This window comes from Thermoflexus hugenholtzii JAD2, from assembly GCF_900187885.1.
GTDB lineage: Bacteria > Chloroflexota > Anaerolineae > Thermoflexales > Thermoflexaceae > Thermoflexus > Thermoflexus hugenholtzii.
Genome location: NZ_FYEK01000022.1, coordinates 60,001 through 114,291, shown reverse-complemented (window position 1 = coordinate 114,291; position 54,291 = coordinate 60,001). Strand labels below are relative to the sequence as shown.

Below are 54,291 nucleotides of genomic sequence, written 5' to 3'. Positions count from 1 at the left end.
GGTAGATCGCCAGGCCGATCCACGCCCCCAGGGCCGTCGTCCCCAGGATCAGCCCGAGGAACTCGACCGGGCGCCAGGGGAGATCCGCCTCGGCCAGGCGCCGGCGGAGGGCCCGCTCCCCCCGGCGATGCCACTCCCTGGCCCTTGCCCACCACTCCGACAGCCAGCGGGCGAGCCGCTCCCGCGCCGACAGGCGCTCCGGATCCTCCGCTTCCTCTTCTTCTTCATCCCCCATCCAGAGATAAAGCAGCGCGCCGAGGAGGAGCAGGAGAAGGCTGCCCAGGAGGATCGCCCCGCTCATCGCCGCAACTCCACCCGGGTCACCCCCGCCGGGCACACGGTGGGATCAAAGACCAGACGGAAGGTCCCCCATCCCAGGGAAAGGTTCTTCCCATAAATCGCCCCGCGGTCGGACTCCGCTTGCGGGGCTTGCAGGGTCACCGGGCCCCCGGCGGCGTAGATCAATCCGACCCAGGTGAACCCGGAGGGGTTCATCGTCGTCATCGTGATGGCCCGGCCGGCGACCAAGAGGGGCGCCCCGCGCTGGGGATCGTTCAAGGCATTGCGCAGCTCATAACGGTTGCCCAGGTCGTCCAAGAAGAGGGATCCGACCGCTGCCAAGGTGACCGTGGCCTTGATCGGACCCATCCCCTGGGTTCGAGCAACCCGTGCGTCCCCCTCCAGGTAATACAGGCCATCTTGCAGGCGGACGCGCTGGGCCGTAATGCATTGATTGGGAATCGGATGCGCGGCCCCTGCCGGATGCGCGTCGAGGAGGATCGGCTGACCCGGGTTCTGGGGGCGGATACAGTAACGGTTCCCCCCATAGGCGTTCCACAGCGGGCCGCCGGGGGCGAAGTCCTCCGGGGCGTAAAGGGCGGGAAGAGGCTGGAAGGGGACCTGGACCCGCCCGTCCTGGCACTGCACCCCGAATCCGATGTCCGCAGTGGTTCCATATTCACATACCCCGCGGATTGTGCCGCTCCATTGAAGAGTGAGGCGCGTCCCCGCATGGACGCTGCCGGTGACGTCCAGCGAGGCGAACTGGGCACGCAGATCGTTCTCCGCGAAGAGGGCGTGGGCGCAGGCGGGGCTCGGTCGGTAAATGGCCACGGCCAGGGCCCGCACCTCCAGGGGGTCGAAGCCGAAGACCCCGGCGAAGAAGGCATCGAACCGGTTGATGACCGTGACCTGAACCCCCCGGGCGTCCGCCGGGATGGTCCCGGATGGGAGGGGCGCCAAGAGGTTGCCGTTCTCATCCACATAGTAAGCCTCGAAGGCGTTGGGGGCGCCGTCCACGTTGAAGACGCCGTGGGTGTCGATGGCCTCCCGCAAGGCGGCGAGGAGGTCCGCCTCGCTCCCGCCCTGGCGTCGGATCTCCCACAGGCGTCGGGTGCCGGAGAGGGCGGCGGCGTCGGCGGCGTTCTGGGCCCGCCGCCGCTGGACGAACGCGTTGCCGCCGTCGATGGCCAGCGCCACCAGCGCCAGAAACCCCGCGAAGGCCAGCCCGAGCAACACCAGGGCCTGCCCACGCCCCCCACGCCCGCCCATCCTCCGGCGCCTATCCATCCGAGGCCCTCCCCGCCCCCGTCGTAGGGATCCCGAAACTCCACGTTTCTCCATTTTCAAACCGATTTTACAAAAGCGTATGAAACGCCGAGGAGGGACAAAGGTCCGGGGGGGAGCGGGCTATCGGATGCCGGCGAGATCGGGCAGGATCTCCGGGGGCACCTGATCGTCGACGGGCTCCCCGCGGGCCAGGCGCTGGCGGACCTCCGTGGAGGAGATCCCGGCGAGATCGGAGAGGAGCGCGAGGAACGCGATGCGCTCCCGATAGGGGGCGCGGGCGGGATGGTTCAGGAAGGCCTCCAGGGCGGGGAGGTCCCATGGGGGACGGGGCGCGATGACCAGATGGGCGGTGGTGAACAGGGCCTCCAGGGCCGCTTCGATCGCCATATCCGGATAGTAACGGGGATCGAACAGGCGGATCAGGGTGTCGCCGCCCATCAGGAAGAAGAGCTCGGGCCCCTCCCCCACTGCCTCCCGGAGGGCCCGCGCCATCTCGAAGAAGCGGGGGCGGTTGCAGAGGGCCACACTGCAGGCCGGCCGCGCCCGGGCGATGGCCAGGAGCATGCGCAGCCGCTCCGGCATCCCGAACCCGACCAGCGGCTTCTCCACGTGGAGGAGCGTCAGCAGGAACACGCCCTCCTCCAGCGCGAAGGCCGCCTGGGCGGCCTCCACCAGGGCCACGTGGGCGCGGGTGGGCGGATTGAAGGAGGCGGGGAGAACGCCGATGCGCCGGGCCCCGGGCGTTGCCCGATGCACCCAGCGCCATTGAGGCGGCCCCCGAGGGTCCAGCTCCCGCAAAAGCGTGTTTAGGTCCGGGATCGGGAACCTCCGATCCTCCTGCTCGGGGTCCATGGGCGGGCTCCTGTAGAGGGCTGCCTCGCTCATCCGCCCAGAGCCCGGAGGGCCATGGGGAGGCGGGGGATCAGGTCCCCGGCGGTCACGCCGGCCTCCCCGATCTCCGCGCGGGCGCGCTCACCGGCCAGGCCGTGCAGGTAGGCGCCCAGGGCGGCCGCCTCGAAGGGCCCCAGGCCCTGGGCCCGCAGGCCCGCGATGGCTCCTGCCAGCACATCCCCCGTCCCGGCGGTGGCCATCGCCGGGTTGGCGAAGGGCATCACCAAGACCCGGCCATCGGGGGCCGCTACCACCGTGAAGGCGCCCTTCAGCACCACCACATGGCCCCAGGCCTGGGCGAACTGCCGGGCGATCCCCAGGCGATCCGCCTCGATGGCCCCTTTCTCCAGCCCGGTCAGCCGGGCCATCTCGCCGGGATGCGGGGTGAGGATGGCGGGTCCGGGGAGCCGGGCCGCCCACTCCCGGGCCTGGGCGATGGCGTTGAGGCCGTCGGCGTCCACGATCAGAGGCGGCCAGGAGAAGGCGGGCGATGGGGCCTCCGCGGCCTCCGTCTCAATCTGGAAGCCCAGGCGTCCCCGCTTCAGGGCCCTTTCCATTCCGAACATCCGATGGACAAAGGCCACCGCTTCCTTCTCCTGGGTGAGGCCCGGCCCGAGGACCATGGCGGCGTAGCCCTCAACGGCCTTCGCCAGCACCTCCACCGCATCGGGGATCAGGACGCCGAGCTCGTCGGGCAGCAGGATGTAGGTGATCTCCGCCGTCCGCGCCGCCAGGACCGGGTAGATCGTTCGAGGGATCGCCAGGGTGACCCATCCGGCGCCGACGCGCGCCGCCGCGTGGGCGGCCAGCCCGGGCGCGCCCGGGTAGTTCGTGGAACCCGCCACCACCGCGACCTTCCCGAACGTGTTCTTGTGGGCGTCCGCCGGGCGTGGGGGACGCCAGGTCCGCGCCATCGCCGCGTCCATCACCTCGAAGGCACCTTCCGGGACCCACTTCGGATCGATCCCGATGTCCGCCACCACCAGCTCGCCCACGGCGTGCGCGGCCGGGAACCGGAAGTGACCGACCTTCGGATGCGCAAAGGTCACGGTGAGATCGGCGTGGAAGGCGTTGGGGTCCAGCTCCCCGGTGTCGTAGTTCATCCCGGTGGGCCCATCCACGGCCACCAGCCAAGGCTCAGGGGGCACCCGGGAGATCCAGGCTGCCGGAGTTAGCGGGGTGCCCGGGGCGAAGAAGGAGACCGGCCACGGCCGCCGATCGCTCACCTCGGCGCGCACGATCTGGAGCATCCGCAACAGGTCCCCCTCCAGCGGGCGCGTGGTCCCGGTCCCCAGCAGGGCGTCGACAATGACCGCGGCGCTACGGACCCAGAGGCGGAGCACCCGCCACGTGCGGTCGTCGCCGGCCTGGGCGATGAAGCAGCCGGCCGCCTTCGCCGCCTGGAAGACGGGATCGGTCTCCTCCCGGGGTTTGAGGAGGTAACAGGCCACCTCCGCCCCGGCCTCTTTCAGCAGGCGGGCCGCCGTCAGGCCGTCCCCCCCGTTGTTGCCGGGGCCGACCAGCACCAGGATCCGCCGGCCCTGGACGGGCATCCGTCGCATGATCTCGGCGGCCACCGCCTGGCCGGCCCGTTCCATCATCCGCGCGTAGGTGTGGCCAGCGGCGTCCGCCGCGGCCTCCGCCTGGCGCATCTGCGCGACGGTGAGCGCTTTCATCCGTGAGGCTCCCAGAAGACGGAATCCGCCTGGCTCTCAGGCGATACATGGTCCATCGGTAAAATATACAGCGAAACAGGGAAGGCGCGGCGCACAGGGTGGGGATAGATCGCAAGGGTTCCCCGGCCTGTAGAGGGGAGGAGCAGTGAATGAATCTGGGCTCGCGGGGGGAGGAACAACTCGACCGCTTCCGGTTCGGCCTAAAGAGGAACCGAGCGAGGAGCGGGCCCCCGACCGAAGGCTTTCTCCCTGCACCGCTCCGCCCCGGCGGGATGCCGGACGATGTCGGGCTCGGTGGGGGGCCAAGGCTGGCGGAGGTAAGCGGTGGAGAAGACGGCGACCCTTGAGGAAGCGATGGACCTGATCAAGCCGCTCTCGTTGTTGAACAAAGTGCGTTGAATCGAGCAGATCGCTTCGGACATCTAGCGCGAGTTCATGTCGATGAGGTCTGCCCCGCGGAAATCGTTGTGGGGCCTGTGCGCGGATCTGGGGTCGGCGCCGTCGGCCGAAGAGATCGACCAGGCACGCCGGGAGAGATGATCTCTTCCTGATGGATAAAGCCTGTTCGGTTGCTTCAAGATCAGGGGTCGCGCCGTTATATAGCAAGTCAGGAGGGAAAGCGATGCGCCCGGAGCTGGGGTTGATCGTGCAGGAGCCTTACGCCACATACATCGTGTTGGGGAAGAAGACCTGGGAGATCCGCCGGTATCCGACGCACATCCGGGGGCGCATCGGGATCGTCAGCCCGCGGGGATGGATCGGGACGGCGGTGCTGGCGGAAGTGCGAGGGCCGGTCTCGGTGGAGGCCCTGCGACATCAGCGCTCCCGGCACCGGGCGGATCCCGAGTTCCTGGAGGCTTACGCCCGGGGGCGTCCGCTTTACATCTGGGTGTTGACCGACCCTCAAGCCTTCCCCGAGCCGATCCCCATCTCCCGCCCCCGAGGGCCGGTGGTCTGGATCCGGCTGGAGGAGCCTCCGTCTCGAAGAGCCCGCCAGGCCCGCCGTTGAGCGCCCACAGCGATCGCCCTCGCGGGCGCGGACACGCCGGGGACCGGTTGGCCCCACGCATCCCCTCCGATGGACGAAGGCAGGCTTCCCCTTCGGCCCTCGCCGGGACACTTTCCTCGCTGGATTGTGGAGGGCGGGCTCCCGATTCCCTGGCACGGGATGGAAGAAGCGCGCTCCACGTGTTAGACTCAAAGCAGAACACGGACCTGGAGGCCTCGGATGCGCGCTCGCTTCTGGGTGGGAGGCGGCTTGCTCGCAGCCGCCCTGGGGTTGCTGATCGTCAACGGGTTGCGCAGCGCGTCCCAGTATTACCTCACCGTCTCCGAACTGAAGGCGCGGGCGGCGAGCCTGCAGGGCCGCCCCATCCGCCTCTCCGGGATCGTCGACGGCGGGACGATCCGCTACGATCCGGAGACGCTCCATATCGAGTTCGGCCTGGTGGACCGGGTGGCCGACATCGGGAAGGTCCCGCCGCTCAAGGTGGTCTACCAGGGGGTGAAGCCGGACCTCCTCCAGAACGAGGCCCAGGCGATCGTGGAGGGCACCCTGGGGCCGGATGGGGTGTTCTACGCCCGAACCCTCCTCCTCAAATGCCCGACGCGCTATGAAGAGGAGGCCGCCACGGGATCCTCCCGATAGGAGGGCTTGGATGGTCCGGGATGCCCCTCTCCCGGAGAAGCTCCCGCAGCGGCGGGCCGCCCTGGAGGCCGAGCGGGCCCACTTCCTGGAGTTCCTGCGAACCCATTACGCGCCTCAACAGGTGATCCTGTTCGGCTCCCTGACGGAGGGCCGACTCTATCCGGACTCGGATCTGGATCTGGTCGTGGTGATGCCCTCCTCGCGTCCGTTCCTGGAGCGCATCGGGGAGATGCTGGAGCGCTTCCGTCCCCGCGTGGGCATGGATCTCTTGGTTTACACCCCTGAGGAGTTCGAGGAGATCCAGAACCGTCCCTTCTTCCGCGAGGAAGTGCTGGCGAAGGGGGTGGTGCTCTATGAATCCCCATCGGGAACGCTGGCTTCGCTTGGCTCGTGAGGATCCGAACCCGGAGGTCGCGGGATGAGCCTGCTGGGGGAGCTGGTGCTGGATCTGGCGTGGGGGCTGGGCCTGGCGGGGACGGCCTTAGCCTTTTATGCGGGGTGGCGTCGGGAGGCGCGATGGGGGGAGGTGGCCCGACGCATCGGCCTGGTGATGGCCCCGCTGCTCACCCTGGCCGTGCTCCTGCTGGAGTCCGCCCTCCTCGCGGATGACTTCCGCCTGATCTACGTCGCCCAGGTCTCCCGGCAGACCCAGCCGCTCTTCCTCAAGATCACCGCCCTGTGGGGCGGCCAGAACGGCTCCCTGCTCTTCTGGTCCTGGCTGATGAGCCTCTTCCTCTTCGCGGCCATGGCCCGCGCCGATCGCTTCCCCCGGGACCTCCGGCCCTTCATCGCCGGCGTCCTGCTGCTGACCCAGACGTTCTTCCTGCTGCTCAACCGGTTCTTCGCCAACCCCTTCGAGACCTTCCCCGTCCCGCCGGCGGATGGACGGGGGTTGAACCCCCTGTTGCGCCATCCGGGGATGATCGCCCATCCCCCGCTGCTCTATCTCGGCTTCGTCGGCTTCACCGTCCCCTACGCCATCGTCATCGCCGCCCTGCTGGCCGGCCGGCGGGATGATGAATGGATCCCGCTGCTGCGGCGGTGGGCCCTGGTGGCCTGGCTGTTCCTGAGCCTGGGCCTGCTGGTGGGGGCCCGCTGGGCCTACGACGTGCTGGGCTGGGGCGGCTACTGGGGATGGGATCCGGTGGAGAACGCGGCCTTGCTCCCCTGGCTGACCGGGACCGCCTTCCTGCACTCGGTGATGGTGCAGGAGCGCCGGGGCATGCTGAAGGTGTGGACGGCGCTGCTGATCATCCTCACCTATGCGCTGGTGATCCTGGGGACGTTCATCACGCGCACGGGGGTGATCGCCTCGGTGCATGCCTTCGCCCGCTCGGCCATCGGGGGGCCTTTCTTGATCTACGTGGGGCTGGTGCTGGTGGGCTCCCTGGCCCTGCTGACCGCCCGCTGGGAGCTCCTGCGGGCGGAGAACCGCATCGAGGCCTGGCTCTCCCGGGAGACGTTCTTCCTGCTCAACAACTGGCTCTTCCTGGGGATCGCCTTCGCGGTCTTCTGGGGCACGTTCTATCCGATGTTCTCTGAGCTGCTGTTTAACGAGAAGCTTACGGTAGGTCCCCCATATTACAATCAGGTGACCGGGCCGCTGTTCGCGGGCCTCTACTTGCTGATGGGGGTGATCCCCTTCCTCCGCTGGCGACGGACGCCGGGGGCTTCCCTGAGGCTGGCGGTGGGCTCCTCGGCTATGGCCGGGCTGGGGGCGATGGCCCTCGCCCGGGCCCTGGGGGTGTCGATGCCCTGGGCCCTGGTGGGGTTCGGCCTGTGCGCCTTCGCCGGGTGGGGGACCCTGCTGGATTATGGGCTGGGGGTGCGGGCGCGGCGCCGCGCCACGGGGGAGCCCTGGCCGACCGCCCTGGCCCGGCTGCTGGCCCGCAGCCCCCGCCGTTACGGGGGTTACCTCGTCCACCTCGGCGTGGTGCTGATCGGGATCGGGGTGATCGGCTCCCAGGCCTACCCGCAGGAGACCCAGCGCACCCTGCAGCTGGGGGAGGCGCTCTCCCTCGGCGGCTACCGGCTGGTGTATCAAGGGATCCGACAATACACCCCGGCGACGGAGCCGGACGTGGTGGTCACACAGGCCTGGGTGCGAGCCTTCGACGCCCGGGGGAATCTCCTCGCCGATCTCTATCCCTACGTGCTGCAATACGACAGCGGAGAGAGCCTGACGCCCCCGGCCCTGCGGGCCACGCTCAAGGAGGATCTCTACATCCTGCTGAGCGGATGGGTGGAGGGCGGGAACCGGGCAACCTTCAAGATCTTCATCAACCCGCTGGTCTCCTGGATCTGGATCGGAGGGATCGTCCTGATCCTGGGGACGCTGGTGGCCCTGTGGCCTCGGCCCACGCCGGCGCCGGCTCCCCAGATGATCCGTCCCCGGCTTCAGGAGGAGCCATCGATTGTCTCGTGAGGGAAAGCCATGTTGAAGTGGGCGCGCATTCGAGGACCCCGCCTTCTCGGCTTTGCACTCGGCGTTGCTTGCCTGGCTTGGGCCCTGGCGGTAGCCCGGCCCGCCGGGGCCCAGACCCCGGTCCCCCCGGTGCCCGACGACGAGGTCAACCGGGTGGCCCGGCAGCTGTATTGCCCGGTGTGCGAGAACGTGCCGCTGGACGTCTGCGACACGCCCACGTGCATCCAGTGGAAGGAGGAGATCCGCTCCATGCTCGCGACCGGCCGGAGCGAGACGGAGATCGTGGATTTCTTCGTCTCCCGCTACGGGATGCGCGTGCTGGCCGTCCCGCCCCCCCGGGGGATCGGTCTGGGAGTGTGGCTGATCCCGGCCCTCGGGCTGCCTGCCGCCGGACTGTGGCTGGCCTCCCGCCTCGCCCGCTGGCGCCGCCCGGCGCCCGCGCCGGAGGTGCCCCCGGAAGCCGGCTCCGATGAAGCCGCCCGCGCCCTGGATCAATGGGTGCGGGAGAACTGGTAGGAGGACCGTATGCCCCGGATGGGACGATGGAGCTGGGGGGTACCCATCACGGTCGCCCTGATCTTCCTCGCCCTGCTCGGCTGGGCCTTCATCGAACGGGGGCGGACCGCACCGACCGCCGGGCCGGCGCCGGATTTCACCCTCTCACTTTATGAGGACTACGACGGCGGGTTGGGGATCCGGGAATTCCGGCTGCGGGAGTGGCGCGGGCATCCCGTGGTGATCAACTTCTGGGCCTCCTGGTGTAAGCCGTGCGAGGAGGAAGCTCCCCTGCTGGAAGCCCTGTGGCGGAAATACCGGGAGCGCGGCGTGATCTTCGTGGGCGTGGATTACCTGGACGTCCCCTCCGCCGCCCTGGATTACCTGCGGCGGTTCGAGATCACCTACCCCAACGGCCCGGATCTGGGCACGCGGATCTCCCGCCTGTATCGCATCACCGGCGTCCCCGAGACCTTCGTGGTGGACCCGGAGGGCCAGGTGGTTTTCTATAAGGCGGCGCCGATCCGGCCCGGGGAGCTGGAGGCCGTTCTCGATCCGCTGGTGAAATAGGAGCGCGGGATGGGAGAGACCCTCGTGGCTCTGCTGCTCGGCTTCGGGATCACCCTGCTCACCCTGCTCTACGTCCTGAGCCCGCTCCGGGGGAAAGAACCGCTCCATCCGCCGCAAGATCGGGAGGCCCTCCGGGCGCAGTATGAGCGGATCCTGAGGGCCCTGTGGGATCTGGAGACGGATTGGCGGATGGGGAAGATCCCGGAGGAGGATTACCGGTCCCTGCGCCAGCGCTACCTGCAGGAGGGCGTTGCGGTGGGAGGGGCCTTGCAAGGAGAAGGCGAGATCCCGGATCTTGAGGCGCAAATCGAGGCGGCGGTCCGAGCCCGCCGCGCCCAGCTCCGGAGGGAGTCGCGATGATCCCAAACCCTCCCCGTGCGCTTCTTCTGCTCGCCGGGATCCTCCTCACCGGCTGCTCCCTGACCCTGGCCGCCCCTCCGCCCGCGGGGGATGTCCCCTTCCGGACGCAGCCCGTGCCTACCCCCACGCCGGCGCTTCCCCCGGCCTCCCTCTCCCTCAAGACCGGTCAGACGATCTTCCGGGAACGCTGCGCCGCGTGCCACGGCGCGCTGGGGCGCGGCGACGGCCCTCAGGCGGCCGCCCTCCGCGCCCGCTTCCCGGACGCCCGCCTGGACCTGACGCAGGACTTCGCCGCCCGCACCGCTTCCCTGTGGGACTGGTTCCGAGTGGTCAGTGAGGGGCGACCGGAGCGGGGCATGCCGCCCTGGGCGAACGCCCTCAGCGAGGCGGAGCGCTGGGCCGTCGTTTTCTACGCCTGGTCTCTGGCCGTGCCGTCCGAAGCCCGGGCCAGCGCCCCACAGCGCTACCGGGAGGCGTGCGCGACATGCCACGGCACAGATGGACACGCGGAGATGGCTCCCCTCGCCGATCCAGAGCGGGTGCTCCGGGCGGCCCCCGCCGCATGGATCGAAGCGCTGCGGCCGGAACGGGTCCCCGCCCACGCCGGTCTGCCCGAGCTCGCCCCGGAGATCCGGCAGGCCCTCGTCGCTTATCTCCCGGATCTGGCCTTCGCCGTCGCGGATCGAGAGGTTCGGGATCCACCTCGCCCGACCGGGAGCGCCGAGGTGAGCGGCCAGGTCCTCCACGGCGCGACCGAGGCGCCCGCGGCCGGCGTCACCGTCACCCTCTACGCCCTGATCGGGTCCTCCCCGATCTTCTCGCAGACGACCCGCACGGCGGCCGATGGGAGCTTCCGCTTCCCTGAGGTACCGGTGTATCCGGAGGCCGATTACCTCCCGATGGCGGAGTGGCAGGAGATCGCTTACCCGGCGGCCCATCCGCTCACCCTGACCGCCGGGCAGGCGCTCACGGTGACGCTGATGGTCTTCGACCGGACAGCAGACCCGGGAGGGATCCACATCGATCAGGCCCACTGGATCCTGCAGCCGCTGGCGGATCGCCTGCTGGTGACCGAGATCTGGATCTACTCGAACCGGGGACCGGCCGCCTACGGAGGCGCCGGGAGCCCGGGGATGATCTTCTTTCTTCCTCCGGGCGCGTCCAACCTCCAGATCGCGGAGGGCGAGCTGGGCGTCCGTTACCGGCAGGAAGGAGAACGCTTGATCGACACCGCGGCGGTCCCGCCCGGGATGGGCTATCAGACGGCGTTTGGATATGAGCTCCCCCTGGCCCGGGCGCGGACGCTGACCCTGCGCTCCCTGTATCCGGTCGCTCAGTGGAACCTGCTGATCGCGGGCGATGCAATGGAAGCGACCGGCCCCGGGATCCGGGATCTGGGCGTGCGCACTTTGGGGTCAACCGTGTATCGTCTCTATGAGGTCCGCCCTCCGGCTCCGGGGCAGGCGGTGACCCTCGCCCTGCGGCCGCGCTCGGCGGCTCCCGGCTGGCTGGTCCCGGTCCTGCTGATCCTCAGCGCAGGGCTGGCGGCCGGGATCGTGTGGATCCGTTGGGGCCGGCCGGTGGATCCCATTGAGGAGCTCGCCCGGCTGGACGAGGCCTATGCGGCAGGGGAGGTGGACGAAGCGACCTACCGCCGACGGCGGGCCGCCCTGAAGGCCCGCGCCATGCGGCGGATGGGTGCCGAATGAATTCGGCCTGGGGAGGCCTTCGGCCGACGGTCGGCCTGCGCCGACCGAAAAGGCATCCCTTGCGTCGGCGAAGGCCGACGCCCGGCGCGCAGCGCCTTAGAAGGCCGATTTCAATCGGCGCGAAGGCCTTCGGCCAGCGGCCAGAGTCGACCGAAATCCGATTCTAAAGGAGATCGGCACCGTCCGTGGATATCCGAACACACGCTCACGAGGATGAGGCGGGAACCGCGTGGAGCGCGCCCCCGATCCTGCGCGCGGATGGGGTGACGAAGGCCTTCGGGCCCCGGTGGGCGCTGCGCGGGATCTCCCTGAGCGTGCGCCCGGGGGAGATCGTGGCCCTGATGGGGCCAAACGGCGCCGGCAAGAGCACCCTGCTCCGGGTGCTGGCCACCCTCCTCCGCCCCACCGCCGGCGTCGTCTATGTGGGGGATCGGCGCTGGCCGCCGGATGGCGTGGGCGTGCGGGCACAGGTCACCTTGCTGGGCCATCAGCCCTGGCTCTACCCGGACCTCACCGCGGAGGAGAACCTGCGCTTCGCCCAGCGCCTCTACGGCTGGCCGGAGGATCCCGAGGCGCTGCGCGCGGCCCTGGAGCGGATGGGCTTGGCGGACCGGGCCCGGGATCCGGTTCGGACGTTCTCCCGAGGGATGCTGCAACGGCTCGCCCTGGCCCGGGTGCTGCTCTCGCCGGCCCCGGTGCTGCTCTTGGACGAACCCTTCACCGGGCTGGACGTGGTGGGGATGGACCGGGCGCAGGAGGCCCTCCGGATGCTGGCCGATCAGGGGCGTGCCCTATTGATCGCCCTGCATGAGCCGGCGGCCGCCTCCCTGGCCCATCGGGTGGTGGTGCTGGCCGGCGGACGCTGCGTCGCCGAAGGCGCTCCGCAGGATCTCCCCGCGGAGGCCCTGCGGGAGATCTATGCGTCCGCCCTCCGGCCCGCCGAGGGCCGACAGGCCCTTCGTCCGCCCCAGGCGAGGGAGCCGGCGCCCAACCGGGTGCGACCGGAGGGGAGCGTCGGGACCCCTCCGCGCGCCTCACCGGGGGTTCCAACCGGCGGACACGGGGAGCTGCGCGTGCTCCGGGCGTTGCTCGGGAAGGATCTGCGCGTGGAAGGACGGGCCCGGGAGGCCCTGACGCCGACCCTGACCCTGGCCGGGCTGAGCCTGTTCCTGTTCGGGGCCGCCTTCGAGCTGCGCCCGGATCTGGCCCGCGCCGTGGTGCCGGCCTTCCTCTGGATGCTGCTGCTTTTCGCCAGCAGCCTGGGGGTGGGACGGATGATGGCGGCGGAGATGGACCGGGGGACATGGGAGGGGCTGCTCATGGCCCCGGTGGATCGCAGCGCCTTGTTCGCCGGCAAGGCCCTCGTCCACGGGCTGCTGCTCGCGCTGGTGATCGGCCTCTCCCTGCTGGCCGCCGCGGTCTTCTTCAACCTCTCCCTTTGGGAGCCCCGGATCCTGCTGCTGCTGGTCCTGGGGACGGCCGGGCTGGCCGGGGTGACCACCCTTCTATCTGCGATGGCCATGGCGGCCCGCGCCCGGGAGCTGCTGCTGCCCATCCTGCTGTTCCCGGTCGCTGCCCCGTTGCTCATCGCCGGGATCCAGGGCACCCGGGCAGCCCTGGAGGGGGACCCCGAGGGATGGGGGACATGGATGCAGATGATGCTGGCGTATGATATCATCCTGCTGACCGTAGGCGGGTTGATCTTCGAGGAGGCTGTGGGGGCATGAGCCCCTTCCGAATCGGATATCCGGAGAAGGACCCGATGAAGGCTGCAGAGCGAATCTGGATCGGCGTCACGGTCGCGATGATGATCCTGGCCACCCTGGCGGTCTTCGTCTACGCGCCCCGGGAAGCGAAGATGGGCGACGTGCAGCGGATCTTTTACTTCCACATAAGCACGGCGTGGTCCGGCTTCCTGGCTTTCGCCGTGGCCCTGGCCGGCGCCGTTGCCTACCTGCGGACCCGGGGGGCGCGCTGGGATGCGCTGAGCCACGCCGCGGTGGAGGTCGGCCTGGTGCTGCTGACCATGGCCATCGTCACGGGCTCCCTCTGGGCCCGGCCGGTCTGGAACACCTGGTGGACCTGGGACCCGCGGCTGACCACGACGACGATCACCTGGGTAGTGTATCTGGCCTACCTGCTCCTGCGAGGAGCCGTGGAGAATCCGGAGACCCGGGCGCGGTTCGCGGCGGTCTACGCCATCGTAGCCTTCATCACCGTGCCCATTACTTATCTCTCCGCCCGCCTGCTCCGCACCATCCATCCCATCGTGTTGGGCCCCAGCGTCTCCGCAGAGGCCCAGGGCCAGTTCGGCCTCACCCCGCGGATGGTGCACACGATGCTCATCAGCCTGGCCGCCTGGACGCTACTGTTCAGCGTCCTGCTGATGCTGCGCTACCGGATCCAGCGTGCCCAGGAAACCCTGGAGGCGCTGGAAGCATCTATAGAAGATTGAGGAACATCCCCCGGGGGTCGGAGGATGGGCTATCTTATCGCGGCGTATCTGGTGTTCTGGGGTGTGACGTTTCTCTACGTGCTTTCCCTGCTGCGCCGGCAGCGGGCCCTGGAGGAGCGGCTGGCCCGCCTGCGGGCGCGGATGAACCCGGAGCGCGAGGAGGAGCCCCATGCAGGCCGGTGAGGCGATCCCCTTCTCCCTCCGGTGGCGCGTCTTCTCCCACGCCCTCGCCTTCGTGCTGGGGTTCTCCGTCGTGTTCGTCTTCGCCTGGGGCGGGGCGGCCACCCTCCTGGGCCAGCTCTTCTTCGGCGGGCGCGATCTCCTGGCCGCCCTCGGCGGAACCCTGGTGATCCTGATGGGGCTGGCCATCCTGGGGGTCCCCATCCCCGGGATCTCCGCCCTGATCCTCTCCGAATGGCGGCCCCACGTGGAGCTGCGGCCCATGGGCTATCTTACCTCCGCCCTGATGGGCGTCTTCTTCGCTGCCGGGTGGACCCCCTGCGTCGGCCCCACCCTGGGGGCGATCCTCACCCTCACCTTCCAGCAGGAGACCGTCGGACAGGCCCTGGGGTTGCTGGCCGCCTATGCCGCCGGCCTGGGGATCCCCTTCCTGGCCATCGCCCTCCTGCTGGATCGGGCCCTGGCCGGGATGCGCCGAATGCGCCGGTTCCTGCCGGCCCTCCAGGCCATCAGCGGCGTCTTCCTGGTCTTCGTCGGCGCGATGGTGCTGCTGGACGCGCTGCGGTTCTTCTTCCCGGGCTTCGAGGCCCCTCCCTGGGTCCCAACCTTCACCCACCTGCGGGTGTGGACCTTCCGGATGGGCCTGTTCCTGGATGTGGGGCCCGGGGTGGGGCTGGGGTATCCAGTGGCCTTCCTGGCCGGGCTCCTTTCCTTCTTCTCGCCCTGCGTGTTCCCCCTGGTCCCCGCCTATCTGGGCTACCTCAGCGGCCGCGCCCTGGGAGGAACCTATGCGTAAGGCTGGGACGGTCCTCACCCTGGGGTTGTTCCTCCTGATGGCCTGTCAACGGGGCACCGCGAACCCGACAGGGCCAACCATGGCCACCCCGATCACTATGGGGCTGACCACCGGGATCCCGGCGCCGGAGTTCGAGCTGGAGCGCCTGGATGGGGGGACGGTGCGCCTGCGGGATCTGCAGGGGAAGGTGGTGCTGCTCAACTTCTGGGCCAGCTGGTGCGTCCCGTGCCGGGAGGAGATGCCCCTGTTGGCATCGATCTACCGGGATTATCACGCGCAAGGCCTAGAGATCCTGGGGATTAACCTGACCTCCCAGGACGACTTCGGCGAGGTGCGGAAGTTCGTGGAGGAATTCGACCCGCCCTTCCCCATCCTCCTGGATCCCAACGGGCGGGCGGAGCGGGATTACCGCATCTTCGGAGTGCCCACCACCGTGTTCATCACCCGCGAGGGGATTGTCCACCGCGTGAAGGTGGGCATCCTGAAAGGGCGGGAGGACGTGGAGCAGACCATCCGTCCCCTTCTGGGGCTGCGCTGACGACCTCTTCGCCGGAGCGTAAGGAATGGGGACCCTGATCCTGCTGCATGACCGGCTCAGCCAGACCATCCTCTTCTTTGTCCTGATCTGCGCTCTTTGGGGCTTCTGGCGTTATCTGCGAGGGGAAGGGGTGCGTGGGGACTTCTGGGGGGCGCTGCTGATTCTGGAAGGCGTGATCCTCGTCCAGGGATTGCTGGGCCTGGGGATGATCCTGATGCGCTTGTGGCCGGCCCGGGGTGGCATACACTTCTTGTATGGCGTGGTGATGGCCCTCGCCCTCCCCCTGGTGTATGCTTACACCCGCGGCCGCGACGGGCGACGGGAACAGCTGATCTACAGCATCGTGCTGGCCATCATGGTCGGCCTGACGCTGCGAGCCATCGCCACCGGGAGGTGAGGCTGGTCGATGCGAGCGCCCTGCGTGCTGGTGGTGGACGATTCAATTGACGCCCTCCAGACCCTGAGCGACATCCTGGCGGTGGCCGGCTACACGGTGCGCACCGCCCCCAGCGCCGAGCGCGCCCTGCAGATCTTGGAGGGCACGGAGGTGGATCTGGTGATCACCGACCTCCGAATGGGGGGGATGGGCGGGATGGCCCTGATCCGTCGTCTTCGGGAATCCTTCCCCGAGATCCCGGTGATCGCCTTAAGCGGCTTCGCCGACGTGGGGACGGTCATTCAGGCCTTCCGGGAGGGGGTTGCGGATTTCATCACCAAGCCCTTCACGGTCGGAGAGGTCACGGAGACGGTCGCCCGGGTCCTCGCCCGCCGGAAGGCCGGGCCTGAGCGCCCCTCGGTGGAGAGCGCCCCTCCCCCGGCTGTCCTCCCACCGGACCAGCGCGCCCGCGCGGCGGAGGCCCTGCGGGACTTACAGGCCCGCCTCGGGGCAGAGCTCGCCGTGCTGATCGGCCCAGGAGGATCTCTGCTGGCCGCCCACGGCCGGCTCCCGGAGGAAGCCGCTCAGGAGATGGCCCGCGCGGTGGGGCAGATCGAAGAAGCCCTGGATCGCCTGATCCCGCTCCTCGGGGAGCCGGGATGGACCGGTCAGGCCTGGGAGGGGGAGCGCTGGGCCCTTTACGGCAGCCGCCCAGCTCCCGGTTTCCACCTCCTCGTCCTGGTCCCCCGGTCCATCAAGCCCGGCCTGGTCGCCCTGGAGCTCCGGGAAGCCCGGGCCCGGCTGCAGGGGCTGGTCGTGGAGGCCCCCGAATCCTCCACCGAACCCCCCGCCTCGCCCGCTTCGGAAACCGGTCTCGGAGAAGCATCCCCGGTCCCCGCACCCGAATCCTTCCCGCTCCCGCTGGAGGAAGCGTGGGAGACCGAGGAGGCCGGGACGGGAGAGCTCCTGACCTATGAGGAAGCCCGGGCTCGCGGCCTGATCCCGGATCTTGGGGGGGAGTTGGAAGAGGCGGGATGAGGACGTGGATCCGGATCGCCGCCATCGGGTTGACCCTGATGGGAGGCTGCCTGCCTCGCCCTGCGACCTCGCCGCCCTCGCTGACCTCCGTGATCGTCCTGATGGAGGGGGTGGTAGGAGATCGCGGGCCCTTCGACTTCGCCGCCGCCGGCGTGGGCGCCTTCCAGCGCAGCGAGGGCGTGAAAGTCCCCCTGATCGCCATGGGATATGATCCCCTCGCCTGGGAGCGGATGATCCGGGAGGCTGCACGGGACCCGAACTACCGCTTCTTCCTCATCGGCATGGAGGGACCCGCCCGCTTGGGCCTGGAGATGGCGCGGATCTTTCCGGGGAAGCGATTCGTCCTCCTCGGCCTGCCGCCGGAGGAAGCCATCCCGCCCAACGTCCTGGCGATCTCCTTCGATGAGTGGGAGATGGGCTGGGTGGCCGGCTACATCGCCGGCCGGTGGGTGGATCCGGCGCGGACGCGCCAGCCCATCGGCGCGCTGATCGGCCCGGGGGCGGAGGCACTATGGGAGGGCTACGCGTGCGGCGCGCAGACGGCCGGGGCGCCGCCGGAGGCCCTGCGGATCGAGATCGTGGCCTCAGATCGGGATCCCCTGGTCGGCTTCGAGGCGGCCCTGCGCCTGTATGCGCAGGGGGTCCCCATCGCGGCGGGGCTGGCCGGGGGGAGCAGCGCCGGCCTCTTCGAGGCGGCGGGCGCCCTGCGGCGGTATGCCATCGGCGTCGGCGCGGACTGGTATGACCGGTATGCGGCCATGCGCTCCCCGGCGATGGAGGCCCTGCTCGGCTCCGTCACCCCGGCGGTCGATGAGGTCGTGCGGCGGACGCTGCGGCAGGGCCGGCGGGGGGAGCTCCCCTTCGGGATCCACCAGACCCTGGGGTGGCAAGCGGGCGGGATCGCTTGGCGGGGGAGCCCGGTCTTCTTCCATCGAGCCCCCCGGGAGCTTCAGCAGGCCCTGCGGGAGCGCACTTTGCAGCCGACGCCATGCCCGGCGCCCCAAAAAGGTCACGGCGAAAGCCGCTCCCACCCAACATCGATCCTCCTGTAGGAGGGGCTTCAGCCCCAAACCTCCGTCTTGATCTCCCCTTCCCACCTCATCGGGCACCTTCGCGCTCGATCCATCCCATCGGACCAAAGGCAAAGCCCCAACCGAATGCGGGTCATGCTGGGCTTCCAGAAGGGCCCGGGATGTCCTCCGGGGCGACGTGGTCGAAGGGGTTATCGGTGGGGAGGCCCTCCGCTCGAGCAGCAGCCAGAAGCACCGCGTCCCCGCTGACAAAAATCAGGGGAAGCTCGAAAGCCGCCAGAATGCGGGCATATCGCAAGGCGACAGCCAGCTGAACAGCATCATAGGCTTTAAGGGGGTATTGCTGGGTCAAATCCGCAGCATATTCCAGGTCAGCGGTAGCCAATGGTAGAACCGCATATCTGGAGACAAACTGGCTCACAAAACGCCGATATTCTCGGTCCCGCTGGGCTCTCCGGATCCGTCCGGTGCGTTCGATCACCGCCAGCCCTGCTGCAACTTCCACACGAGTGATTTCGGCAACGAAAACGGTGTGAACCCATTGGGCGGTCTCGGGATCTCGGGCTTCCACAAGATAACGAACCCAAGTGCTTCCCGGCTCTGTCACATAATATTTGACGAGCGCGCTGGCATCAAAATAGTAAAAGGCCATGCTTTACCGGCGGCTCTCCATGATGATCCGGCTGAGGGGTGGGTCCAGGACCAAGCGATGCATCAGGCGAATGTGGGCCTCCTTCTCTTCTTCCGGCAACGCCTCCCACTCGGCGGCCAGCCGCCGCTCCTCCGGCGTCGGCTCCCGGATCAGCCCCTGGGACCGCAGCCAGGCGATGAGATGCTGGGGGTCGGGCAGCACACCCGGCGTCGGCGGGGGGACCTCCGGCTCCTCCCCCGCCAACTGCCGCACCCGCCGCTCCAACCGCTCTAACCGGGCCCGCAGCTCCAAAAGCTCCAGCTCAACTTTCCCCATCAGATGCCTCCACCCTCTATCATACCCTCAGTCCGACCAAAGACCAAACTCCGACCCGATGCGGGTCATGCTGGACTTCCGGAAGGGTCCGGGATGTCCTCCGGGGCGACGTGGTCAAAGGGGTTATCGGTGGGGAGGCCTTCCGCTCGAGCAGCAGCCAGAAGCGCCGCGTCCCCGCTGACGAAAATCAAGGGGAAGCCCGAAAGCCGCCAGAATGCGAGCGTATCGCAAGGCGACAGCCAGCTGAACAGCATCGTAAGCCTTCAAGGGGTGGCGCTGGGTGAGGTGGGCGGCGAACTGAAAGTCCGAAGTCCGCACCGGAAGGGGATAGAAAACCTCGCTGGCGATATCCCGCATAAAAGCCCGAAAAGCCCCATCGCGCGCCTTGAGAGAAATCCGCCCTCTCCGGTGAAGGACAGCAAAGGCTGCCGCGCATTCCACGATGCTGGCTTCGGAGATCCAGATCGGATGGGCTTGCGCGCCGCTGTCGGGCAACCGGGCGTTTATCAGGCCCCTCACCCAGGCGCTGCCGGGCTCTCGGATGTAGTATTTCACCAGCGCGCTGGCATCCAGGTAATAAAGGGCCATCCTCAACGACGGTTTTCGATGATGATGTCACTGGCCATCGGCCCCGGAGGCAAGTGGTCCAGCTCCCGTCGGATCGCCTCCTTCTCTTCTTCACGGCAGCGCCTCCCATTCGGCGGCCAGCTGCCGCTCCTCCGGCGTCGGCTCCCGAATCAGCCCCTGGGCCCGCAGCCAGGCGATCAGATGCCGGGGATCCGGCAGCACACCAGGCGTCGGCGGAGGAACCTCCGGCTCCTCCCCCGCCAGCTGCCGCACCCGCCGCTCCAACCGCTCCAACCGAACCCTCAGCTCCAACAGCTCCCGCTCCACTTCCCGCATCGAACACCTCCACGCCCTATCATACCCCCAGCCCGACCAACGACCAAATCCCAACCGGATGCAGGTCACGCCAGATATCCGGAAGCGGCCCGGGCCTTCGCTGACCCACTGCCGGCAGGTTCGAGCGGCGACGGGCAGATCGGCGGGAGGGAGAGTTTGACGGCGCGGGAGCCTCCGTCCTATACTATCCACAGATCCAACCGAATCGGCACGACCTGCGGGGCAGGGTGAGGCCGCTTTCGGGCGGCCAATTCCCGACCGGCGGTGATGGAGGGAGCATCCGCTCGCCTCCTCAGCCCGCGAGCCGAGGCCCTCCGGCCGAGGCAGGACACCGGTGAAAGTCCGGGGCCGACCGTATAGTCGGGATGGGAGCAGGTGGCGTTCCCACGGCGCGCCGCGCATGGGTGTGGCCTGCCCTGAAGGCATTCCTCCCACGCCTTCGGGGTTTTCGTTCTACGACCATGCGCGGCGGAGGTTCTGCCCTGCCCCCGAAGGTCTATCGCCTTCGGGGGTTTTTGTTCCGCCGGTGGGAGCAACCCGGCCCGGGGATGTTAGTATCCCCCGGGTGCGTGGGATTTCCCTGCCCCGAAGGTCTTCCGCCTTCGGGGCGTTTTGTTTTCCATCGCCCAGGATCGAGCGCATGGTTCCAGGGCGATCTTCTATCCGGCGAGGAGGTCCGGGGATGAGCCTGAAAGAGATCGGAGTTCGCCTCGGCGCGCGAGGTTCCATCTGGCTGCCCCGGGCGGGCGCGGCGGCCCTTTTCCTGATCCTGTGGAGCCTCATCGTCCGCCTGGGGGATTACCCGCCCTTCATCCTCCCCGGGCCGGAGCGGGTGGCCGCCCGGCTGTGGGCGCTGGCCGTTGAGGGGACCCTCTGGCGGCACTGGGCGGCCACGGCCCTTGAGGTCAGCCTGGGGCTGGGCCTGGGGGTGACCGTGGGCCTCCTGCTGGCTTATCCCCTGGCCCACTGGCGGCTCTTCGAGCGGCTGGTGGCACCGTATCTGGTGGCCTCCCAGGCCGTCCCCATCGTCGCCGTCGCGCCGTTGCTCATCATCTGGTTCGGGCCGGGGTTGCTGGCCCGGGTCCTGGTCAGCGCCCTCATCGCCTTCTTCCCGGTGCTGATCTCCGCCATCGCCGGCTTCCGCCAGGTCCCGCCGGAGTGGCGGGAGCTGTTCCGCAGCCTGCAGGCCACCCGCTGGCAGACTTTCCGGAAGCTGGAGTGGCCGGCGGCCCTGCCGGTGATCTTCGGGGGGCTGAAGATCGGGGCCACCCTCTCGGTGATCGGCGCCTTCGTGGGGGAGCTGATCAGCGCCGACCGGGGGATCGGCTTCCTGATCAAGCAGGGCCAGGGGCTCTACGACACCCCCCTGGTGTTCGGAGGGATCCTGCTGCTGGCCTCCCAGGCTCTGCTGCTCTACGGCCTGCTCACCGGGCTGGAGCATCGCTGCCTGCGCCGATAATCCGCCCGCGGGGCGGATCATCCATCATCCCACCTTACCGGAGGTATCCCGATGTCCCAACGACGCCTGTTCCTCGTCGGCGGCATCCTGGCCCTGACCGCGTGTCAGGCCCTGGCGGGCCCGCCCGGCCCAGCCACACCAACCCCCATCCGGCTGCCCATGGGCTACATCGCCAACGTCCAGTTCGCTCCCTTCTACGTGGCAGTGGAGAAGGGCTACTTCGCCCAGGAGGGGATCCAGCTCTCCTTCGATTACAGCTTCGAGACCAACGGGGTGCAGCTGGTGGGGGCCGGACAGCTCCCCTTCGCCCTGGTGAGCGGCGAACAGGTGCCTCTGGCCCGAGCCCAGGGGCTGCCCGTGGTGATGATCGCTCAGTGGTATCAGCGCTACCCCATCGCCGTCTTCGCCCGGGCGGAGAAAGGCATCCGTGCCCCACAGGACCTGCGGGGGAAGACCGTGGGGCTGCCCGGCTTCTTTGGGGCCTCATATGTGGGCTTCAAAGCTCTCCTCTACGCTACGGGGATCCCCGAGGAGGAGGTGCGGGCGGTGGACCTGGGCGGCTTCACCCAGGTGGCGGCGGTCCGGGAGGGGAAGGTAGATGCCGCGGTAGGCTACATCAACAACGAGCCCCTGGTGCTGCGGCGGGCCGGCCTGGATGTGACCGTCATCGACGTGGCGGATCACGCCGACCTGGTGGGCAACGGCATCCTGACCAACGAGCGGACGATCCGGGACCAGCCGGACCTGGTGCGGCGGTTCCTGCGGGCGTTCCTGCGCGGGCTGCGGGATACCCTGCGGAACCCGAAGGAGGCCTTTGAGATCAGCAAGAAGTATGTGGAGGGGCTGAGCGGGGAGAACGAGGCGGCCCAGTGGGAGGTGTTGCAGGCCACGCTGCCGCTGTGGCAAGCGGAAGTGCCCGGCCGCTTCGACCCCCGGGCCTGGGAGGTGATGACGCAGGTTCTGGTCCGGATGGGCCAGCTGAAGGAGCCCGGGGACATCCATGCGGCTTACACCAACGCCTTTGTGGAGGAGCTCTGGCCTCTGGTGGAGCGCGGGCGATGACCGAGGGGCCGATCTTGATCGGGCGCGGGATCGCGCACTGTTACCGGACCGACCGGGGGGAGGTGTGGGCCCTGCGGGAGGTCTCCCTCGCGCTGCGGCCCGGAGAGTTCGTCTGCCTGGTAGGGCCCTCCGGATGCGGGAAGACCACCCTGCTGCGCATCCTGGCGGGCCTGCTGCGCCCGACGCAGGGGGAAGTTTGGTTGATGGGCCAGCCCCTCCGGGGACCGGATCGGCGGATCGGGATCGTGTTCCAAAAGGACTCGCTGTTGCCGTGGCGGACGGCGTTTGAGAACGTGCGGTTGCCGCTGGAGCTGAGCGGGCAGAGCGGGCCGGAGGCGGAGCAGCGGGCGCGGGCGTGGCTCCGGCAGGTGGGGCTGGAGGGCTTCGAGGACGCTTACCCCCGGGAGCTCTCCGGTGGGATGCAGCATCGGGTGGCCCTGGCCCGCGCCCTGGCCGCCGACCCGGAGATCCTCCTCCTCGATGAGCCCTTCGCCACCCTGGACGCCCTGACCCGGGAGCGCTTAAACGAGCTCCTCCTTTCCCTCTGGGAGCGGCAGCGCAAAACCGTGTTGATGGTCACCCACGATGTGCACGAGGCCGCCCGGCTGGCGGACCGGGTGCTGGTGATGCGGCCGCGCCCCGGGGCGATCGTGGCGGAGATCCCGATCTCCCTCCCGCGGCCCCGGGGCGCCGACCGCTGGTCCCACACCGCCTTCTTGGAGACCGTCTGGGCCATCCGCCAGGCCTTGGGGGACAGCACACATGAGGAGGAAGAAAACGAGGGAGGAGGCTGATCGGCCGTCCTCCCCCTGTCTGCAGGCCTCTTGCTCAGATTCCTCTAAGGGAAGCGCCGAAGCGCTGGGACGATCGCTTTCCGAATCATCCCCCTATAGCTTTGGCCGCTTCGCGCAGCTGCTCCGGTGTCCCGATCAGGATCAGCTCATCTCCGGGAAGAAGTCGGACATCCCCATCCGGATTTGGGATAACGTAGGATCCCCTGCGGATCGCCAGCACGGTTGCCCTGTAATGTCGACGCAGCCCGGTTTCCGCCAGCGTCTTCCCTGCGAAGGCGGACCGGTGGGAGATCTGCGCTCGCATGAGCAGGAGTTGCGGCTCTAGCTCAGGGAGAGCGAGAGACTCCAGCTCATGAGTGCGAAGGTCGTAGTGGCCCTGCAATTCGTTCACCACCGTTTCTTTGCATAGTGGGACTCCAGCGAAATACGAGGCGCGTCCGATCATGTGAGCGGCAACGGGCGTGGTCAGAAGAACCAGGGCGATGACAGCCAGGGCGCGGGTGAGCACCTCCAGTTCGCCGAAGTGGATCGCCACCCCCAGCATGATGGATCCGATGCCCAGGGTGGCGACCTTTGTGGTGGCAGACATTCGGGTATAGAGATCCGGCATCCGCAGGATGCCGATCCCACCCAGCAACATGAAGGCTGCTCCGATCATGATCAGGGTGCCGCTGAGGATCTCCCTCATGGCCCCGCCCTCCGCTCCAGATAGGAGGCAAAGGCGATGGTTCCCAGGAACCCGATCAGGGCCAAGACGATGGCCACATCCAGCAGGACAGGCAGGCCCCAGACCATGGCATAGACCGCGATGATCCCGATCGCCAGCGTTCCGATCAGGTCCAGCGCGATGACCCGATCCGAGAGGGTGGGGCCGTAGGCCAAGCGGACGAAGGCCAGGACCATAGCCAAGCTCATCACCAGCAGCGCGATCCATGCTATTTGGGTCATCCCGACCATCGCATGACCTCAAGAAGCCGACGTTCAAGCCTTTCTTTGATTTTATGACGGACCTGATCCGGCTGCTCTCCGAGCTCCACCACATGGATATACAGCACTTTTCGATCCGCTGACACATCGATGCTCAGCGTGCCCGGAGTCAGCGTGATCAGATTGGCCAACAAGGTGATCTCCGCATCAGTCCGCGCATCCAACGGGATGGCAATAATGCCAGGACGCAACTGATACCAGGGATTTATAACGATATAAGCTATTTGAATGTTGGCTTTTATCACCTCAAATATAAAAAATAGCACAAAAAATATCGCCTGAATCGCCTTCTTGAAGTATAAAGATGGCTCCAGCACCCACTGGGCCAGCCATAGGGTACCGAAGCCAATCGCGAAGCCCAGCGCGAAGTTGGCTACGTTAAACTGCCGGGTGAGCACGACCCATGCCAGCGCCAACAGCAGGTTCATTGCCAGCGTTTTCATGCAGGCCTCCCCTCTACATCTCTACATCCCCAGCAACTGCTCGGCAGCCCGCATGCTGAAGACCAGCAACGGGCCAGCGGCCAAGCCGATGAGGATCGTCAGGAGCGCCAGTCCTGCGGTGGGTAGCCAGAGGGCTGTGGGCACAGAGCGAGTGGGCGGGGGATCGTCTTCCCCCGACGGTTTCCAGAAGGCCTCGTTCCAGATCTTCATCATGGAGAAGAGGGTGAGCAGGCTAACCCCTAGGGCGACCGCCACAATGGCGAACTGCCCGGCTTCCAGCCCGGCCCGGACCAGCGCCAGCTTGGCGAAGAATCCTGAGAGGGGTGGAAGCCCCGCCAGGGAGAGAGCGGGGATCAAGAACAAGAAAGACACTCCCGGATGGGCGCGGTATAGCCCCCCAAGATTTTTCAATTGATGAGTGCCCCGGAGATGCAAAACCATGCCACTGATGAGGAAGAGGTTGGTCTTGACGATGATGTGGTGAATGATATAGAAGATTGCACCACCTAGGGCCAGAGGGGTGAGCATCCCCAACCCCATCACCATGTACCCAATCTGGCTGATGATATGAAAGGAGAGAATGCGGCGGACCTCCATCTGAGCCACCGCGCCCAGCACGCCCGTGACCATCGTCAGCCCAGCGATGATCAGAATGAGGGTGTGGGTATACCCCACGTCCTGCACGAACAATCGGGTGAAGACCCGGATCAGCGCGTAGACCCCCACTTTGGTGAGCAGGCCGGAAAAGAGGGCGGAGACGGCTACGGGCGGGGTGTGATAGGAGGCCGGGAGCCAGAAGAAGAGGGGAAAGACAGCAGCCTTGATGCCGAAAGCGACCAGGAACATCAACGCCAGGGCGGTCATCAGGCCCGGCGAGCTCACCCGCCCCAGCCGATGGGCCAGATCCGCCATGTTCAGCGTGCCGGTCACCCCATAGAGGATCCCCACCGCCGCCAGGAAGAGGGCCGAGGCCATCAGGTTCAGGGTGACGTATTTGATGCCCCCTTCCAGCTGAGCCCGTTCTCCGCCCAGCACCATCAGCACGAACGAGGCGATCAGCATCACCTCAAACCAGACGTACAGGTTGAAGATGTCGCCGGTGAGGAAGGCCCCGCACACGCCCATCAGGAGGATATGGAAAATCGCATAGTATCCGAACTGCTCGCGATCAGGATCCATGCTCCCAAGGGAATAGACGGCAACCGCCAGGCCGATCAGCCCCGCCAGGATCACCATCGCGGCGCTGAATAGATCCGCATAGAGGGTGATGCCGAAGGGGGCGGGCCAGTTCCCCACCTGCAGGGTTTGAACGCCGTCCCGCCACACCGAATCCAGCAGCATTACTCCCGCCCCCAGCAGGCCCGCGGTGCCCAGAACGCCCATCGCCCGCTGGAAAGGCCGCTGGCCCCACGCCAGGAGGGTCGCGACGGCGCTCAGAAAGGGGATCAGGATGGGGAGGATCAGCCAGAGGCCCATGGCCGCCGCGCTACGGATTGAGGTCCGTGTTCCGCATATCGTCTAGGTCATCGGTGCCTACCGTCTGATAGGCCCGCTTGACCAGGACGATGGTGAAGGCGTGCACGCCGAAGCCGATGACGATGGCCGTCAGGATCAGGGCCTGCGGGACGGGATCGGCGAAGGGTCCGATCAGGATATCCGCGTCCGCTGGAATCAAGGGCGGGCGGCCCCGGACTACGCGCCCCAGGGTGAAGACGAGCAGGTTGGCCGCCTGGCTCAGCAAGGCCAACCCGATGATCAGCTTGACGATGCTTCGCCGCATGAGCATGTAGAGGCCAGCGGCATAAAGCCCGCCGATGACAAAGGCCAGGAGGGTCTCCATCTCACTCCTCCGCCAAAGAGAAGATGATGGTCAACATGACTCCGATCACCACCAGATAGACGCCCACATCGAACAAGAACGGGGTGCCGAATTTCCCTAACACCGGCACCGGCGTTTCCAGCCACATCCCGGTCATGAAGGGTCGTCCATGGAACACAGACCAGAGTCCGCTGCCGACGGCGACCATCAGGCCCAGGCCGATGAGGACACGGGGATCCAGGCCCAGAGTCCGGCGGGCCGCCAGCACACCGTAGGCAATGGCATAAAAAGAAAAAGCCGCCGCGACAATCAGCCCTCCCGCGAAACCACCGCCTGGCTCGTTGTGACCTCGCAACAGGATGAAGAGGGAAAAGAGCAACATCAGCGGGAAAAGATATCGAACCGCCGTGGATAGGATCAGCGAGAACATCCGGCGTCCTCCTCCAGCCGGTGATCTCCCCCCTGTGGACGGCGCCTCATTTCTGCGTTTTCTCCAGCCGGAGCCGGAGCAGTGCGTAAATGCCGATGGCGGCCACCGCGAGCACTGTGATCTCCCCTAAAGTGTCCAGCCCGCGGAAATCCACCAGGATGACGTTGACCACATTGCGACCGTGCGCCTGCGTCCAGCTATTCTCCATGAAATAAGCGGCCAATTGGGACTCGCGAGGGATGGCCAGCGCAGTCAGCACGAGGACGGTCATCATGCCGCCGGCCAGAAGGGCGATCAGGGCATCCCGGACGCGCGCCTTCCGGGTGGACAGCGGGGCAAAGCGCGGCAACCGGTAGACTATCAGGACAAACAGAATCACCGTCAGGGTTTCCACAGCAAACTGGGTCATCGCCAGGTCCGGCGCGCTGAAGAGGACATAGAAAAGGGCCACACCGTAGCCGATGGTGCCCAGGGCCGCCGCCGCGGCCAGCCGCGAAGAGGTCACCGTGGTCATCAGCGCGGCGGCCAGGATGGTGACAGCGATGATCCATTCGTGGGGTCGGACATTCCGAAGCTGGCCCAGCACTTCGATCTCCCCACCCCGCAGGAGCAGGGTGGATCCCACCAGCCCAACGGTGGTGGCGATGAGGACCATCAGGTAGAACCGCAGGTAGCCGTTCTGAAGCAACCGTGTCTGAAGCCGGGCGACTCCGTTCAGGCCTGCCAAGAGCAGGCCATATCCGCCCTGCGGACCCCATCGATCGATGGCCTCCCCCAGCCAGCTCGTCCGGTGCCAGAATCCCCGCGCGGCATAGGCAAAGGCGCCGACGCCGAGGGTCAGCCCACTTAGCGCGAGAACAGGGCTGATTCCAGGCCACAGCTTCAGCTCTAGCGCGGTCGCTTCGGGCCGTATGGCACGGACGGAGGCGGACAGAAGCGGCTCGAGGAGGGCTTTGGGGAAAACGCCCCCAACGAGGCCGGCCGCCGCCAGCAGCAACGGACCAATGAGCATACCGAACGAGACCTCGTGCGGCTTCTTCGACAAGGCGGCACGGCGCCCGAGGAAGGGACCTATCGCCACGATCCCCGCCACCGCCACCAGGAACCCGTTCGCTAGAACCCCGGCGATCAGCGCCAGAACCCCCGGGGGAGGCGCATGAAGATGAGCTTCATAAAGCACCTCCTTGCTGATGAAACCCAGGGTCGGCGGAAGCCCAGCCATGGAGAGCCCGGCCAGACCGGCGGCGACCGCGGTGGCAGGCATCGCCCGAGCCAGGCGGCCCAACTGCGTCACATCCCGGGTGCCCGTCTCGTGGTCCACCGCTCCGGCGACCAGGAAGAGCGCGCCCTTGTAAAGCGCGTGGGTCAACAGGAAAAGCATGGCAGCCTTGACAGAGGCGAGGGTGTCCAGCCCTAGCAGCAGGATCAGCGTGCCGAGGGCGCTGATGGTAGAGTAGGCCAGGATCCGCTTCAGATCCCGCTGCCAGAGCGCCATCAGGGCACCCAAAAGCATGGTGATCATCCCGGCCCCGGTGACCAGGGAGCGCCAGGCCTCGCTTCCGCCCAGAACCGGGGCAAGGCGAGCCAGAAGATACACGCCCGCCTTGACCATGGTGGCGGAGTGCAGATAGGCGCTGACCGGCGTGGGGGCTTCCATGGCATTGGGCAGCCAGAAGTGGAAGGGGAACTGGGCCGACTTGGCGAAGGCCCCGATCAGAATCAGCACTAAGATCGGGAGATAGAGCGGATGCCCCTCAATCGTCCGCCCGCTGCGGATCAGCGTGGAGAGCTCCGAGCTTCCCCCCACCTGGGCCAGCAGCACGAGCGCGGCCAGCAAAGCCAGCCCCCCCATTCCGGTCACCAGGAGCGCTTGGAGCGCCGCCGAGCGCGCGGCCTCCCGCTCATGCTCGAAGCCAATCAGCAGAAAAGAGGCCAAGCTGGTCAGCTCCCAAAAAACAAACATCAGAAACAGGTTATCCGCAAGGACCAAACCCAACATAGAGGTCTCGAAAAACAAGAGGTAGATGTAGAAGCGATCCAGATGTGGATGTCCGTTCAGGTAACGACCAGCATATATCGTGACCAGGGCACCGATGCCACAGATGAGGAGCGCGAAGAGAAGGCTCAGCCCATCCAGATAGAAGGAAAGGGAAACCCCCAGATCAGGGACCCACGGATAAGAGACGACCACCGTTCGCCCCGCGGCGATCGATCCAAGAAAGCGGGCGAAATACAGGGCGAGCCCAGCGGGGAGGAGCGCAAGAAGCCAGCCGGAGGCCCCGCGCGACAGCCGGACGATCCCCGGCGCGGCAATGGCCAGCGCAAATCCAGAAAGGACCGCTGCGATCATGGTCGCATGCCCCGGGAGCTCTGAGGTGAAGATCGGGCTTTCTTGAGAGCATGTTCATCCCGCGCGGATTCACCTGAAGGGTTGGCTGAGCGGTGCCCATCAGATCGTCACCCACAACCATCCGCGCCATGCCTCAACCATCCCATCGGCCCGTTGGTTTCCGAGATTATACATCAAGTTCGCGTTTCCGAAAAGCCCCGAGCGCCGAAGTCGGACACGCCGCATGAGCGACCCGTTGTGGGAGCGCAAGAGAAACGATCATCCAGCAGGGCAGCAAAGCGCATCTGCCTCGAGGACCTGTCGGCGCATGGGGGATGCGAAGGGGAGTGGGGAAACCGTCTGCGGGTGCAGGAGTTTAGGGCCCGCAAGGGCTGCACTTCGCGGACGCCCTCATCCCACATATCGCCGCATTAGCCGCATCGGGGCGCCGACCATTCGGAAGGCCCGCCGTTCCGCCTCGTAGCGGATGCGCTCCTCATCCAGGGTCATTAGCTGGCCATCCCACAAGAGGGGACGGCCATCGCAGAAGACATAGCGGACATCTGATGGATGGCTGGCATAGACGATGTTCGCAGCCAGACTGTGGCGTGGGAACGAGTGGACGTCTCGCGTGTCCAGCAGGATCAGGTCGGCGGGGGCGCCGGGTTTCAGGACGCCGCTCTCAACGAACCCGAGGGCGCGCGCGGCTTCCTGCGTCGCCAGCCGCAGAAGCAGATGATGCGGGAAGGCCGCCGGGTCACCGACCCGGTTCTTGTGCACCAGCCCGGTGATGCGCAACACCTCCAGCATGTTCAGATCGTTGTTCGAGGCCGGGCCATCCGTCCCCAGGGCCACCCGCACCCCCGCGTTCAGGAAGCGATCCAGAGGGGCCATCCCCATGGCCAGCTTCATATAGGTCTTCGGGGTGTGGGCGACATAGACCCCCTTCTCCGCCAAGATGGCCAGGTCCTCATCGGTGACCACGATGCAGTGGGCGGCGAGGGTGGGATGCTCGAAGACGCCCAGCTCCGCCAGGTGGGCCACCGGCGTCCGACCGTAGGCTCGCAGGGAGTTGCGCACCTGCTCCTCCGACTCCGACACATGGAGGTGGATGCCCACGCCGAGCCGCTCCGCCTCCCGCACGACGCGGCGCAGGAAATCCGGCGGACACATGTTAAGGAGAGTGGGGGCCCAGCGCGCACCGGATGCGGCCATCGGCGGCGCCGTTCCACTCCCGGATGAAGGCGACGGTGTCCTCCAGCCCCGCGCCGCCCACCTCTTGCTCCGCGCCGAGGCCGAACTGGCACCAGGCCAGGAGGGCCTTCATCCCGGCCTCCGCCACCACGCGGGCCACCTGATGCATCCAGAAGTAATGGTCTGCGAACCCAACGATGCCGCAGCGGATCATCTCGCAACACGCCAGCGCCGCGCCCCAGTAGACGTCCTCCTCTTCCAGCGCGGATTCGGCGACCCAGATCTTCTCGTTGAGCCAGCGGTCGAAGGGCAGATCCTCCGCCTATCCCCGCTCCAGGGTCATCGCCGCATGGGTGTGGGCGTTGAAAAAGGCCGGAAGGGCCACATATTCCCGGCCATCGATGATCTGATCCGGGGTGAAATCCGGCGGGACTGCCCCGATGGCACGGATCCGCCCATGCTCGATGGCGATATCCACCTCGGGGAGAAGGTCATGCACGCCATCCAGCGGGATCGCGGCAACCTGGCGGATCAGCAGGCGCATCACACCCCCCGCGAATCGAAGTCACAGGGCATTATAATAAAGGGTCTGGCTGTTCGCACGAGTGGGACAAGGAGGGGCTGTCCACGAATGCAAACACGAATGCACGAATGGGTGTGTGCACAGGGACTCCAGGGATCGAATCCGTGGATTCGTAGATGGTCCCCCGGATGGAGCCCGGCGAGGGACTGGGAAGATCCATGCTTGTTCCTGACGTCGGCGTCCGAAGTTCGAGCGCATCCCGAGGGCGAGCGCGGAGAGACCGCCCATGGATGGGACGTGAGCGTTTGAGCAGGAGCAGCTTCCGCTGGGGGGATCGAAGGTGAAGGTTTGGGACGAAAGCCCCTCCTCACAGTAGGCCGAAATTCATTCGGGCATCTATTCCTACCTAAGATGAGAGTGGGGTAGATCAAAGACCGAGGGTTCGGGGTGAAATCCCCGCCAAAATGTTTGTAGGAGCGGCTTCAGCCGCGAACCCTGCGCCATCGAAGACATAAGGTTCGGAGCGAAAAACCTCTCCTGCGCAGGAGCGGAACCGTGAAAGCCCCTGTGCCGGCGGTGGGGATCTTCGATTCGGGGGTCGGAGGGCTCTCGGTGTGGCGGGAGCTCGTTCGGCTGGCCCCGCAGATCCCTACCCTTTATGTGGCCGACCAGGCCCACGTCCCCTACGGCCCGCGGCCGCCGGAGGAGATCCGGCGGTTCGCCGAGGCCATCACGCGCTTCCTCCGGGACCATGGCGCACGGGTCATCGTCCTGGCCAGCCACACCACCTCGGCGGCCGCCCTCTGGCCGCTGCGGGAAGCCTTCCCCGAGATCCCCTTCGTCGGCATCGAGCCGGCGGTGAAGCCGGCCGCCGCCCGCACCCGAAGCGGGGTGATCGGAGTGCTGGGGACCTTCGGCACGCTCAACGGCCCGCTGATGGCCCGGGTGGTGGAGCGGTTCGCCCGGGACGTCCGGGTGGTCCCCCGGGTCTGCACCGGGTGGGTGGAGCAGGTGGAGGCCGGGCTCCTGGAGGGCCCGGAGGCGGAGGCCCGCGTCCGCATCCATCTGGATCCGGTCCTCCAGGCAGGCGCCGACGTCCTGGTGCTGGCCTGCACCCACTACGCCTTCCTCGCCCCGCTGATCCAGCGCCTGAGCGGCCCGGAGGTCCTCCTGATCGACCCCGCGCCGGCGGTGGCCCGACGGGCCCTGGAGGTGTGGCGCGTGCAGGCAGGCGAGCTGTCCCAGTCCTCCGAGCCGACGGCCCGCTTCTTCACCACTGGGGATCCGCTGCGCTTTCAGGAGCAGCTGCACCGGCTGATCGGCTGGGAGGGACGCGTGGAACACCTCCACTGGGACTTCCCAAAGCGGTCCCTCTCATTGGAGGAGTGAGGGCAAGCGAAGGGGTATCCTCCTGACAAGGAGCTGGGGGAGCGCAACATCTGGGCGCATCCGAGAGGCTGCACGAGGCGCTTCGAGGCGAGGAGGGCGGCGTGATCGCACGGGGTTTCGGCTAGGAGTGACCGATCCGGGAGACGGAGCGGGTGATCGGCCGCTTCGAGGATCCGGAGACCGGATTCCTCTTCGTGCTCCCTGTCTTGGAGGTGCGGGGCCTCCGCCGGCCATGAGCGCGCTGCGGATCGAGGAAGGGGAGGAAGGGGGACTCCGGGCGCTGCGGGTGACGAACGGGCCTCTGACGCTGGTTGTGGTGCCGGAGCTGGGGGGCAAGATCGCCGCGTGGGAGGACCGGCGGCGGGGGGTCTCCTGGCTGTGGCGCAACCCGTATCTGCCGTGGCGCCGGCCGGACCCCGGGGCCTCGTATGTGGCGGCCTTCGACCTGGGGGGATGGGACGAGTGTTTCCCCTCCGTGGCCCCGGGGGTTTATCCGGCGGAGCCGTGGGAGGGGACGCCCCTTCCCGATCACGGGGAGCTGTGGTCCCAGCCCTGGGTGGTGGAGGCACGGATCGAAGGGGAGCGGCTCTTCGTCCGCGGGCGCGTCGAAGGGCGCCTCCTGCCGTATCGCTTCGAACGCCTCCTGACGCTGGAGGCGGATCGCCCTTCGGTGCATTTGCGCTATCGGGTGGAGAACCGCTCGGAGCACACCCTGTATTTCCTGTGGGCGGCACATCCTTTGTTCCCCCTGGAGCGGGGGATGCGGCTGCTGCTGCCGGGGCCGGCGGCAGGGCGGGTGGCGGCGGCGGTGGGCCTTTCGCCGGTGGCCACGACCTTTGAGTGGCCACGGTTGCCGACGACGGGGGGCGGGGTGGACCTGCAGGAGCCGGACCCGGCGGGGGGTTGGGCCGTGAAGGTGTTTCTGCGGCCGGCGGCGGCGTGGGCGCGTCTGGCGCGACCGGATGGGGCGTGGTGGGAGGTGCGCTGGCGGGGTCCGGTGACCCATCTGGGGTTATGGATCAACGCGGGGGGCTGGTCGGGAGCAGGGACGCCGCCGTATCGCAATCTGGCGCTGGAGCCCGGGATCGGGGCGCCGGATGACCTGGCGACGGCCGTGAAGGAATGGGGGGCCTTTGGCCTGCTCCCCCCGCTGCAGGAGGCGGAGTGGTCGCTGACGGTGACGGTGGGATAAGGTTTCAATGCCATCACGGCGTTCCTGCTCCCTCACCACGGAGATCCGCAGAAGGTTTTTGAGCAGTAAGAATTGGAATTCAGGCTCCAGCATCCGGCCCGGGGCGCTCTTCCTCCCGCAGGGCCCGCGCCTGGCCCATCCCCATCCCGGTCAGGATCCCCACCCCCGCATACCGGGCGAACTCCGCCAGCATATGCAGCATGGCCTGCAGATACCGATCCTCCCCCAGCACCCGATATCTCACCTGCCCGACGCACCCGATGCGCACCCCCTCCTTCACCCGCACCGCCCGGCTCGACAGATCGAACCGGGCCACCCCCACCCGCGCCGCCACCATCTCCCGCAGAACCTCCGGCAGCACCGCCGGCGCAAACCGGTTCCACTTCTCCATCAAATGCCCGAACACCGCCTCCGGAACCGGCAGCGGGTTCCACCGCTCCCCGTCCCGAAAAGCCGTCGGCGAGGTGAACTGCAAGGTCACCTCCCGGGGCCACGCCCGCGGCCCCCGCCCATGCCGCGCGATCAGCTCCTCATACGTCGTCCACCCCGCCCACGGATCCCCCTCCCGGATCACCCGCTCCACCCGGAAGGGCACGCCCTCCAGCTCGATCCGCTCCCCCTCCCCCCACAGGACGCCTCCCTCCGGATCGATGAGCGGGGCCAGCTCCGGCCGATAGGCCGTCACCCGCAGGCGATACACCCGCCCCGGGTCCACCGCCTCCCCCTCCCGGGGCCCCATCAGGGTGGAGCAGGTGAGGCCCGACGGCCCCTCCGCCTCATGCACTTCCGCGGCCCGCGCTGCATCCCGTTCCGCCAGCCGCCGCAGCACTGCCCCATACACGGCGTATCCCAGCCAGCGGGGCAACGAGGCGGCCCGCTCCGGCCGCACCTCCCACACGACGCTGATCAGATCCATCGCGCTTCTCCCCCGCATCTTCATGCCTCCGTCCTGACCCCCGCCGGCGCTCGCGGGCGCCCGCTCGGGGATCCTCTCATCCGCCCTTGAAGAGTCCCTCGGCGTCCGGATCGAAGCGCTCCGGGCCGTGCCCGTTGAGCAGCCTCAGAACCTCCCGCATGGTGCGGGCCAGCCCCACCGGCCGGCCCAGAGCCTTCGCGATGTCCCACGGGGTGCGATCGTCGAGGGAGATCCCATCCGGGTGGTCGAACATGATCCGAGGGAGCACCACCAGCTCCCCTAACGGGCGCGACCTCAGCTGGGCGATCACGTCCTCCGCCATCAACAGCCCCGCCACGGTGATGGTCTCCCCCAGGCGGGTGTTGACCACCGGGACCACCTCCAGGGCCGTCCCGGCGCGCCGGTTGAAATCCCGGACGACCTTCTCCAGAACCGGCGCGAAGAGGGTGGCGGTGACCAGCGTCGCCCGCCTCCCGGCCAGATCGCGAGGCCGCCGCCGGTCCAGCAGCCGCTTCACCCGCCGGTAATCCTCCAGGAAGTCCCGGACCATCCCCAGCCCGTTCTCCTGCAGCTGCAACCCGTCGTAAGCCCGCTTGGAGGGAACCGGACGCCCGAGGGAGAGATACCACTCGTCGGTGGCGTAGACGAACCCCACCCCGAGCTGTCGACGGAAGGCCCGCTGCCAGGCGTGGACCGCCCGCAGCACCCGTCGCGCCTCCTCCCGGGTGTTCGGCCGCACCCCGTAGCGCTGGAAGCGGGTCACGCCCACCGGCACCACGCTCACGGAGCGCACGTGAGGCCACAGGGCCGCCAGGTCGAACACGCTGCGCTCCAGGATCTCCCCATCGTTCAGCCCGGGCGTCACCACAATCTGGGTGTGCATCTCGATGCCGTGCTCCGCCAGCCAGCGCAGCTGGGCCATGATGTCCGGAGCCCGAGGGTTGCGCAGCGCCCGTCGACGGACCTCCGGGTCGGTGGCGTGGACGGAGATGTAAAGCGGGGAAAGGCGCTGCTCGACGATGCGCCGCCAGTCGCGCTCGGCCAGGTTGGTCAGGGTGACGAAGTGCCCATACAGGAAGGAGTAACGGTAATCGTCGTCCTTGATGTAAAGCGTGCGGCGCATGCCCTTCGGGGTCTGGAGGACGAAACAGAAGGGGCACAGGTTGTTGCAGCGGCGGATGTCGATGTCGAAGGTCGGATGGGCGAAGGCCAGCCCCAGGGGCTCTCCCTCCTCCCGTGGCCCGCCCAGCCGCAGTAACCGCCCGTCCCGCCGCACTTCCATCACAACGTGATCCTCCGCGGCGTAGAACTGAACGTCGATGATGTCCTCCACGGGATGCCCGTTGACCCGCAGCAGCAAATCCCCCGGCCGGATCCCCACCCGCGCGCCCCAGCTATCCGGGTCGACCGACCGGATGAGCCCCGCGGTCTCCGGGGGGCGGGGCCGTTCGGGGACGCAGAACTCCGGCGGGACACGAATGGGACGGGACATGGATGCCTCCGGGAAAGGATCCCTTTCAACACATGCCCGGATCCGGGACCGTTAGGACGGCGGAGGGGGCCAGGTAGGCGAAATCGAAGCGAACAGGATCCCCGGGCTCGCGGCCGGGGATGGGCATCAAGCGGGCGGTGAGGGGCTTGCGGAGCCGCTCGCTCAGCGCCCGCAGGTCCTCCAGGATCCGGATCAGGGCGCCCTCCGGCGTCGAACCGGGGAGCGGGACGGTGTCCAGCCCCGTCCCGCAGACTGCGGAGTAGAGCAAGAGATGGGGAAGGCCGAAGGTGCCCTCGGCGGCCCGCCGGGCGAGGACAGCATCCTCCAGCACCGGGAGCATCACCCCGCAGAAGCCGGTTCGGGGGAAGTCCGCGGCGTGGAGGGCGGCCGCCAGCCCGGCGACGGCGGCCAGGGTGCCGGACGCCCCGAAGGGAACCCCGCTGAGGGCTTCGATGGCCATCCCGATGCTGCGCTCAGGCTCAGGGAAGGGCGCCAGGGAGAAGTCGACGCCGGCGAAGCGGGCGCCGAAGGCGGCGGCGATCGGCCGGAGCAGGGCGCCGAGCTGCCGTCCGATAGCCTCCACCCGAGCCTGGATCATGGCGCAGGCTGCCGGAGGGTCCTGGGCGGCCCGGGCGGCCTCGACGGCGAGATCGGCGGCCTCGGTGGCCAGGGCGAGGGCCATGGGGCCGCCGTCGTGGTAGGCGGCCGGGAAGAAGGGGCACAGCGGGGGCACACCGGCCAGGGCGGCGAACCGGAGGTTGGCGAAGCCGTCCGGGGGGATGGCCGCGTTCTCCCGGATGACCCGCGCGGCCGCTCGGGCGTCCGCCCCCCGGCTCAGGGCGAGGGCGGCGAAGACGCTTCGGGTCTCCGCGAGGAGGCGTGGGATATGCGGGGCCAGCGGCCCTACAGGGCCCACGCTGAGGTAGTCGAAGCCGGCCTCCTGCGCCAGGGCCTCCTGCGCGCGGGCGCGGGCGAGGAAGGCCTCCGGCGCCTCCGAAGGCTCGGGCGGGGGCAAGGCCAGCCGGAGGGTCTGGACCTCGTAGCCGGCCGCCGCGAGGGCCTCCTGCGCCGCCCGGGCCAGGGCCCCGGCCCGGCGGATCTCTTCCTCCGTGGGACAGCTGAACACCGTCACCGCACGGATCCGCATTGGTCCACCTTTCCCTGCCCGCAAGTGACCTTCCCTACGCGCCTTCCCCGGCTTCCTCCAGCTCCAGCTCCGCCAGCGGCACGACGGCCTCGCATTTGAGGCAGCGGGCGTTCTCCCGATCGTCCTGGACCAGGAGGCCGCCGCAATGCGGGCATCGAGCGGTCAGGGGGCGCTTCCAGGTGGTGAAGTTGCAGGTCGGCCAGTTGCTGCAGCCGTAAAAGGTGCGCCCCCGCTTGCTCTTCTTCTCCAGCAGTTCCCCGCCGCACTGTGGACATGGCACCCCCAGCTTGTTGAAGAAAGGCCGGGTGTAGCGGCACTCCGGGAAGCGGGTGCACCCGACGAACTTCCCGAACCGTCCGTAGCGGATTTGCAGCGGGGCGCCGCACTCCGGGCACTGCTCGTCCAGGACCTCATGGTCCAGGGAGACCTTCTGGATCCTGGCCAGGGCCTCCTGGAGCCGCTGCTCGAAAGGCCCGTAGAAGCGCCGCAACACCTCCACCCAATCCTCCTCCCCGGCAGCGATGCGGTCTAGGTCCTCCTCCATCCGGGCCGTGAAGTTGACGTCCATGATGTCAGGGAAGTGCTGGACCAGCAGGTCGGTGACGGTGATCCCCAGGGGGGTGGGGACCAGGCGCTTGTCCACCCGCTCCACATAGCCCCGCTGGAAGAGGGTGGAGAGGATGGGGGCATAGGTGCTGGGCCGGCCGATGCCCAGCTCCTCCAGGGTCTTGATCAACGAGGCCTCCGTGTAGCGGGGCGGCGGCTGGGTGAAATGCTGCTCCGGGAGCACCCGCCACAGCCGCAGCCGCTCGTTGGGCTCCAGGGGCGGCAACAGCCCGCCGCCCTCTTCCTCCTCCTCCGGCTTGACGTCCTCCTCCCGGGCCTCCTCGTAGACCACCAGGAAGCCGGGGAAGCGGATGGCGGAGCCGGTGGCCCGGAAGAGATAGCGGGGGTTCTCCAGGGCCTCCAGGGGGATCTCCCCGTCGGCGATCAGGGCGCGGGGCACGGCCACGATCTCCACAGTCATCGTGTCCAGGATGGCGGGGGCCATCTGGCTGGCGATGAAGCGCTTCCAGATCAGCTCGTAGAGGCGATACTGATCGCGGTCCAGGTAGGGCTTCACCGATTCCGGTGTCCGGAACACGGAGGTGGGCCGGATGGCCTCGTGGGCCTCCTGGGCGATGCGGGCCCGGGTCTTGTAGACCGGAGGCTCCGGCGGCAGCAGGTGTTCCCCGTAGGCCTGGGCGATGAAGCGCCGCGCCTCCTCCTGGGCCAGGGGGGAGACGTTCGTGGAGTCCGTGCGCATATAGGTGATGAGGCCCACGGAGCCTTCCTCGCCCAGGGGCAGGCCCTCATAGAGCTGCTGGGCCACGGCCATGGTGCGGCGGGCGGTGAAGCCCAGGCGGCGGGAGGCCTCCTGCTGCATCGTGCTGGTGGTGAAGGGCGCCGCCGGCCGCCGCCGCCGCTCCCCCTTCTTGACGCTGACCACGACGTAAAGGGCGTCCTCCAGCTCCGCCACCAGCGGGCGCACCTGCTCCTCGTTCTTGAGGTCGGGCTCGGCACCCAGATAGCGGACCAGCCGGGCGCGGAAAGCGCGCTCGTCGTCCAGTTTGGAGAGCTCCACGGCGATGGTCCAGTATTCCTCGGGGACGAAGGCCTGGATCTCCCGCTCCCGCTCCACGATCAGCCGCAGCGCCACCGACTGGACCCGGCCGGCGGAGAGGCGGCCGCGGACCTTCTCCCAAAGCAGGGGGCTCAGCTTGTAGCCCACCAGCCGGTCCAGGATGCGCCGGGCCTGTTGGGCGTGGACCAGCTGCATGTCGATGCCGCGGGGATGGGCGAAGGCCTCCCGGATCGCCGGCTCGGTGATCTCATGGAAGACGACGCGGCGGAGCTTGGAGGCTGGGATGTCCGCCACCTCGGTCAGGTGCCAGGCGATGGCCTCCCCTTCCCGGTCCGGGTCAGTGGCCAGGTAGACCTCCTCAGCCTCTTTGACCGCCTGTCGCAGCTCCCGCACCACCGCCTGTTTCTCTTTGGGCACGCGGTAGGTGGGCTTGAAGTTGTTCTCGATGTCCACCGCCAGCTGGGATTTGAGGAGATCCCGCACGTGCCCGATGGAAGCCTTCACGGTGAAGCCCCGGCCCAGGATGCGGCCCACGGTGCGGGCCTTGGCCGGGGATTCCACGATGACCAGCCGCGTCCCTTTCTCCGCCATCCTGACTCCCTCCCGTCGAATGAATTCGACCTTCGAAGGCCTTCGGCCGACGGTCGGCCTGGCGGGCCGGATGAATTCGGCCCGAGAAGGCCTCCGGCCGATGGTCGGCCTGCGCCGACCGGAGAGCCTTCTTTGCGTCGGCGAGGGCCGACGCCCGGCGCGCCAGCGCCTCAGAAGGCCGATTTCCATCGGCGCGAAACCGTTACAGATACTCCTGGCGCCCCTCGCGCTTCAGCGCCTCCACCAGGAGGCGCACATCCTGGGCACGCTCGCGATGGCAGACCAGGAGGACATCATCGGTGTCGACGATGATCAGATCCCGGACACCCAGGGTGGCCACCAGGCGGCCGTTACCGAAGATCAGCGAGCCCGAGGTGTCCAGCCCCAGGTGCTCCGCACCCAGGACCACGTTGCTCTGATCGTCGCTGGCCAGGATATCGAGCAGGGCGGCCCAGCTGCCGATGTCGTTCCAGCCGAACTCGGCGGGGATGACGGCGACCTCCTGAGCCTTCTCCATCACCCCGTAATCGATGCTCGTGTTGGGCATCCCCGGCCAGATTCGGCCCAGGGCCGCCGCCTCCTCCGGCGTCCCCAGGGTCTCCTCCAGCTCCTGCAGCCCGGCGGCCAGCTCCGGCATGTGACGTGCGATTTCCTCCAGGATGCGGTCCACGCGCCAGATGAACATCCCGCTGTTCCAGGAGTGGTGCCCATCGGCGACGAAGCGCTCCGCCGTGGCCAGGTCCGGCTTCTCCCGGAAGGCCCGCACTCGGTAAGCCAGGAAGCCCCCGAACCGCCCCAGGAGCTCCCCGCGTTCGATGTAACCGAACCCCGTGGCCGGATAGGTGGGGCGGATGCCCAGGGTGACCAGGAACCCTCTCTCGGCGACCTGGAAGGCCGCCCGGAGGACGGCGCGGAAGCGGGCCTCGTCCCGGATGTAGTGATCCGCGGGCAACACCGCCATGCGGGCCCGGGGATCGCGGCGGCGCAGATGCAGGGCCGCCAGCCCGATGGCCGGGGCGGTGTTGCGGCCCACCGGCTCCACCAGGAAGTTCTCCCGGGGGATCTCCGGGGCCTGCTGCATGAGCTCTTCGACGTGCTCCCGACCGGTCACCACGAGGATCTGCTCCGGCTTGAACATGGGGAGCAGGCGATCGACCGTCAGCTGGAACATCGTCCGCTCCCCCAGGAGCCGCAGCATCTGCTTGGGGCGGCTCTGCCGGCTCAGCGGCCACAGCCGGGTGCCGCTGCCCCCCGCCAGGATCACCGCGAACATCTCCCCCTCCATCCGCCACCTCCCCTCGCATTTGGCCGATTCGCAGATTCCGGCTGAGAATAGGGCCTGCCGGCCGACTCCGGCTGTCCGCCCGGGCCCTTCATCGGCGCGAAAGCCTTTTGCGTCGAATGAATTTGACCTCGGGAGGCCTTCGGCCGACGGTCGGCCTGCGCCGACGCCCGGTGCGAAGCGCCCGAGAAGGCCGATTTCCATCAGCGCGAAAGCCCGCCGCCGGGCAGGCGGTCACCGGAAAATAACGATAACGCAGAGCGAACGGGTTCGGCAACTTCCACCGCCCGGAGCAGTCAGGCCATCATCCGATCCGCAGGAGGCTTTCTCCCATGAACGTGCTGGTGCTGCATGGGCCCAACCTCAACCTGCTGGGGACGCGGGAGCCCCACATTTACGGGACGATGACCTTGGAGGAGATCAACGCCCGGCTGGAGGAATGGGCGGCCGCCCACGGCGTCACCCTGCGCATCATCCAGTCCAACCACGAGGGGGTCTTAATCGACGCCATCCACCAGGCCCGAGGCTGGGCGGACGCCATTCTCATCAACCCCGGCGCTCTGCACATCTACGGCTACGCCTTGCGGGAGGCCCTGGCCGCCGTGAACCTGCCCGCTGTGGAGGTTCATCTCTCCAACGTCCACGCCCGGGAGGAATGGCGCCGGCTCTCGGTGATCGCCCCGGTCTGTAAGGGGGTGATCCAGGGCTTCGGCTGGCGCAGCTACCTGCTGGGCCTGGAAGCGCTATACGCCCTCCATCAGGAGCGCGCCGCGCAGGGCCGGGCGTAGGCGAAGCGAGGAACGCGATGCCCGAACTGTTCCCCCCGGCGCCTTACCGGGTGCGGATGCTGGCCGGGACCCCGCGGGAGATCGGCGCGCAGCTGGGCCGCCTGGATCCGCCTTTTCATCGCCCGCCCTGGTGGCCGCCGCCTCCGGATCCCGAGCTGGCCGAGGCCTGCCGCCGGCTGGTGGCCCGCTGGCATCCCCCCTTGATCGAGGAATACGAAGGTTACGCCGCCGCCCAGGGGATGGACCCCCGACTCCTCTGGCAGCAGGTCTGCCGGACCTCCATGCGCGCCCGTCCCTTCGCCTGCTCCGCCGTGGCCGTGTGGGAGCCTGCGGGCGCGTGGGTAGGGCGCAATTACGATTTCCGGCCGATCCAGCGCCGGCGGGACCTGGTGGGGCTGCGCCCGGAGGGGGGCCTGGCCTCCCTGGGGATGATGGGCAGCGTCCCCGGTGGCCGTTACGACGGGGTCAACGAGGCCGGCCTCTTCGTCTCCCTGCACGCCGTGATGGCCGACGAGCCGCCTCCCCGGCCCGGGATCCCCTTCCACCTGATCCCCCGCATCCTGCTCGAGCGCTGCCGCTCGGCCGGGGAGGCCGCCGAGCTCGCGCTGCGGATCCCTCATATGCTCCCCCTAAACCTCCTGGTCGCCGATCCCTATGAGGGGTTCGCTGTGGAGATCCATCCGCTCTGCGCGGCGGTGCGCCTCCCAGAGAACGGGATCCTGACGGTGACGAACCACTATGAGCATCCGGCGCTGCGGCCCTATCAGGGCCGTCGGGATCTGCGGTTCTCCATGCGGCGGAAGGAACGGCTAACGGAACACATCGCAACCGGGGATGGCCCGCCCCGGGAGCGCCTCCTCAGGGCTTTAAGCGATCACGAGGCACCCGTCTGCGGGCATCGCCCCGGGTTCTCTACCCTCTGGTCTGTGATCGCGGACCTCCGGGGGCGCACCGTCGAATACGCCTTCGGACCGCCCTGTCAGACTCCCTTCCATCCCTTCCCATGGCCTTCCGCCTCTGAATGGGATCATCCAGGCGCGCCCAATCCGGGAAACTGAAAATGCGCGGGCGCGTTTCCTCCGGCGGCCCTGGGGCGGTGGTATAATTCAGGTAACCATCAACATCAGTCTTTTTGTAGGAGGGGCTTTCGCCCCAAATCTCGGCCTTCGATGACGCGAGGTTCGCTGCGGAAGCCGCTCCGACAATTCGTTGACCCTGGAGGGGCCCAGGGATGGAAGCGGGCAGAGCTCCCGCGATCTTCCGGATCCGCCCGCAGCTCATTCAGCGGGTTCAGGAGGGGTTGCAACAGGGGACGGTGTGGATCGCCGCGCCGCCCGGCTACGGCAAGAGCACGCTCCTGCGCTCCCTGGAACTCCATCTCCCCGGCAGCCGCTATCTGGGCCTCATGCCATCCGCCATCGACCCGGATTGCCTCCGGGAAGTCCTTGCGCCCCTTCAGGGAGCCCGCATTCGGCTCCTGGACGACGTCCATCTCCTCGCCGACGGCCCGGAGGCGCTGGGTGTGTTGCAAACGGCCATCGCCCGGACCCCGGAACGCTGGGTGGTTGCCGGGCGGTGGATCCCGGAGCCGCTGGGCGGAGGCCCGTTTCCGCAAACATGGCTGACGGAGGCAGAGCTGGCCTTCTCCGTCGACGAGGTGGCGGCGGCCCTCGGGGTGGACCCCGGGACGGCCGCCCAGGTGCACCGCCGGACCCGGGGCTGGCCCATGGCCATCGCCCTGCTCGCCCAGCCTGACGTCGACCGCCCTCTCCCGGAGCGGTGGCCGGAGGCCCAGGATCGGCTTTTTGAGGAGCTGGCCCGCTCGTTGATCCGAACCCTCCCCGAGCCGCTGCGCGCCTTCCTGTTCCGCACTGCGATCCCGCTGTGGTTCAACGGAGCCCTGGCCGACGCCCTCCTGGAAGATCGTTCGGATCTCCTGCCCCAGCTGCCCCGCCTGCTGCAGGAGGTCCAGCGGCGCCGGCTGTTCCTGGAGTCCGCCGGATCCCCGGATCGCTGGCGCTACCACGAGCTGTTCCGGGAGTTCCTGCTCCGGCACATCCCGGAGCCGCTCCCGCCCCTTTTCGCCCGCGCCGTCGCCTGGTTCGAAGCCCAGGGCGACATAGAGATGGCCATCGAGCACGCCCTGGCCGGCGGGCTGGACGCCGAAGCGGTCCGGCTGCTGCGGGCCCTGCCGGACGCCTTCATCTGGGATCGAGGGCGGCGGCGGACGTTCCGGCGCTGGGTGCTGGCCCTCCCCGAGCCCGCGCGCCGGGAGGCGCCAGATCTCATGCTCCGCCTGGGCAAGGAGCTTCATCGGGGCGGCCACTGGGAGGAAGGCCGCGCCCTCCTCCGGGAGGTGCTGGCCTGGGCGGAGCAACAGGGCGATCCGGCGTTGCGGGATCAGGCCTCGCTGATGCTGGCCTCCGCGCTCTACATCGAGGGCCGCTTCGGGGAGAGCCTGGCCTGGAGCATGCAGGGGCTGGGGCAGGCGCGCTCCCCGGACCTGCGCATGCGGCTGCTCAAAACCGCCGCCGACGCCTGCACCGGCCTGGGCCGTCTGCGCGAAGCCCGGCGCCTCTATCAGGAGGCGATGGCCCTGGCAGAGGCGCTGGGGGATCCCCACTACCCGGTATTCCTCCGCCACAATCAGGCGGTGGGCGTGGAGATCCCTGCGGGGCGCTTCGAGGCGGCCCGGGCGCTGCTTTCCGCCAACGCCCCGTATTACGCGGAGCGGCCCGCCCAGCAGATCACCCATCGGATGGGCTGGGCGCTGCTCGCGGTAGAAACCGGAGCCTGGGCGGAGCTGGAAGGGATCCTTCGGGAGATCGAGGCCCTGGCCCGCGAGGTGGAGGAAGGCCAGGCCAGCAACGACTTCTGGTTCTGGTGGTGCCGGGCGATGGGGGCCATCGGCCAGAAACGATGGGACGCCGCCGCGCAGGCCCTCGCCCGGGCCGGGGATCTGGCCCGTGGGCATCCCGAGCGGGTGGGGGCCCTCGCCCAGGCGCAGGCCTGGCAGGCCCGCCGGCAGGGCCAGCCGGAGGAAGCCCTCCGGATCGCCGAGCAGGCCCTGCCGCGCCTGGAAGGGGCCCCCCTTGCCCGAGGCCTGGTGGCCCTGGAGCGGGATTTAGCCGCCTGGGCGCTGGGGCGGGCGGAATCCCACCCGGCCGTGGGAGCCCTGATCGCCGCCCGGGCCGGCGCGGCCTTCCTCCGGCTGCGGGCCCTGCGGGCCCTCCAGGCTTACGCCGCCGGGGATCCCCGCTGGCGCCGCCACCTCCACGCCGCCCTTCGTCAGATCCGGCAGGAGGACCGGCTCTCCGCCCAGGATCCGGAGCTGGGGACCGCCTTCTGGCTGCTTTGTCTGCAGGAGGGGATCCACGAGGCGGAGGCCATCCGGGCGCTGGGCCGTCTAAGGCCCCTTGTGGAACTCGGGGCCTTGCTTCGGCATCCCCGCGAGAACGTGCGTCGGGTCGCAGCCCAAGCCCTGGCCGCCACCGGGGAGGAGGCCGCCATGCCCCTCCTGCAAGACGCCCTCCGCCGGGAGCGCCATCCTCGGGTCCATCAAGCCCTGACCGCGGCGCTGCAGGCCCTCGAATCTCTCCCCCCGCCCCCCTTGGAGATCCGGCTCCTGGGTCGCTTCGAGGTCCGGCGGGGCGGACAACTTCTTCCGGAATCCGTATGGCCCCGGCCCGCTGTCGCCCGCCTCCTGCAATACTTTGCCCTCCACCGGCGTCAGTGGCTCTCCCGGGAGCGCATCCTGGAAGATTTGTGGCCCGAGCGGGATCCCGAAAATGCGGAGGAGATCTTCCGCCGGCTCTTCTCCTGGCTGCACCAGGTCCTGGAGCCGGCCATGCGCTCCAAGGGTCCCTTCCGCTATTTCGCCAGCGCAGGGGAGACTTTGCGCTTCGATCCCCACAACGTTGTGAGGGTAGATGTAGAGCAAATGGAAGCCGAGATCCGCCGGGCCTTGGCGGCGCGCCCAATGCATCGAGAGGCCTGGGCGGCGCTGGCGGCGCGCCTGGAGGAATGGCCTCTGTTGCTGCCCGAGGTGTCGTATGATGCCTGGCTGATCCCCCACCAGGAGCGCTGGCGGTCGCTGCGCACCGAAGCCGCCCAGGCCCTGGCGGAGGACGCGCTGGTCCTCCAGGAGCCCGCGGAGGCCCTCCGCTGGGCGGAGCGCGCCGTCGAAGAGGCCCCCTGGCTGGAGGAAGGCTATCAGGTCCTGATGCGGGCCTGGTCCCGCCTGGGGCAGCGGGCCCGCGCCCTCCGCGTTTACGAGGAGGCAGTGGAAGCCCTCCGGGGGGAGCTCCAAGCCCCTCCCTCCCCCCTCACCCGCTGGCTGGCCGAACGGCTCCGCCGGGGTGAGCCGATTTAAGCCCCGGTCTGCCTTCCCTGCTCCATGTTCACAGGTTGTTCGCAACCCCCGCTTACTCTTTGCTTCGAGTAAGAGGGGATCCCACTGACTTTCCGAGAGGAGGGCGCGATGTCGAACATAGGGCCATCCGGATCTTCCGGAAGCCGGCTTCCATTGGTGGTAGGCGGGGGATGCGCGGGGCTGCTGCTGCTCGGGCTGGCCCTCATCGGCTTGGGCATGTGCGCGCTGGGCGTCGCCGCGTTGAGCCGCGGGCAGGGCCAGCAGCCGGTTCGGCCAGCTACCCCCGTCGTCCGTCCGGTGGGCACGCCCGGCATCCCGGGCGGCGGGCCCGGGGGAGGTGGACCGATGGGAGGAGGCCCGACCGGAGGCGGACCCCAGGGAGGCCCCGGGGGGCCAGTGGGGCCTGCGCCCGGCGGGACCACCGGGATGCCCTCGGGAGGCGAACCGTCCGGGGGGACGACCGGAGGCGGCTTCACGCTGGTTCAGACCGGCGGATACACCTGTGACGTGAACGCCAACCAGTGCCGCCCCCTCACCTCCGGAACAGGCTCTGCGATCCGGGTGCAAGCGCTGGGGGATGGGACCATCGGCATCCAGTTCCCCTTCGCAACCATCCGGGTTCAGCGGGACTGTTCCCTGGTGGACCAACCCGGTTACACCCTCTTCCCGTGCCCCTTCTTCCCTGGGGTTCAGAGTTTCCAGGGGATCCTGGTCACCTCCCAGGGCGCCCAGCCGATCTACACGCCGTTCCAGTATGCGCTGATCGACATGGACTTTGACCAGGACGGCATCGTGAACGAGCCCGGCTACTACAGCCATAGCAGCGGGAGCCTGGCCTTCGAGGCGTATCGGGAGGACGGCACCCTCAAGTTCGCCGGCTACATCGTCGACAGCGGGAACTATACCTACCTGTATGTGTTCACTTACCAGGCGCGCTGAGGGCGTGGGGCCCGCGAAGTTCAATCCGACGGGCTGAGCTCTGGGTCTCTTTTTCCAAATCCGCCGGGATCAAGGAGGTGGAGATGATCGCAGCGCTGGGGATCGCGATGGTCGGGGCGCTGATCCCTACCGTCCTGTTCGCAGGGCTGTTATGGTGGTTCGACCGCTATGAGAAGGAGCCGCTAACCCTGATGGGGGCCGCCACCCTCTGGGGCAGTCTGGCCATGATGGCGGTGACCCTGCTGCGGCCGCTGGCCCTCGCCGGGGGCGCGGCCCTGTTCGATCCGCTGTGGGCGGGGACCTGGGGGAACGCCCTCATGTTGCCAGCCCTGGAGGAGGTGATCAAAGCCCTCTTCCTGGCCGGGTTCTTCCTCCTGTATGCCCGGGAGATCGACAGCCTCTACGACGGCTTCCTCTACGGGGCCCTGACCGGCTTCGCCTTCGCCGCTGCGGACACTATCGTGGGGGCGCCGGCCCGGGGCTGGAGCCTGGAGGGGGCTTTCGGGCGGACGCTGGTGCTGGGCTTGGCCCACGCCTTCTTTACGGGATGGATCGGCCTGGGGCTGGCGGCGGGCCGACTGAGCCGGAGCCCGACGCGGCCGGCATGGCCCCTCCTGGGCCTCGTGGCCGCCATCGCCTTCCACAGCCTGCGGGAGCTGGCCATCGTGCCCACCCTCTGGAACCCGGGTCTGGCCGGTGTGCGGGCCCTGATCAACGCCCTGGGCGTCCTGCTGCTGATCGGCATCGTGATCTACGGGATGGGCCGGGAGCGGACCTGGATCGCCCGCTACCTGGCGGAGGAGGTCTCCACGGGCGTTCTCCCGACGGCCCTGTATGAGGTCCTCCGTTCGCCGGGGGGCTGGCTGACCTATCGGTGGGGTCCGCTCCTCCGGGGCGACACGGCGGCCTGGCGGCGGCGCGGACAGCAGCTCCAGCTCGCCGCTGAGCTGGCCTTCCGCAAGCACCAGCAGGCCGCCCTGGGCGAGGCCCGCTGGGAAAGCGAGATCCAGCGCCTGCGCGAGCTCCTGCGCCGCCTGACGGAGTAAGCGACCGGTTCATCCTTTACCGGGAGAAAGTGATATGGAGAGCCAGGGAGGATTCCCGCTCATCGCCCTGTGTCTGGCGCCCGTGCTGGCCTTCGGGCCGATGATCCTCTATGCGGCCTTCGCCTGGTGGTTCGACCGCTTCGAGAAGGAGCCCCTCTGGCTGATCGCCGCCGCCTTCCTGTGGGGCAGCGTCCCTACGGTCTTGCTTTCCCTGTGTGCCCAGGTCCCGGCCGTCGCCGTCTTCCAGGCCGCGCTGGGGCAGAGCGCGGGAGGCGCCATGAGCGCCATCCTCGTCGCGCCCTTCACGGAGGAGCTCTTCAAGGGGCTTTTCGTTTTTTTGCTCTTTTTGCTCTACCGCCGGGAGATCGACAGCCTCTACGACGGCTTCCTCTACGGCTCCCTGGTGGGCTTCGGCTTCGCCGCCACAGAAAACGTCTTCTATTTTCTGGGCGCGGCCTCTGCGGGCGGGCTGGGGGGGATGTTCGGCAACTTCATCGCTCGGGCCTTCCTCTTCGGCCTGAACCACGCGGCCTTCACCGCCCTCACCGGCCTGGGGTTCGCCGCCGCCCGGCTGTCGACCTCGGCCCTGGTCCGCCTGACCGCCCCCGTCCTGGGCCTGGGCGGGGCCATGGCCTTCCACGCCCTGCACAACGCCGTGGCCACCCTGACCGAAGCCACTCAGTCCCCGCTGGTCTGCCTGCTCTGGGTTCCCTTCGATTGGGCGGGGGCGCTGCTGATCTTCGCCATCGCCCTCTACGGACTCACCCGGGAGCGGCGCTGGCTGCGGCAGTATCTGCGGGAGGAGGTGGAGGCAGGGGTGCTGCCGGAGGCCCTCTACCGGCAATCCGCCTCGATCCTCGGACGGATCGGCATGCGCTGGGGGGCGCTGCTGCGAGGGGATATGGATACCTTCCGACGGCTGGGGTGGATCTACGCCCTGGCGACGGAGCTGGCCTTCCGCAAGCACCAGCGGATCGCCCTGGGGGAGGCCCGCTGGGAGCCGGAGATCCAGCGCCTGCGGGAAGCGCTGCGTCAGGCCGTTGGTCCCGCCGGCACCGGATAAGGAGGCGCAACACCCTCCTCTCCCGAATGAACGCCGGAGGCGGCCCTCCGCCGGCCAACGAAAGCAGAAGGTCGCCTCCGGTTGTTTATGTCCTACCCAGAAGCCCTTCCCTCGATGACTACCCTTGTAAACCGATGAACTCCGTGCTTGGCTCCTTGCCTTCCTCCAGACACATCTGAATAACTTCTCGAATATTTTCCAACAGCTCCTCCAGCGTTCGCCCCTGGCGATAGCAGGCTCGCAGTTGGGGAACCTCCCCCACATAATACCCGTCTTCATCCCGTTCGGATCACCACGTAAAATTCTCGCGCTTGCTTGCCCCAAAGGCAGTTCTTAAGGGCTTACGGCTCTGAACGCATCGGGAGCCTCGTCCGGCGGCGCTTGCGGCGCGCCGTCCATCGAGCCGCCCGGACGATGGCCCCCTTCCAATCGGCGAGCTCCCTTCGGCGGCGGAGCCACCACTGGGTCACTTCCCCGGAGGCGTTTCCGAGAGGCCTTCCACCCCTTGCCCCAGGATGCCCGGCAGATCCGCGAGGTCCCGGAAGACCCACTGGCGCATGGTGGCCGGCTCCGTCACCCGGCCGTAGATCGCCCCATCGGGATCCTGGAAGACCTGGACCACGTAGACGCGCACGAGCCGCCGATGCGACATCGGTTCGATCCCAGCCATCGAAGCCTCCCGGCGTGAGATCCGGATCTCCCAGCCCCTCGGGCCTTATCTTCCTCCGCCCCCGTGAACAGGCTGTGAACAGAAGGATGCGGCCTCAGGGCGCACGGACGGACCAGAGCCCCCACAGCAGCGCGCCGAGGATCCCGCCGATCCGCCCGCGCCATCCGGGGCCCGTTCGGATCGCCAGGGGAAGGGCCGCGAGCAGCGCCCCCGCCGCCCGGATGAAATAGACCGCGCTCAGGAACTCCAGGGGGGTCCGGTGGTAGAGGCGCTCCAGCCACTCCCCCGCCCACGGAAGGACCGGCAGGGGCAGGATCCAGGGCACCACCTGGAAGGCCACCGCCCCCAACCCGATCCACGCCCCGTGCATCCAGCGATCGATCCGCGAACCCTCCGGCGGCGGGAGCAGCAGGCTCCCCAGCCAGAAGGCCAGCGGGGGCAGATAGCGGTCCTCCAGGGGGAGCAGAGAGGCCAACGGGAGCATCAGGCCATAGCCCAACAGGAAGGGGCGAACCGGGGAGACAGTCCCTTCTCCCTCCACGCCCCGGGCGGCCTGCAGGGCGGTGAACAGCAGGTAGGGGAAGCCCCAGGCCATCGCCCCCAGCAGCGGCCACAGGGCGGTGTTCCGGACCAGCCCCTCTGGATCCTCGAGCTGCCGGGCCATGACGGCGGTGAGCAACAGCAGCCCGGCCGCGAGGATCCACTCCAGCAGATCCTCCGCTTCCTCCCGCAGCTCCTGCAGGCCCTTCAACGGCTCCCATGTCCAGGCCACCATCACCAGAAGCAGCGGCCACCACTGCTGAGGCAGCTCCAGGTCCACAACCTCGAAGAACGCCTGGTAGAAGGCGAAGAGAAAGGCCACCGCGCCGATGAGGAGGGCGACATACCGCTGGCCGAAGGCCACCGGCTCCATCCGCCGCCGCATCCCAAGGCCGGCCAGCCCCAGGACGAACAGGACCCCGACGGCCGTCCGGCCCGCCAGATAGGCGTCCAGAGGCCAGTCTCGAAGGGTATGCCAGACCCCTTGATACAGCGCGAGGGGACCCCACGGTCCCAGGGGTGCCAGCAGCGCCATCCCCAGCTCCGGCCAGAAAGCCGGCAGGGCCAGTGCGCCCAGGGCCAGGGCCAGGAAGGGAAGGGCCCCGAAGAGGCGAGGGCGGGCGTGCAGGAGCTCCATCCGGCGGCTCCAGAAATGGCCCAGGCGTCCCCCCTCCTCGACCAGATTGGCCCCCAGCCAGAGCCAGACCGGGACGCTCAGACCCCACACCCCGGCGAGCATCTGCCGGATCCCCTCGCCGGTGGCCGCCGGCCCGCTCCCCCAGGCGGCCAGATAGGGGATCGTCAGGCCCAGGGCCAGCAGGCCCCCCCGCGCCATCCGAGAGATCCGCACCGAGGGCCAGAAGGGAAGGCTCATCAGCCCGATCCCCAGCAGCGCCTTGACCCCCAGACTGAGCAAGAAGGGGCGGATCGGATGGGGCGGGAACTGGGCCAGGGCCAGCGCCCACAGGAGCCGCCCGGGCCAGCCCGCCAGGGCGGAGCGGGGATGGGTCCGCTCGAACAGCAGAAGGGCCAGCGTGGGTATAAGCACCAGATGGGGGGCGGCGGCGCTGAGCAGCGGCAGGCCGAAGTAGAACAGGCCGTAGATCGCGACTGGCAGCCGGAAGGCCGCCGGCAGATCCCCCGCCGTCGCCGTCAGCAAGGTCCAGAGGAAGGCCATCCACAGCGTGAGCAGCCCGGTCCCGGCCGGATGGGCCAACCCCTCCCGGGCCTGCGGGGCCGCCCCCGGGAGGGTGAAGACGAAGGCCGTCCCCAGGGTGGCGAGCAGCAACAGGACCCAGGCCCACCCCCGTGTCCCCATGCGGAGGAGGTCGGCCAGCAGGCCGACGCCGCTCCACTGGGGGCCCAGGATGAACACACGGACGGCGTCCGCCGCCGTCCGGCGCAGCTCCATCCACGCGGACCACATCTTCCCTCCCTCGAATCAACGCCCCGGGATCTCGTAGATGCGAACCTCAACGCCCGTCATATAGCCGATGAGGATGGCCATCGACCGCCCCTCCTCCATTAAGGCGATCCGTAAGGGGCGCGGCGGGAGGATCGCCCGTCCGATCATCCGCCCGCTCCCGGCGTCCCAGACGTAGAGCCGGCCGTTCGTGTCCCCCTCCCCCACCCAGTCCGCCAGCCCGACGATCCGCCGGCCGTCCGGGGTGAAGGCCAGCGCTTTCAAGGGGAGGGGGAACTTCCCATACTCGAGTTCGGGGACCAAGTCGAGTTCCTGAGCGAGGCGCAGCTCCACCTCCTGCTGCTCGGGCCGGATGGTGATCGCCCAGAGGGCGATGCGGGCCGGGAAAGGCGCCTCGTAGCCTTCCTCCATCGGGCGCATCTCGTTCTCCGCCGCGACGAGCAGCCGGCCGTCCGGCGAGAGGGCGATGGCGGTGAGGGGTTCGAACTCGAGGGAGCCCCACCACTCCCCCGTGTAAGCGTCCCACACCTCGAGGTCAGAGGCCCGATCGGTCATCTGGAAGATCAGCCGCTCGTCAGGCGTCATGACGAACTGATCCGCCGCGTCATAGAGATCGAAGGCGAAGGCCCGCCGCCCCGTCTCCACGAAGTAGCCGCTCAAGGTGTCCGTGCCCCCGACCAGCAACAGGGTGCCCTGGGGGGAGAAGGCGATGCGGCGCACCTCCTCCTCTAACGCCAACGTGAAACGGGTCCGCGCCCCGGGGATATCCCACAGGCGGATCTCGGAGGCAGTCCGCAGGGCGAAGGCCTCGCCGTCCGGGGAGAAGACCAGCTCCTCCACCCTCGACGGGGCGGTGGGCCCCTCCGCAATCTCCCCGGTCCGGGGATCCAGAAACCCGGTCTGGCCGTTTGCCGTAAACAGCGATAGACGTCCATCGGGGGCCGGGGCGATGGCGACGACCCCCTCCACCGGGATGGCCACCCGGAGCGGCAGGGCAGGGGCCTCCCCATCCGGCGGGGAGGGCAGCGTGGCCGTGGCCGTTGGCCTCGGGAGGGAAGTGGGGGAGGCCGGCGGGCGCGCCGTGGGCGTTCGGATCTCCGAAGTCGGAGTAGGCGAGAGCAGGCGCGGCAGGAACCGGTAAGCCAGGAACCCGCCGCCCAGAACGGCGCAGGCGCACAGGGCGACGAAGGCCAGCGTTAGACCGCCGATCAGAACCGTGCGTCCCCGCATCCACGTCCTCCTATCGGATCAGGTAACCGCAAGCGGTTGCCCTACATGGAACCCGGAACCACCCGCGCGGCGACCTCGGCCGAGAGATCCGGGGCAAGGGGACGGTCCGCAATCCCCCGGACGAACCACCGGATGTCATAAAGATCGCCGGAGCAAGTGATCGGGCCATCGGAAGGGATCTCAAAGGCGAACGCTTCCTCCTGGCCGGGCTCAAGCTCATAAACGGCGCGGCCAATGAGGGTCGTCCAGTTCCGCCCCTCGGCGAGGATCCGGTAGCCGGCCTCCACGTGCACCCGCTGCCGCGCCTCGCCCTCCCAGCGGACCCATCCCCGCAGGGCGGAGCCTACCGGGAAAGACCATGCGGCCAGAGTGATCCGCAGAGGGTCCGAGGATGGAAGGTCCGAAACAGGCTCCGCCGCCGGGGCCTCCGGGGCCGGCGATACCCGGACGGGCCGGACGGAGAGCGGGATCTTCTCATACGCGTCCGGCCACCCCTGCAGCCCGACCTCCAGCTCCACCCACCATTCGAAGGCGTGGACGTCGGTGCCGAGGCGGCCTCGCTCCTCCCGCCGGAACGAGGCCATCCCATCGATCGGGATGGTGAGGGCGGCCATGTAGCGCTGGGGAAGCCCGGGGAGGAGCTCGACACGGCCGGCGATCCGGATCTCCTGGACCACCCGCGTCTGCTCCCGCTCCTCCTTCCGCCGGCGGGTTTTACGGAACCAGTCCCACACCCAGAAGGCCATGAATTCCTTCGTCATCAGCCGGAGGCGGATGGGGCCGGCGACCAGGGGGCGATGGGCCTCCACGGCGATCTGAACCGCGAGGGTCTCCCCCAGGCGGGCCGCGCGGGGCTCGACGTCGACATGCACCGTGGCGGCCATGCGGGTGAGCCCCTCCGACACGAACCCGACCCCGAGGAACAGCAGGAAGAGGACCGCCAGCCCTCCTCCACATCCCCCGATCAGCGCCGTCTCCAGATCCCCCGCCCGTCCGGCGCGAACTGCGAACCATCCCCCCAGGCCGAGGCCGCCCAGAGCCAGGAGGATCAGCATGGATCCGATCGCGATCCACAGCGCTCCTCGTCGCATGGCGGCCTCCTACGGTGCAGGAGGGCCTTCAGCCCCAAACCCCTTCCCCTCAATCCGAACAAAGGGTCGCGGCGAAAGCCGCTCCCGGAGGCATTCGCCCTACAGAGCCTTGGGCCCGAAATCCGGCGATCGGATGCCGCGGATCACCTCCCCTCCCAGGCGGCAGGGAGGGCGGCCCCGCAGGCGGGGCAGCCCCGCCAACCGGGGTCCACTTCCCGGGCGCAGTAAGGGCACCGGAACCGGGCCGGCTGACCACACCCGGCGCATCGGGCTTCCCCTCGCGCCAGCCGACGGCCGCAGGTGGGGCACCGGAAGGCCACCGGAGCCTCCGAGGCGATCGTCGGCGGCGGCCCCTCCAGGGCCCGGACGAGGGTCCGGGCGGTTTCCCCCACCCGCTCCCCGATCGTCGCCCCCAGGCCCGGCGGCGGAGCGGGCCGGGGCAGCCGCGGCCGCCAGCTCCCGAAGGCGCGCCCCAGGGCCCGGGGGAGGAGCCAGAGGTTCAGGGCCAGAGAAAGGGCCAGCAGCCCAAGCAGCCCCAGGGCCCCGACCCGCTTCTCGAGGACGACGGACAGGGCGATGGCCCCCAGCCCGCTGATCACCAGCCCCCAGCGGATGGCTCGCAACATAGCCCCTTCAAGCCGTCGGGGGGATCGGGGGGAACGGGAAGAAGGGCGAGAGGATCGGGCCAAAGGTCTCGGAGAGCCGGTTGAAGAACGAGCGGATAGCCTCCGCCACCGCCCCGCCCACGAGATCAGGGTTACTGCGGAGATAGGCGGCCACCGCGCCCAGCAGGGCTAGGATTACGATGGCCAGGGCCACCCACTCCAGC

56 protein-coding genes, 2 pseudogenes and 1 riboswitch (2 of these 59 cut by a window edge) are annotated in these 54,291 nt (G+C 68.5%); of the genes and pseudogenes, 28 read left to right on the top strand and 30 right to left on the bottom strand.

The window, feature by feature from the left end; genetic code table 11:
* The 4 genes from CFB18_RS05675 to CFB18_RS05660 all read right to left on the bottom strand — a co-directional run.
* Positions 1-301, bottom strand: the 5' end (the start) of a protein-coding gene (locus CFB18_RS05675) for a type II secretion system F family protein (protein WP_088570833.1). Its footprint begins 626 nt before the window's first position; 301 of the gene's 927 nt are visible here — the first part of the coding sequence; the start codon lies at positions 299-301; its stop codon lies off the left edge, out of view.
* Positions 298-1,551: a pilus assembly protein TadG-related protein gene (locus CFB18_RS05670; protein WP_159461595.1), complete on the bottom strand. Its 1,254-nt coding sequence runs from the start codon at positions 1,549-1,551 to the stop codon at positions 298-300. The genes CFB18_RS05675 and CFB18_RS05670 overlap by 4 nt, the downstream gene beginning before the upstream one ends.
* Before the next feature lie 138 nt (positions 1,552-1,689).
* On the bottom strand, positions 1,690-2,421 hold the full coding sequence (locus tag CFB18_RS05665) for a nicotinate-nicotinamide nucleotide adenylyltransferase (RefSeq protein WP_159461594.1): 732 nt from the start codon (positions 2,419-2,421) through the stop codon (positions 1,690-1,692).
* Positions 2,422-2,450: 29 nt separating this feature from the next.
* Positions 2,451-4,136, bottom strand: coding sequence for an NAD(P)H-hydrate dehydratase (locus CFB18_RS05660; RefSeq protein WP_088570830.1), 1,686 nt, complete (start codon positions 4,134-4,136; stop codon positions 2,451-2,453).
* Between the two features lie 622 nt (positions 4,137-4,758).
* Between CFB18_RS05660 and CFB18_RS05650 the strand changes: the two genes are divergently transcribed.
* The 17 genes and pseudogenes from CFB18_RS05650 to CFB18_RS05575 all read left to right on the top strand — a co-directional run bounded on the left by CFB18_RS05650 (position 4,759) and on the right by CFB18_RS05575 (position 17,778).
* Positions 4,759-5,145, top strand: a complete 387-nt coding sequence (locus CFB18_RS05650) for an ASCH domain-containing protein (protein WP_088570829.1) — start codon at positions 4,759-4,761, stop codon at positions 5,143-5,145.
* 219 nt (positions 5,146-5,364) lie between these two features.
* On the top strand, positions 5,365-5,784 hold the full coding sequence (locus CFB18_RS05645) for a cytochrome c maturation protein CcmE (protein ID WP_088570828.1): 420 nt from the start codon (positions 5,365-5,367) through the stop codon (positions 5,782-5,784).
* 10 nt (positions 5,785-5,794) lie between these two features.
* Positions 5,795-6,178: a nucleotidyltransferase domain-containing protein gene (locus CFB18_RS05640; RefSeq protein ID WP_088570827.1), complete on the top strand. Its 384-nt coding sequence runs from the start codon at positions 5,795-5,797 to the stop codon at positions 6,176-6,178.
* Between the two features lie 24 nt (positions 6,179-6,202).
* Positions 6,203-8,209 (top strand): heme lyase CcmF/NrfE family subunit, encoded by a 2,007-nt coding sequence (locus CFB18_RS05635; RefSeq protein WP_088570826.1) that lies wholly within the window; start codon positions 6,203-6,205, stop codon positions 8,207-8,209.
* A 9-nt stretch (positions 8,210-8,218) separates the two neighbouring features.
* On the top strand, positions 8,219-8,725 hold the full coding sequence (locus tag CFB18_RS05630) for a cytochrome c-type biogenesis protein (RefSeq protein WP_088570825.1): 507 nt from the start codon (positions 8,219-8,221) through the stop codon (positions 8,723-8,725).
* 9 nt (positions 8,726-8,734) lie between these two features.
* On the top strand, positions 8,735-9,274 hold the full coding sequence (locus tag CFB18_RS05625; RefSeq protein ID WP_088570824.1) for a TlpA family protein disulfide reductase: 540 nt from the start codon (positions 8,735-8,737) through the stop codon (positions 9,272-9,274).
* A gap of 9 nt (positions 9,275-9,283) precedes the next feature.
* Positions 9,284-9,634 carry a hypothetical protein gene (locus CFB18_RS05620; protein ID WP_088570823.1) on the top strand — a complete coding sequence of 117 codons (351 nt, stop codon included), beginning with the start codon at positions 9,284-9,286 and terminating at the stop codon, positions 9,632-9,634.
* Positions 9,631-11,343: a c-type cytochrome gene (locus CFB18_RS05615; RefSeq protein ID WP_088570822.1), complete on the top strand. Its 1,713-nt coding sequence runs from the start codon at positions 9,631-9,633 to the stop codon at positions 11,341-11,343. Before CFB18_RS05620 ends, CFB18_RS05615 begins: the two co-directional genes overlap by 4 nt.
* Positions 11,344-11,528: 185 nt before the next feature.
* Positions 11,529-12,155 (top strand): annotated as a pseudogene (gene ccmA / locus CFB18_RS16685) (heme ABC exporter ATP-binding protein CcmA); the annotation flags it as partial.
* A 27-nt stretch (positions 12,156-12,182) separates the two neighbouring features.
* Positions 12,183-13,070: a heme exporter protein CcmB gene (locus CFB18_RS16680; protein WP_455431981.1), complete on the top strand. Its 888-nt coding sequence runs from the start codon at positions 12,183-12,185 to the stop codon at positions 13,068-13,070.
* Positions 13,067-13,798 (top strand): cytochrome c biogenesis protein, encoded by a 732-nt coding sequence (locus CFB18_RS05605; protein WP_200808097.1) that lies wholly within the window; start codon positions 13,067-13,069, stop codon positions 13,796-13,798. Before CFB18_RS16680 ends, CFB18_RS05605 begins: the two co-directional genes overlap by 4 nt.
* A gap of 24 nt (positions 13,799-13,822) precedes the next feature.
* Positions 13,823-13,981, top strand: coding sequence for a CcmD family protein (locus CFB18_RS05600; protein WP_088570820.1), 159 nt, complete (start codon positions 13,823-13,825; stop codon positions 13,979-13,981).
* The gene (locus CFB18_RS15870) at positions 13,968-14,774 is read left to right on the top strand and encodes a cytochrome c biogenesis CcdA family protein (RefSeq protein WP_143597531.1); all 807 of its coding nucleotides are present in this window, start codon (positions 13,968-13,970) and stop codon (positions 14,772-14,774) included. Before CFB18_RS05600 ends, CFB18_RS15870 begins: the two co-directional genes overlap by 14 nt.
* On the top strand, positions 14,767-15,312 hold the full coding sequence (locus CFB18_RS05590; protein ID WP_088570819.1) for a TlpA family protein disulfide reductase: 546 nt from the start codon (positions 14,767-14,769) through the stop codon (positions 15,310-15,312). Before CFB18_RS15870 ends, CFB18_RS05590 begins: the two co-directional genes overlap by 8 nt.
* A gap of 25 nt (positions 15,313-15,337) precedes the next feature.
* Entirely contained in the window at positions 15,338-15,709 is a 372-nt protein-coding gene (locus CFB18_RS05585; protein ID WP_088570818.1) for a COX15/CtaA family protein, read from the top strand.
* Positions 15,710-15,718: 9 nt separating this feature from the next.
* Positions 15,719-16,726, top strand: a complete 1,008-nt coding sequence (locus tag CFB18_RS05580; RefSeq protein ID WP_088570817.1) for a response regulator — start codon at positions 15,719-15,721, stop codon at positions 16,724-16,726.
* Positions 16,723-17,778 carry a BMP family ABC transporter substrate-binding protein gene (locus CFB18_RS05575; RefSeq protein WP_088570816.1) on the top strand — a complete coding sequence of 352 codons (1,056 nt, stop codon included), beginning with the start codon at positions 16,723-16,725 and terminating at the stop codon, positions 17,776-17,778. The genes CFB18_RS05580 and CFB18_RS05575 overlap by 4 nt, the downstream gene beginning before the upstream one ends.
* A gap of 112 nt (positions 17,779-17,890) precedes the next feature.
* Here CFB18_RS05575 and CFB18_RS05570 read toward each other — a convergent pair whose 3' ends face one another.
* From CFB18_RS05570 to CFB18_RS05555, 4 genes are all read right to left on the bottom strand, one after another.
* Positions 17,891-18,409 carry a type II toxin-antitoxin system VapC family toxin gene (locus tag CFB18_RS05570; RefSeq protein WP_088570815.1) on the bottom strand — a complete coding sequence of 173 codons (519 nt, stop codon included), beginning with the start codon at positions 18,407-18,409 and terminating at the stop codon, positions 17,891-17,893.
* 3 nt (positions 18,410-18,412) lie between these two features.
* Complete coding sequence (locus tag CFB18_RS05565; RefSeq protein WP_088570814.1) at positions 18,413-18,724, bottom strand: hypothetical protein; 312 nt, start codon at positions 18,722-18,724, stop codon at positions 18,413-18,415.
* Between the two features lie 123 nt (positions 18,725-18,847).
* A complete protein-coding gene (locus CFB18_RS16505) occupies positions 18,848-19,312 on the bottom strand; it encodes a type II toxin-antitoxin system VapC family toxin (protein WP_088570813.1) in 465 nt (154 codons plus the stop codon).
* 90 nt (positions 19,313-19,402) lie between these two features.
* Positions 19,403-19,627, bottom strand: coding sequence for a hypothetical protein (locus CFB18_RS05555; RefSeq protein WP_088570812.1), 225 nt, complete (start codon positions 19,625-19,627; stop codon positions 19,403-19,405).
* A 209-nt stretch (positions 19,628-19,836) separates the two neighbouring features.
* A riboswitch (FMN riboswitch) is annotated at positions 19,837-20,008 on the top strand.
* A 301-nt stretch (positions 20,009-20,309) separates the two neighbouring features.
* Between CFB18_RS05555 and CFB18_RS05550 the strand changes: the two genes are divergently transcribed.
* The 3 genes from CFB18_RS05550 to CFB18_RS05540 are packed head-to-tail and all read left to right on the top strand — an operon-like array spanning position 20,310 to position 22,942.
* Positions 20,310-21,086 carry an ABC transporter permease gene (locus CFB18_RS05550; RefSeq protein ID WP_159461593.1) on the top strand — a complete coding sequence of 259 codons (777 nt, stop codon included), beginning with the start codon at positions 20,310-20,312 and terminating at the stop codon, positions 21,084-21,086.
* Between the two features lie 51 nt (positions 21,087-21,137).
* Positions 21,138-22,148 carry an ABC transporter substrate-binding protein gene (locus CFB18_RS05545; RefSeq protein WP_088570810.1) on the top strand — a complete coding sequence of 337 codons (1,011 nt, stop codon included), beginning with the start codon at positions 21,138-21,140 and terminating at the stop codon, positions 22,146-22,148.
* Positions 22,145-22,942 carry an ABC transporter ATP-binding protein gene (locus CFB18_RS05540; protein WP_088570809.1) on the top strand — a complete coding sequence of 266 codons (798 nt, stop codon included), beginning with the start codon at positions 22,145-22,147 and terminating at the stop codon, positions 22,940-22,942. Before CFB18_RS05545 ends, CFB18_RS05540 begins: the two co-directional genes overlap by 4 nt.
* Before the next feature lie 85 nt (positions 22,943-23,027).
* Here CFB18_RS05540 and mnhG read toward each other — a convergent pair whose 3' ends face one another.
* The 10 genes from mnhG to CFB18_RS05490 form a co-directional block, all read right to left on the bottom strand.
* On the bottom strand, positions 23,028-23,630 hold the full coding sequence (mnhG, locus tag CFB18_RS05535; protein ID WP_088570808.1) for a monovalent cation/H(+) antiporter subunit G: 603 nt from the start codon (positions 23,628-23,630) through the stop codon (positions 23,028-23,030).
* Positions 23,627-23,890, bottom strand: coding sequence for a cation:proton antiporter (locus CFB18_RS05530; protein ID WP_088570882.1), 264 nt, complete (start codon positions 23,888-23,890; stop codon positions 23,627-23,629). Before CFB18_RS05530 ends, mnhG begins: the two co-directional genes overlap by 4 nt.
* Positions 23,887-24,372 carry a Na+/H+ antiporter subunit E gene (locus CFB18_RS05525; RefSeq protein ID WP_088570807.1) on the bottom strand — a complete coding sequence of 162 codons (486 nt, stop codon included), beginning with the start codon at positions 24,370-24,372 and terminating at the stop codon, positions 23,887-23,889. Before CFB18_RS05525 ends, CFB18_RS05530 begins: the two co-directional genes overlap by 4 nt.
* A 21-nt stretch (positions 24,373-24,393) precedes the next feature.
* Positions 24,394-25,848, bottom strand: a complete 1,455-nt coding sequence (locus tag CFB18_RS05520; protein WP_088570806.1) for a Na+/H+ antiporter subunit D — start codon at positions 25,846-25,848, stop codon at positions 24,394-24,396.
* A gap of 10 nt (positions 25,849-25,858) precedes the next feature.
* Complete coding sequence (locus tag CFB18_RS05515) at positions 25,859-26,212, bottom strand: Na+/H+ antiporter subunit C (RefSeq protein ID WP_088570805.1); 354 nt, start codon at positions 26,210-26,212, stop codon at positions 25,859-25,861.
* Position 26,213: 1 nt separating this feature from the next.
* The gene (locus CFB18_RS05510; RefSeq protein ID WP_088570804.1) at positions 26,214-26,621 is read right to left on the bottom strand and encodes a Na+/H+ antiporter subunit B; all 408 of its coding nucleotides are present in this window, start codon (positions 26,619-26,621) and stop codon (positions 26,214-26,216) included.
* 46 nt (positions 26,622-26,667) lie between these two features.
* Positions 26,668-28,971 carry a putative monovalent cation/H+ antiporter subunit A gene (locus CFB18_RS05505; protein ID WP_088570803.1) on the bottom strand — a complete coding sequence of 768 codons (2,304 nt, stop codon included), beginning with the start codon at positions 28,969-28,971 and terminating at the stop codon, positions 26,668-26,670.
* 390 nt (positions 28,972-29,361) lie between these two features.
* Positions 29,362-30,165, bottom strand: a complete 804-nt coding sequence (locus tag CFB18_RS05500) for an amidohydrolase family protein (protein ID WP_088570802.1) — start codon at positions 30,163-30,165, stop codon at positions 29,362-29,364.
* The gene (locus CFB18_RS05495) at positions 30,125-30,358 is read right to left on the bottom strand and encodes a hypothetical protein (protein WP_088570801.1); all 234 of its coding nucleotides are present in this window, start codon (positions 30,356-30,358) and stop codon (positions 30,125-30,127) included. Before CFB18_RS05495 ends, CFB18_RS05500 begins: the two co-directional genes overlap by 41 nt.
* A gap of 108 nt (positions 30,359-30,466) precedes the next feature.
* Entirely contained in the window at positions 30,467-30,688 is a 222-nt protein-coding gene (locus tag CFB18_RS05490) for an amidohydrolase family protein (RefSeq protein WP_088570800.1), read from the bottom strand.
* A gap of 534 nt (positions 30,689-31,222) precedes the next feature.
* On the opposite strand from CFB18_RS05490, the gene murI reads away from it, so the two are divergent.
* Together murI and CFB18_RS05480 are read left to right on the top strand one after the other, a co-directional pair.
* On the top strand, positions 31,223-32,056 hold the full coding sequence (gene murI / locus CFB18_RS05485; protein WP_088570799.1) for a glutamate racemase: 834 nt from the start codon (positions 31,223-31,225) through the stop codon (positions 32,054-32,056).
* A 232-nt stretch (positions 32,057-32,288) separates the two neighbouring features.
* A complete protein-coding gene (locus CFB18_RS05480; protein WP_088570798.1) occupies positions 32,289-33,248 on the top strand; it encodes an aldose epimerase family protein in 960 nt (319 codons plus the stop codon).
* A gap of 79 nt (positions 33,249-33,327) precedes the next feature.
* Here CFB18_RS05480 and cas6 read toward each other — a convergent pair whose 3' ends face one another.
* From cas6 to CFB18_RS05455, 5 genes are all read right to left on the bottom strand, one after another.
* Complete coding sequence (gene cas6, locus CFB18_RS05475) at positions 33,328-34,182, bottom strand: CRISPR system precrRNA processing endoribonuclease RAMP protein Cas6 (protein WP_143597530.1); 855 nt, start codon at positions 34,180-34,182, stop codon at positions 33,328-33,330.
* 58 nt (positions 34,183-34,240) lie between these two features.
* Positions 34,241-35,656: a DUF512 domain-containing protein gene (locus tag CFB18_RS05470; protein ID WP_088570796.1), complete on the bottom strand. Its 1,416-nt coding sequence runs from the start codon at positions 35,654-35,656 to the stop codon at positions 34,241-34,243.
* 25 nt (positions 35,657-35,681) lie between these two features.
* Positions 35,682-36,803, bottom strand: coding sequence for a DUF711 family protein (locus tag CFB18_RS05465; RefSeq protein ID WP_088570795.1), 1,122 nt, complete (start codon positions 36,801-36,803; stop codon positions 35,682-35,684).
* Positions 36,804-36,837: 34 nt separating this feature from the next.
* Positions 36,838-39,018: a type I DNA topoisomerase gene (gene topA / locus CFB18_RS05460; RefSeq protein ID WP_088570794.1), complete on the bottom strand. Its 2,181-nt coding sequence runs from the start codon at positions 39,016-39,018 to the stop codon at positions 36,838-36,840.
* A gap of 202 nt (positions 39,019-39,220) precedes the next feature.
* The gene (locus tag CFB18_RS05455) at positions 39,221-40,303 is read right to left on the bottom strand and encodes a mannose-1-phosphate guanylyltransferase (protein WP_200808095.1); all 1,083 of its coding nucleotides are present in this window, start codon (positions 40,301-40,303) and stop codon (positions 39,221-39,223) included.
* 329 nt (positions 40,304-40,632) lie between these two features.
* On the opposite strand from CFB18_RS05455, the gene aroQ reads away from it, so the two are divergent.
* The 6 genes from aroQ to CFB18_RS05425 all read left to right on the top strand — a co-directional run bounded on the left by aroQ (position 40,633) and on the right by CFB18_RS05425 (position 48,508).
* Positions 40,633-41,088 (top strand): type II 3-dehydroquinate dehydratase, encoded by a 456-nt coding sequence (aroQ, locus tag CFB18_RS05450; protein WP_088570793.1) that lies wholly within the window; start codon positions 40,633-40,635, stop codon positions 41,086-41,088.
* Positions 41,089-41,105: 17 nt separating this feature from the next.
* The gene (locus tag CFB18_RS05445; protein ID WP_088570792.1) at positions 41,106-42,146 is read left to right on the top strand and encodes a C45 family autoproteolytic acyltransferase/hydrolase; all 1,041 of its coding nucleotides are present in this window, start codon (positions 41,106-41,108) and stop codon (positions 42,144-42,146) included.
* A gap of 173 nt (positions 42,147-42,319) precedes the next feature.
* Positions 42,320-45,460, top strand: a complete 3,141-nt coding sequence (locus CFB18_RS05440) for an AfsR/SARP family transcriptional regulator (RefSeq protein WP_088570791.1) — start codon at positions 42,320-42,322, stop codon at positions 45,458-45,460.
* Positions 45,461-45,568: 108 nt separating this feature from the next.
* Positions 45,569-46,399, top strand: coding sequence for a hypothetical protein (locus CFB18_RS15580; protein WP_088570790.1), 831 nt, complete (start codon positions 45,569-45,571; stop codon positions 46,397-46,399).
* Between the two features lie 83 nt (positions 46,400-46,482).
* Positions 46,483-47,445 (top strand): PrsW family intramembrane metalloprotease, encoded by a 963-nt coding sequence (locus tag CFB18_RS05430; RefSeq protein WP_088570789.1) that lies wholly within the window; start codon positions 46,483-46,485, stop codon positions 47,443-47,445.
* Positions 47,446-47,479: 34 nt separating this feature from the next.
* Positions 47,480-48,508, top strand: a complete 1,029-nt coding sequence (locus CFB18_RS05425; protein ID WP_088570788.1) for a PrsW family intramembrane metalloprotease — start codon at positions 47,480-47,482, stop codon at positions 48,506-48,508.
* Between the two features lie 118 nt (positions 48,509-48,626).
* On the opposite strand, the pseudogene CFB18_RS16500 reads toward CFB18_RS05425, so the two are convergent.
* The 7 genes and pseudogenes from CFB18_RS16500 to CFB18_RS05395 all read right to left on the bottom strand — a co-directional run.
* Positions 48,627-48,804 (bottom strand): annotated as a pseudogene (locus tag CFB18_RS16500) (type II toxin-antitoxin system HicB family antitoxin).
* Positions 48,805-48,974: 170 nt separating this feature from the next.
* Positions 48,975-49,178, bottom strand: a complete 204-nt coding sequence (locus CFB18_RS05420) for a hypothetical protein (RefSeq protein WP_088570787.1) — start codon at positions 49,176-49,178, stop codon at positions 48,975-48,977.
* 94 nt (positions 49,179-49,272) lie between these two features.
* Positions 49,273-51,144: a hypothetical protein gene (locus tag CFB18_RS05415; RefSeq protein ID WP_088570786.1), complete on the bottom strand. Its 1,872-nt coding sequence runs from the start codon at positions 51,142-51,144 to the stop codon at positions 49,273-49,275.
* A 15-nt stretch (positions 51,145-51,159) separates the two neighbouring features.
* Entirely contained in the window at positions 51,160-52,371 is a 1,212-nt protein-coding gene (locus CFB18_RS05410; RefSeq protein WP_088570785.1) for a WD40 repeat domain-containing protein, read from the bottom strand.
* Positions 52,372-52,412: 41 nt separating this feature from the next.
* Positions 52,413-53,462: a hypothetical protein gene (locus CFB18_RS05405; RefSeq protein WP_088570784.1), complete on the bottom strand. Its 1,050-nt coding sequence runs from the start codon at positions 53,460-53,462 to the stop codon at positions 52,413-52,415.
* Positions 53,463-53,605: 143 nt separating this feature from the next.
* On the bottom strand, positions 53,606-54,088 hold the full coding sequence (locus CFB18_RS05400; RefSeq protein ID WP_088570783.1) for a zinc ribbon domain-containing protein: 483 nt from the start codon (positions 54,086-54,088) through the stop codon (positions 53,606-53,608).
* 7 nt (positions 54,089-54,095) lie between these two features.
* A protein-coding gene (locus tag CFB18_RS05395; RefSeq protein ID WP_088570782.1) for a hypothetical protein crosses the window boundary here: on the bottom strand, positions 54,096-54,291 show its 3' portion. The gene runs 95 nt beyond the window's last position; only the last 196 of its 291 coding nucleotides appear in the window; its start codon lies off the right edge, out of view; its stop codon occupies positions 54,096-54,098.

Excerpts from the sequence above, each read along its gene's own strand:
- CFB18_RS05670 (WP_159461595.1), bottom strand. The coding sequence starts at position 1,551 with ATGGGCGGGCGTGGGGGGCGTGGGCAGGCCCTGGTGTTGCTCGGGCTG.
- CFB18_RS05665 (WP_159461594.1), bottom strand. The coding sequence starts at position 2,421 with ATGGACCCCGAGCAGGAGGATCGGAGGTTCCCGATCCCGGACCTAAAC.
- CFB18_RS05660 (WP_088570830.1), bottom strand. The coding sequence starts at position 4,136 with ATGAAAGCGCTCACCGTCGCGCAGATGCGCCAGGCGGAGGCCGCGGCG.
- CFB18_RS05650 (WP_088570829.1), top strand. The coding sequence starts at position 4,759 with ATGCGCCCGGAGCTGGGGTTGATCGTGCAGGAGCCTTACGCCACATAC.
- CFB18_RS05645 (WP_088570828.1), top strand. The coding sequence starts at position 5,365 with ATGCGCGCTCGCTTCTGGGTGGGAGGCGGCTTGCTCGCAGCCGCCCTG.
- CFB18_RS05640 (WP_088570827.1), top strand. The coding sequence starts at position 5,795 with ATGGTCCGGGATGCCCCTCTCCCGGAGAAGCTCCCGCAGCGGCGGGCC.
- CFB18_RS05635 (WP_088570826.1), top strand. The coding sequence starts at position 6,203 with ATGAGCCTGCTGGGGGAGCTGGTGCTGGATCTGGCGTGGGGGCTGGGC.
- CFB18_RS05630 (WP_088570825.1), top strand. The coding sequence starts at position 8,219 with ATGTTGAAGTGGGCGCGCATTCGAGGACCCCGCCTTCTCGGCTTTGCA.
- CFB18_RS05625 (WP_088570824.1), top strand. The coding sequence starts at position 8,735 with ATGCCCCGGATGGGACGATGGAGCTGGGGGGTACCCATCACGGTCGCC.
- CFB18_RS05620 (WP_088570823.1), top strand. The coding sequence starts at position 9,284 with ATGGGAGAGACCCTCGTGGCTCTGCTGCTCGGCTTCGGGATCACCCTG.
- CFB18_RS05615 (WP_088570822.1), top strand. The coding sequence starts at position 9,631 with ATGATCCCAAACCCTCCCCGTGCGCTTCTTCTGCTCGCCGGGATCCTC.
- CFB18_RS05605 (WP_200808097.1), top strand. The coding sequence starts at position 13,067 with ATGAGCCCCTTCCGAATCGGATATCCGGAGAAGGACCCGATGAAGGCT.
- CFB18_RS05600 (WP_088570820.1), top strand. The coding sequence starts at position 13,823 with ATGGGCTATCTTATCGCGGCGTATCTGGTGTTCTGGGGTGTGACGTTT.
- CFB18_RS15870 (WP_143597531.1), top strand. The coding sequence starts at position 13,968 with ATGCAGGCCGGTGAGGCGATCCCCTTCTCCCTCCGGTGGCGCGTCTTC.
- CFB18_RS05590 (WP_088570819.1), top strand. The coding sequence starts at position 14,767 with ATGCGTAAGGCTGGGACGGTCCTCACCCTGGGGTTGTTCCTCCTGATG.
- CFB18_RS05585 (WP_088570818.1), top strand. The coding sequence starts at position 15,338 with ATGGGGACCCTGATCCTGCTGCATGACCGGCTCAGCCAGACCATCCTC.
- CFB18_RS05580 (WP_088570817.1), top strand. The coding sequence starts at position 15,719 with ATGCGAGCGCCCTGCGTGCTGGTGGTGGACGATTCAATTGACGCCCTC.
- CFB18_RS05575 (WP_088570816.1), top strand. The coding sequence starts at position 16,723 with ATGAGGACGTGGATCCGGATCGCCGCCATCGGGTTGACCCTGATGGGA.
- CFB18_RS05570 (WP_088570815.1), bottom strand. The coding sequence starts at position 18,409 with ATGGCCTTTTACTATTTTGATGCCAGCGCGCTCGTCAAATATTATGTG.
- CFB18_RS05565 (WP_088570814.1), bottom strand. The coding sequence starts at position 18,724 with ATGGGGAAAGTTGAGCTGGAGCTTTTGGAGCTGCGGGCCCGGTTAGAG.
- CFB18_RS16505 (WP_088570813.1), bottom strand. The coding sequence starts at position 19,312 with ATGGCCCTTTATTACCTGGATGCCAGCGCGCTGGTGAAATACTACATC.
- CFB18_RS05555 (WP_088570812.1), bottom strand. The coding sequence starts at position 19,627 with ATGCGGGAAGTGGAGCGGGAGCTGTTGGAGCTGAGGGTTCGGTTGGAG.
- CFB18_RS05550 (WP_159461593.1), top strand. The coding sequence starts at position 20,310 with ATGAGCCTGAAAGAGATCGGAGTTCGCCTCGGCGCGCGAGGTTCCATC.
- CFB18_RS05545 (WP_088570810.1), top strand. The coding sequence starts at position 21,138 with ATGTCCCAACGACGCCTGTTCCTCGTCGGCGGCATCCTGGCCCTGACC.
- CFB18_RS05540 (WP_088570809.1), top strand. The coding sequence starts at position 22,145 with ATGACCGAGGGGCCGATCTTGATCGGGCGCGGGATCGCGCACTGTTAC.
- mnhG (WP_088570808.1), bottom strand. The coding sequence starts at position 23,630 with ATGAGGGAGATCCTCAGCGGCACCCTGATCATGATCGGAGCAGCCTTC.
- CFB18_RS05530 (WP_088570882.1), bottom strand. The coding sequence starts at position 23,890 with ATGACCCAAATAGCATGGATCGCGCTGCTGGTGATGAGCTTGGCTATG.
- CFB18_RS05525 (WP_088570807.1), bottom strand. The coding sequence starts at position 24,372 with ATGAAAACGCTGGCAATGAACCTGCTGTTGGCGCTGGCATGGGTCGTG.
- CFB18_RS05520 (WP_088570806.1), bottom strand. The coding sequence starts at position 25,848 with ATGGGCCTCTGGCTGATCCTCCCCATCCTGATCCCCTTTCTGAGCGCC.
- CFB18_RS05515 (WP_088570805.1), bottom strand. The coding sequence starts at position 26,212 with ATGGAGACCCTCCTGGCCTTTGTCATCGGCGGGCTTTATGCCGCTGGC.
- CFB18_RS05510 (WP_088570804.1), bottom strand. The coding sequence starts at position 26,621 with ATGTTCTCGCTGATCCTATCCACGGCGGTTCGATATCTTTTCCCGCTG.
- CFB18_RS05505 (WP_088570803.1), bottom strand. The coding sequence starts at position 28,971 with ATGATCGCAGCGGTCCTTTCTGGATTTGCGCTGGCCATTGCCGCGCCG.
- CFB18_RS05500 (WP_088570802.1), bottom strand. The coding sequence starts at position 30,165 with ATGGCCGCATCCGGTGCGCGCTGGGCCCCCACTCTCCTTAACATGTGT.
- CFB18_RS05495 (WP_088570801.1), bottom strand. The coding sequence starts at position 30,358 with ATGATCCGCTGCGGCATCGTTGGGTTCGCAGACCATTACTTCTGGATG.
- CFB18_RS05490 (WP_088570800.1), bottom strand. The coding sequence starts at position 30,688 with ATGCGCCTGCTGATCCGCCAGGTTGCCGCGATCCCGCTGGATGGCGTG.
- CFB18_RS05480 (WP_088570798.1), top strand. The coding sequence starts at position 32,289 with ATGAGCGCGCTGCGGATCGAGGAAGGGGAGGAAGGGGGACTCCGGGCG.
- cas6 (WP_143597530.1), bottom strand. The coding sequence starts at position 34,182 with ATGCGGGGGAGAAGCGCGATGGATCTGATCAGCGTCGTGTGGGAGGTG.
- CFB18_RS05470 (WP_088570796.1), bottom strand. The coding sequence starts at position 35,656 with ATGTCCCGTCCCATTCGTGTCCCGCCGGAGTTCTGCGTCCCCGAACGG.
- CFB18_RS05465 (WP_088570795.1), bottom strand. The coding sequence starts at position 36,803 with ATGCGGATCCGTGCGGTGACGGTGTTCAGCTGTCCCACGGAGGAAGAG.
- topA (WP_088570794.1), bottom strand. The coding sequence starts at position 39,018 with ATGGCGGAGAAAGGGACGCGGCTGGTCATCGTGGAATCCCCGGCCAAG.
- CFB18_RS05455 (WP_200808095.1), bottom strand. The coding sequence starts at position 40,303 with ATGGAGGGGGAGATGTTCGCGGTGATCCTGGCGGGGGGCAGCGGCACC.
- aroQ (WP_088570793.1), top strand. The coding sequence starts at position 40,633 with ATGAACGTGCTGGTGCTGCATGGGCCCAACCTCAACCTGCTGGGGACG.
- CFB18_RS05445 (WP_088570792.1), top strand. The coding sequence starts at position 41,106 with ATGCCCGAACTGTTCCCCCCGGCGCCTTACCGGGTGCGGATGCTGGCC.
- CFB18_RS05440 (WP_088570791.1), top strand. The coding sequence starts at position 42,320 with ATGGAAGCGGGCAGAGCTCCCGCGATCTTCCGGATCCGCCCGCAGCTC.
- CFB18_RS15580 (WP_088570790.1), top strand. The coding sequence starts at position 45,569 with ATGTCGAACATAGGGCCATCCGGATCTTCCGGAAGCCGGCTTCCATTG.
- CFB18_RS05430 (WP_088570789.1), top strand. The coding sequence starts at position 46,483 with ATGATCGCAGCGCTGGGGATCGCGATGGTCGGGGCGCTGATCCCTACC.
- CFB18_RS05425 (WP_088570788.1), top strand. The coding sequence starts at position 47,480 with ATGGAGAGCCAGGGAGGATTCCCGCTCATCGCCCTGTGTCTGGCGCCC.
- CFB18_RS05420 (WP_088570787.1), bottom strand. The coding sequence starts at position 49,178 with ATGGCTGGGATCGAACCGATGTCGCATCGGCGGCTCGTGCGCGTCTAC.
- CFB18_RS05415 (WP_088570786.1), bottom strand. The coding sequence starts at position 51,144 with ATGTGGTCCGCGTGGATGGAGCTGCGCCGGACGGCGGCGGACGCCGTC.
- CFB18_RS05410 (WP_088570785.1), bottom strand. The coding sequence starts at position 52,371 with ATGCGGGGACGCACGGTTCTGATCGGCGGTCTAACGCTGGCCTTCGTC.
- CFB18_RS05405 (WP_088570784.1), bottom strand. The coding sequence starts at position 53,462 with ATGCGACGAGGAGCGCTGTGGATCGCGATCGGATCCATGCTGATCCTC.
- CFB18_RS05400 (WP_088570783.1), bottom strand. The coding sequence starts at position 54,088 with ATGTTGCGAGCCATCCGCTGGGGGCTGGTGATCAGCGGGCTGGGGGCC.